The sequence below is a fragment of the Amycolatopsis sp. NPDC058340 genome (genome assembly GCF_042723975.1).
In the GTDB taxonomy this organism is placed as follows: Bacteria; Actinomycetota; Actinomycetes; order Mycobacteriales; family Pseudonocardiaceae; genus Amycolatopsis.
In genome coordinates this window covers 1-57,223 of sequence record NZ_JBHXIB010000024.1, presented here as the reverse complement: position 1 = coordinate 57,223, position 57,223 = coordinate 1, and the positions used below count along the sequence as shown (strand labels likewise).

Sequence of the window (57,223 nt, the reverse complement as noted above, 5' to 3'; positions counted from 1 at the left end):
TCACGCAGACCCTGCGCCGCCTGACCGACCACGGTCCAGGTGATGTCGGTGAACGAAGAGAGCGCGTAGAGGTCTTGCAGATCCCGGAGCAGGCCGACACCACCGCTGCGGGTGCCTTCCAGACCCGCGGCGTGGAGCCGCTCGGGCTCCTCTTCACGGTCTTCGCCGTACCGCTCGACGATCGGGGCGAGCGCCTCGGCCTGCCGGTCGATCCGCCCGGCGAGCAGCAGGCACGTGTGCTCGACGTCGGGCTCCTCGCCGTGGCCGCGGCCGACCTCCCGGAAGGCGTCGGCGAGGGTGTTCAGCGAACTGTGCAGAAGCCCGAGGTACGTGGCGAGATGCATGGGTCAGCCCTCCACCTTGCGGACGCGGACGGCACCGATCTTGAACAGCGGCTGTTTGGACACCGGATCCCATTCGGTCATGGTCAGTTCGTTGGCGGCGCGGGGACGGCCTTCGCCGCCGGTGTCCCAATAGCCGTAGTGGAACGGCAGGAACACGACGCCGGGACGGACCCGGCCGATCCGGGCGGGCACCTCGACCCGGCCCCGCGCGGACTCGACCAGGACGAGATCCCCGTCCGTGACCCCGAGTCCAGCGGCGTCGGACTCGGCGATCTCCGCCCAAGGTTCCGGCGCGGCCCGCCGGAGCTTCGGGGCGCGGCCGGTCTTGGTCCTGGTGTGGAAGTGGTACACGGTGCGCCCGGTCGTGCAGACGAACGGATACCGCTCGCCGGGCTCCTCCGGCGGTGCCGTGTACTCCGCGGCTTTGAGGAACGCGCGTCCGTCCGGGTGCAGCGCCTTGTGCTCCTGCGCCGAAACCGTCCCACCGGTGAGCAGGTCGTGACCGAAGTCCTCGCACGCGTCCGAACTCGTGGTGAACACGCCGTCCGCGTAGAGCCGTTCGGTGCCGTCCGGCCGCTCGTTGTCGCAGGGCCATTGGATCCCGCTGCCGCCACGGAGTTTCTCGTACGACAGCCCGCTGTAGTCGCACAACCGGCCCCGGCTGCACTCCTGCCAGGCACGGAAGGCTTCCTCGGGGGTCCGCCAGCCGATCAGTGGATCGCCGTCACGGTCACGGAAGTCCATCCGCCGCGCGTAGTCGAGGAAGATGTCCAGATCTGCGCGGGCCTCGCCGGGCGGCTCGACGGCCTTCTCCGATAGATGCACCGTGCGGTTGGCGTTGGTGAAGGTCCCCTGTTTCTCACCCCAGAGCGCGGCGGGGAGCACGACGTCGGCGAACTCGGCCGTCTCGGTCCGGAAACCGTCCTGCACCACGACGAACAGCTCCTCCTTGCCGAGGATTTCGCGGATACGCGGCAGTTCCGGCAGAGAGACGGCCGGATTGGTGGCCGAGATCCAGAGGAACCGGATCGAGCCCTGTTCGGCGTACCGCCAGATCTGCATGGCGTGCGTCGGCGGCGACCAGTGCGGGATGGTCAGCTCGTCGACGTTCCACAGTTCGGCCAGTTGCCGGACGTGGCCGGGGTTCTCCCAGTTGCGGAATCCGGGAAGGTCGCCGTCGGCACCGCATTCGCGCGTGTTCTGCGCGGTGGGCTGGCCGTTCATCTGCAGCACCCCGCCACCCGGCTTGCCGAGCATCCCCCGCAGCAGATGGAGGTTGTTGACCTGGCAAGACGCCGCGGTGGCCTGATGCGACTGGTAGAAGCCCTGCAGCACGGTCGACAGCACCCGCTCGGCCGTGCCGAAGATCTCCGCGGCCCGCACCAGCGCGTCCGGCTCGATTCCGCAGATCTCGCCGACGTGCGCGGGCGTGTACGGCTCGACGGTCTTTTCGAGTTCGGAGAAGCCGAGGGTGTGCGCGGAGACGTAGTCCTCGTCGACCCACTTGTTCACGATCAGCTCGCGGACCAGGCCGTTCATCAGGGCCTGATTGGTACCGGGCAGCGGCGCGAGATGGAGACCGCCGGATTCCACCGCCGCCTCGGCGACCTTCGTCCGCCTTGGATCGACGGCGACGACCACCGGTGGCTCGGATCCGGCGAGCCGGTCGAGGACCCGGCTCCACAGCACGGTCTGCGTCTCGGCCATGTTGTGGCCGAACAGGAAAAGCGCGTCGCAGTGGTCGATGTCGGCGTACGTCCCGGGCTGGCCGTCGGAGCCGAAGCTCTCCTTCATCGCGGCGGCGGAGGTGGCCGTGCAGAGCCGGGTGTTGCCGTCCATATGCGGGGTGCCGAGGCCGGCTTTGCCGATGACGCCGAGCGTGTAGTACTCCTCCAGGAACAGCTGGCCGCTGGTGTAGAAACCGTGCGACAGCGGCCCGGCCTCGTCCAGAAGTTCCCTGGAACGCCGCACGATCAGCTCCATCGCGGTGTCCCAGTCGGATTCCACCAGTTCGCCGTCGCGACGGATCAACGGCCGCGTCAACCGGTCCTTCCCGTTCCATTGCCAAGACCCGTAGAGCCCCTTGGGTCCCATCCGGCCGTGGTTGACCAGGTCGGTCTCGCGGCCGCGGACGCCGACCATCCTGCCGTCCTTCACCGCGATGTCGCAGGCGCAGCCGTTGCTGCACAGGACGCAGGCCGAGCGGACCCAGCGGTCCACATCGGATTCCGCGACACCCGCCTCGAGGTGGCTGTCCGCTCTGCGAGGCCAAGCGTCCCCTCGCTGGTACGGGGTCCGCTCTCCCCAGACGTCCGCGATTCGCTCCGGTACCGCGTCTGCGTTCATGCGGAAGCCGTACCACGCCGCTCACCAGCCGAAACACCGGACAAAGCGGGCGAGGAGGTCAAGTCGCCGGTTCCGCCGGGAAGACGGCCTGGAAGCCCAGCGCCCGCAGCATCTGCGTGAGCATCGCCCTGGTGTTGGCCTTCGCGCGTTCGAGCAGGCCGGAGTGCTGCGCGGCCTCACCGATCCGCTTCTCCGCGGCGAGGTGGAACGGCCGCTGATCCTGAACGGACACCAGTGCGCCGAGCCGGTCGATCAGGCCGCGCTCCTGACCGAAGACGTAGCTGCGTTCGTTGTCCAGATTGGGTTTCGCCAGCTTCGGTTCGGGCAGCCGCACCTCGACCGTCCGCCGGTCCTCGGACACGGTCAGCGAATTCTCCACCAGCGGCCCGAAATCGACGTACGCGTCGACGGAGCCCGCCGCGACGAACAGTGTGCGTTCCCCGGCGATGCCCGCGGGCACCCATTTGACGTCCTTCTCGATGTCGACGACGACCTGGTAGTCACCGACGGCCGCGTGGTACTGGCTCAGATCCCGCACCGCCTGGAGCACCGCGGGTTGCGAACGGTCCACAGTGGACGTTCCGAACGGGTCGAGCTTCGGCAACAGTCCGGTGATCTGCAGGGCCGCGGCGACGATCAGGAGCCCGGTCAGCGCGAACGCCCCGAGACGAACCCAGCGTTTCTTCACGCCGACGGGAGTACCCGGCGGACGCGGCCCCGAAGCGTCGGAGCCGGATTCCCGTACGATCGGCGCAGCCGGGTTTCGCACTTGGAGTAGTTTGGCCGCATGCAGAACGTCTTGCCCGCGCCGGAGAAGACCGGGCTGAAGATCTCGGCGTTGCACTGGGCGGGTTTCCTCGGGATCGCCGTGCTGGTGCTGGTCACGTCCGGGATCGGCCTGCCCTCGGTGCCGGTGGTGGCGCTGGGCGTCGCCGGGATGGCCACCCTCGTGCTGTCCTGGCTCGGCATCGGACGGCTCGCCGCCGGGCTGCCCGAGCGGCGGCTGTACTGGATCGCGGTCTCGTGGTGCGCTCCGCTGCTCGTCGCGCGTCCCCTGTTCAGCGGCGACATCAACAGCTACCTGGCGCAAGGCCTGATCGCGGCCAAGGGGCTGGATACCTACCTGGTGGGGCCCGCCGAGGCGCTCGGCGCGGATTCCCCGGTGACGATGGCGGTCAGCCACTACTGGCGGGACACGCCCGCGCCGTACGGTCCGGCGTTCGTCGCGCTGGCCCGCACGATCGCCCAGATCGCCGGGGACGCCTTCGTGCCGACGGTGCTGCTCCACCGGCTGCTCGGCCTGATCGGGATCGTGCTCATGGCGTGGGCGCTCCCCCGGCTCGCCCGCCGCGCCGGGGTTTCTCCGTCGATCGCGTTGTGGCTGGCCGTGCTCAACCCGCTGGTGCTCTGGCACGTCGTGGCGGGGGTGCACAACGACGGGCTCATGGTCGGGCTGATGGTCGCCGGACTGGAACTCGTCCTCATGGGCGCGGCGAAGACCGGTGCGACCCGGCCCGCCTTGATCGCGGCAGGCGTGGTCGCGGTGAGCGCGGCCGCGAACATCAAGATCGTGGCCGTCGCGGGTCTGCTGTTCGTCGGCGTCGACCTGTTCCGCCGGGCGACTCCCGCCGGCCGGGTGGCGGTCGCGCTCGGGCTGCCCGCCGGATTCGCCGCCGTCACCGCGGCGATCTCGCTCGGCAGCGGGCTCGGCTTCGGCTGGGTCCGCGTACTTTCCGGTGTCTCAGGCCAGGTCCACAGCTGGATGGCGCCCACCAATGAACTCGGCTTCCTCGTCGGCGGGATCGGCAAGATCTTCGGGGCAGACCTGACCGACGGCGCGATCGAGGTGTTCTCGCTCATCGGAGCGATCCTCGGTCTCGCCGTCGGCGCCAGGCTGCTGTGGCTCACCTACCGCGAGAAGCTGCACCCGCTCTACGCCGCGGGGCTGACCTTCGCCGCGATGCTGGTCCTCGGCCCGGTCGTACAGCCGTGGTATCTCCTGTGGACGGTCGCGCTGCTCGCCGTGAGCCTCACGACCGACCGCGGACGGTGGATCCTCGCCGTCGTCAGCGCCGTGTTCGGCGTTCTGCTCCCACCCGCGAACGGCGGCGCCGTGTCCTTGGCACTGGGTTACCTGATCGCCGTCGTGCTCATCGGCGGCACCTTGTTCGCCCTCAAGCGGAAAGGCCTCTTGCCGGAGATCAGGTTCCGCAAGAGCCGGACGTAAAGGCTCCATCGAGCGGGCGTCTCGACCGTGCCGGTGAGTTCACGCTCGGCGCGGTCGAGGCAGTCCTCCAACAGAGCGTCGTGCATCGGCCGCCACAGCAGCGGATACGTCAGCCACGCGGGATGCCGGAGCCGCAGCACCATGAGGTGCCCGAGTTCGGTCCTCCCGTTTTCCGTCGTCCGCAGGGTGAATTCGTGGAACCCGTCGAAGCCGCGCGGCGCGGTGAACCGGAACCGCACCGACTTCCCGGGCTCGTAGGACTCGACCCGGTACCGCACCGGCCCGTGCCCGCCGTCCGCTCCCACCTCGAGCGGCCGGTCGAACCGCATCGGCGGCCACGCGTCGACGGGCCAGAGCCGGTCGCCGTCCGCGGCCAGCGTGTCGATCAGCGCGCCGACGCGTTCTGGTGCCACGTCGACGATCCGGTGATGCCTGTTCCATACGCGCATCGCGCCTCCCAGTTCTAGAGACCTTCCCCTAAAACGATAGTAGAGGATAGTCTCTGAAAATGGGACGGCCACCGCGGCACACCGCCGACGACTTCCTCGACGCCGCCGTGCGGATCTTCGCCACCGAAGGGGCCGCCGGGGTGACCATGTCGGCCGTCGCCCGCGAGGTCGGCGCGCCGAGCGGGTCGGTCTACCACCGTTTCCCCGGGCGTCCGGCACTGCTCGCCGCCGTCTGGCTCCGCACCCTGACCGGCTTCCAGCAGGGCTATCTCGAAGCGCTCGAACAGGAACCGGCCATCGAAGCCGCCGTCGAGGCCTCGGCGCAGGTCGTCCGGTGGTGCCGCGCCCATCCAGCCGAGGCGAAGCTGCTCTACGGAGGCGACGGGACGCTCGGCGTCGACGACTGGAGCGCCGAGGATCGCGCCCGTGTCGAGGCCGCCAACCACCGGCTCGACACGGCGATCACCAAGGTGCTGCGAAAGCTGCGTCCGCTGACCGGCCGGAGCACCGACGAGCTGATGCTGGCCCTCGTGGACCTCCCCTATGCCGCGGTGAGGCGGCATCTCGACCGCGGCGAGGCACCACCACCGCGCACCGTCGACCTGGTGACGAAGACGACCCGCACGCTGCTGACGGGCTGAACTCAGTTCCGCGCGGGGATCACGAGCGAGAACTCCCCGCTGTCGACGAGGTCGAGCAGCAGCCGGGCGGCCCGGCTCGGCGGCCGCTCTCCCCGGGTGGCGATGGTCAGCGGCCAGGTGAGGCCGGGCTCGTCGAGCGGGATCGTCCGGACGCCCGCGAGCAGCTTGAGATCGGGCACCACGGCGACGCCGAGCCCCGCCGCGACATAGGAGGGCACGGCACGCAGGTCGGCGACCTCGACGATGACCCGGCGCGGCGCCCCGAGCGCCTCGAAAGCGCGGTCCAGGGCCACCCGGTTGCCGAACCCGCGCGGATTGTCCACGAAGGACTCGCCAGCGAGGTCGGCCAAGGTCAGCGACCGCCGTCCGCTCAGCCGGTGGCCGTCGGGCAGCACGGCGACGAACGGCGCCGAACCGAGCAGTTTGGTGTCGAGCCCGGCGAGATCCGATTCGGGCAGACCGAGGAGGGCGACGTCGAGCCTGCCCTGACGCAGATCCTCGGCGAGCCCGGTCGACCCGGTGATCGACACCGAAACGTGCAGGTCGACCAGCGGATAGCGGCGATGGAACGCGCCGAGCAGATCGGGCAGGTCGAGATCGCCGACGCTGGTCAGCGTGCCGATGCGAAGGCTGCCTCGCAGACCGGCGGAGGCGTCGGTGACCACCTCCCGTGCCCTGTCGAAGGCTTCCAGCGCGGCCTTGGCCTCGGGCAGGAACACCTTTCCCGCCGGGGAGAGCTCGACCCTTCGCGTGGACCGGTCGAACAGCTTGACCCCCAGTTCGCCTTCGAGAGCCTGGATCGTCGCCGAGACGGTGGACTGCACCGCGTACAACCGCTGAGCCGCGCGAGTGAAGCTGAGCTCCTCGGCGACCGCGACGAAGCATTCGAGCTGGCGGGTCTCCACGGTCTCTATTATCGCACTTGTCGATAACTGTGACCAGGATTGTTCGTTGGACTTGGATGATCCGGCGATTCACAGTGGAGACATGCTGAACAGCGTCGCCCTCCCCCGTCCCGCGTTCCGGCGGATCAGCCACGGTCGCGGTTTCTGGGTCATCGCGGCGGCCTACGCCGCCTCGCTGGCCTTCTCCACCGTCCCCACTCCCCTCTACGTGCTCTACCAGCAGCGCGACGGCTTCCCGACCTACGTCGTGACCATCGTCTTCGCGGCGTACGCCGTCGGCGTGATGGGCAGCCTGTATCTCGCCGGCCATGTCAGCGACTGGCTTGGGCGACGGCGGGTGATCCTCGCCGCGACCTTGACGCAGGCACTTTCGGCGACACTTTTCCTGGCGTGGCCGGATGTTCCCGGGCTGATCCTGGCCAGGCTCGTCGGCGGCGCGGGTATCGGCGCGCTGACCGCGACCGCCACCGCGCATCTGTCCGAACTCCGCGCCGTCGCCCGGCCACGGGAGGACCACGGCCGCGCGGGACTGATCGCGACCGTGGTCAACATGGGCGGGCTGGCGCTCGGACCGCTGTTCGGTGGCGTGTTCGCGAGCTATTCGGCCGAGCCGCTCACCACCCCGTTCGTGTTCTTCCTGGTCTTGCTGCTCGCCGCGGCCATCGCGGTCGCGCTCGTACCGGAAACGGTGGAGCGCGCTGAAGAACGGCCCGCTTATCGGCCGCAGCGGGTCTCACTGCCGTCGAGTGCACGGCCCGCCTTCTTCGGCGCGGCGATCGGCGCTTTCGCGGCGTTCGCGATCACGGGTCTCTTCATGGCGCTGACGCCGACGTTGCTGGCGCAGGGCATGCACGAGAGTTCGCGGCTGCTGGCCGGTCTCGCGTCGTTCTCGGTGTTCCTCGCGGCGGCCGCGGCGCAGGTGCTCTTCGCCGGTCTGGCCAGGAAAACCCAGCTACGGCTCGGCCTCGGGCTGATGGTGAGCGGGCTGGTGGCGCTGCCGGTCGCCGTGACGACGTCCCAGCTGTGGCTCTTCGTCGCCGGCGGGATCGTGGCGGGCGCCGGCGTCGGGCTGGGCTTCCGTGCCTCGGTGGCCACCGTCGCCGCCCTCGCCGAACCGCCGGTGCGCGGTGAGGTCCTCGCCGCGTTGTTCCTGGCCGCCTACGCCGGGCTGGTCCTGCCCGTCCTCCTCGTCGGCATCGCGCTGATCTGGCTGCCGAGCGCGTGGGCGCTGATCGGATTCTCGGTGCTGGAACTGGGTTTGCTCGCCTGGTCGGCGCCAAGGGTGCTGACCTGACCGTCCACAATGGCGCGCCCGCGTGGTGACCCTCGTCAAACCGGCGGGCGTTCCACGCGGGCGGTGTGCCATCCTGGTCGAGGAACCTCCTGAACGAGGTCCCCGGACGAGTGGGTGCCGTACCCGGCCAGCGACAAGACGGCGCTCTGGGAGCGCGTCATGTCGTGGCTTGTCCTCATCGTTTCGGGTGTGCTGGAAGCCGTTTGGGCCACCGCCCTCGGCAAATCCGAAGGGTTGTCCCGGCCCGTCCCGTCGGTGATCTTCGGCGTGACGCTGGTGGCCAGCATGGTGGGTCTCGCTTACGCGATGAAGGATCTCCCCGTCGGTACCGCCTACGCGGTCTGGGTCGGCATCGGGGCTTCGCTCACCGTCGCGTACGGCATGTGGTCGGGCGCGGAAACCGTTTCGGTGGCCCGGATCCTGCTGATCGTGGGGATCGTCGCCTGCGTGGTGGGCCTGAAGGTCCTGCACTGACCCGGTCACCGTGGTCGTGAGTGATAAGTGACGTTAGAACGACACTTACCACTCACGACCACGGTGACCAAAGAGGGACCGCCCCCGACGCACGGACGACGCCGGGGGCGGTCGGGTCCGGGCTCACCCCTGCGTGTGGCCCGGACGGCTAGGTGGTCAGGCGCGTGCCCAAAGCGCTGGGACGTTCGGCGGCTCCCAACCGACCTGAGCGGTGTGGCCCTGCAGGGCCCGGTACGAAGCGCCGCCGTAGGTCACGGTCGCGCCGACGGCGTAGGTGGTGCCCGCCGCCCAGGTTCCGCCGGGCGGGTTGTTCGACGTCGTGGTGGTCGGCGTCGTGCTGGACGGCGGGTTCGAACCCGAGGTCACCAGGCGGAGGCTGTAGACGCTCAGGATCTCCGAGATCGGCTGGAAGTAGAACGTGCCGCCCGAGCTGCAGTTGCCGGAGCCGCCGGAGGTGACGCCCTGCGCCTGGTCGCCCGCGAGCCACGAACCACCGGAGTCACCCGGCTCGGCGCAGGCGTTGGTCCGCGTGAGGCCGGAAACGGTGCCCTGCGGGTAGTTGACCGAAGCGTTCTTCTGCTGGATCGTGCCGCAGTGCCAGCCCGTGGTGGAACCGGAGCGGCAGACCGACGCGCCGATCGCGGCCTCCTGCGAACCCGCCACCGGCACGGTGCCCGGGTAGCGGTTCACCAGCGGGCGAGGGGTGTTGCCCGCGTCCACCCGGACCCACGCGTAGTCGTTGCCGGGGAAGCTGCTCCCCGCGACGGTCCCGCTCGGGTTCGAGGTCCGCGTACCGGTGGTGCCGCAATGGCCCGCGGTGACGAAGCCGCCCTCGACCGAGAAACCGATCGAGCACCGGCCCGAACCGAAGGTGTAGGCGTTGCCGCCGATGACGTCGATCAGCGGGACCGGGCTTTCGGTGCTGGTCTCGACCCGCACCGCGTCGGCACGCACACCGGAGGCGGTCGCCCACGACTTCGCGGCGGCTTCGCCACCGGCGTTGGCCAGGACGACGATCGAGTTGGTGGTGGCGTCGACGTACCAGCCGGGCACGGTCTTCGGCGCGCTGGTTCCCTTGGCGTCCAACGACAACTTCGCCGCGTCGAGCTGCGCGGCGCTCCGGGCGACGGTCTTCGGGGTCGCGCCTGCCGCCCGGACGACGCCCTCCAAGGCGGCGTCGGTGACCGCGACGGTCAGCGTGGTCCCGGACGCGTCGAGCCACGAGCCGGCGTAGGACGGGCCGAGCCGGGACTTGAGGTCGCTTTCGGCGCGGGCGGCCTTCTGTTCACCGGCGAGGCGGTTCCTTGCCTGATCCGGGCTGATCTTCAGGTCACGCGCCAAGGCGGCGACGATCTCCGACTGGACCTGGTCGGCCGCCGAAGCGGTCTGGCCGGCGCTGGCGCTCGGCGTCAGCGCGACGGCCGTGACCAGGCCCGCGCCGGTAAGGGCCGCCGCGGCGGCCGCTACGATCTTTCGGTTCATTTCAGGCGTTTCCTCACCGCGTTCCGGAAGAAGATCTCGTCCCAGACCGTACGAGGCACCTGCCGCTAATGGTACATACCATTTAGGTCATATCCACCAAGTGGACTGGACCTTTCGACCACTCCGGCGCTGGTCAGCCCACTCCCGCGTCCGTGTAGTCGACGCCATAACCCGGATTCAGCTCCAGGTACTTCGAGTAGGCCGGCCGCCGGTCGATCAGTTCGCCGTACACCGCACGGGACAGGGCGATCATCTCCGCGGCGAAGGGGCCCATCTCCCCGCGCTCCGACCAGCCGACGAGATTCCGCCAGCTCAGCGGATTCCCCGCGATCGGGACCGCGACGATCCCCGGGATCTCGTGGAACAGCGGCTGGCACAACACCACCGCGTGTCCCGATTCGACCATCTCGATACAGGTCAGCACATCGGTTTCGTACAACGAACGCGGCGTGAATCCCGACCGGGCGCACGCGGACGCGAAACAGTCGCCGAAACATCCGTCGCCCGGCGTCGCGCACCAGCGTTCGTCCGCGAGGGCACCGAGTTCGACCTCGTTCCGCTGCGCGCGCTCGTCTCGCGCGGACATCAGCACGAACACCGGATGATGCGCGAGCGTCCGCCAGCGAAGACCGGGCTCCGGCGGCGGGCCCGCGTCACCGCAGACGCCGACGAAGGCGAAGTCCAGCGCGCCCTCGGCGGTCATGTCCGCGAGTTTGTTGGCCGACCACGACGTATGCGTGGCGACGTGGATGTCGGGATGGGTGGTGCCGAGGCGTTGCAGGAGCGCCCCCAGCATCGGCCCCGTCGCCGAGCCGAGCCGCAGGGTCACCGGCTCACCGGTGCCCGCGTGCTGGGCGAGGCGCGCCGCCTCGTCGTGCAGCGACGACACGGCGGGGAGCACCATCTTGGCCCGGTCGAGGACGAGGAGACCGAGCGCGGTCGGCCTGGTGCCCGTGTGATCGCGCAGGAACAGCTTCCCGCCGAGGGTCCGCTCGATGCGCTTCAGTTGTGCTGTCAGTGCAGGCTGGGCCATTCCGAGCGTGTTCGCCGCCTTGGTGATACTCCCGAGTTCGGCGATCGCGCACATGATGCGCAGGTGGCGCAGTTCCAGCTCCATCCCTCTACGTTAGTAGACATAACTGGACTGGACCAGACAAACGATTGAGCCAAATGGCTTCGTATCGCTTGGTTCGCGGTATGCCATCGATGTCAGCAATCCCGGACATGCCGGGGCGTCCGGCCGATATCGTCTCCACGCAACCGACGACGAGGGGGTTCAGTGGCGGACGAGCGTGGACGGATCCGGCGATCGCTGGCGCGCGTGATCACCGACGACAACCTGGATCTGTACGTACTTGGCACCGTCGCGCTGGCGTTCACCGTCCTGGGCGCGACCGGGATCTCGGACGTCAAAACGCTTTCCTCCGTGGTGACGGCACTGCTGGCCCTGCTCGCGTTCTCCCAGATCCGCTCGCGGCGGCTGACCGAGCAGGTCCGGGATGCGAATCGCGGCGGCCCCGCGACGCTCTTCGAACCGGAGTTCCCCGCGGATCTCATCTCCCGGCGCGCGGCGGCGTTCGACATCCTGCTCATCGGGCATTCGATGACAAGGACCGTGCAGGGTATGCGCAGCGACATCCGGTCGATCCTCGATTCCGGCGGACGGATCCGGGTTCTGGTCCTGGATCCGACCGACGAAGAACTCGTCGCCGTCGCCGATCGCCGAATCTCCCAAAGCCTCGGACAAGGACGGCTCCGGCAGCGGATCCTCGCGACCCTGGACGAACTGACGTCCTTGAAGAGCCGGACGAGCGGCAGGCTGGAGATCCGGGTGTCTTCGCGGATCTCCTCCGCGGGTTTCAACTGCCTCGACGTCTCCACCAAACGAGGACTGATCTGCGTCCAGCACTACGAATACCGGCCGACCGGTGAAGCCTCGCCGGTGTTCACAGTGGAACCGAAGGACGCGCCCTGGTACCAGCACTTCGCCGACGAGGCGGAACGGCTGTGGGAGGACGGCACGCCCTGGCCGCTGTCCGCCGCGGACCAGATCGCGCGGGAGCGCCGTCCGGTGTTCAGCGAGGACTTCGGCCCCGGGCTCGCCGAGGCGATCGACGGCACGAGCGAACTGCTGATCACCGGGATGGCCCGCAACACCCTGGTGAACAACAACTACGGCAAGCTCGAAGAACGGTTGCGTACCGGGGCGAAGATCCGGTTCGTGCTGATCGACCCGCATTCGCCCGCGATCGACACGGCCGCCTCCCGTTACCACGCCGTGCGTTCGCCGGAAAGCGCGCGAGAACGCGTCCTCCACACGTTGCGGGTGCTGGCCGAGCTGAACCGTTCGACCGGCGGAAACCTCTCCGTCCGGCTCGTCGCGCATCCCATCGCGATCGGGGTCATCGCCACCGGCTCGGCACTGTTCGCCGAGTACTACACGTACCAGGCCGGTGATCCGAAGTTCGTCCTGCAGCCCGCGGACGGCGCGGCGTACCGGACGTTCCTCGGCGAGGCGGAGGCGTTGTGGAACAGCGCCGAACCGTACGACCTGAGCTGACCGCTCACCCGCCGGTGATCAGGTCGGCCGCCTTCTCCCCCACCATGATCGACGGCGCGTTCGTGTTGCACGAAGGCACGACCGGCATGATCGAGGCGTCCGCGACCCGCAGCCCGTCCACGCCGCGCACCCGCAGGGCCGGATCGACGACGGCAAGCTCGTCCACGCCCATCCGGCAGGTGCCGACCTGGTGGTGATACGTCCCGACCGACCGGCGGGCGAACTCGCGGATGTCCTCGCGCGTGGTGGCTTCCGGGCCGGGGGCCACCTCGCGTTTGCGCCAGGCGTCGAACGCGCGCTGGGCGCCGACTTCCCGGCTCATCTCGATCGCGTCGCACAACGCTTCGAGGTCGTACGGGTCGGCGAGGATCCGCGGATCGACCAAGGCGGGCACCGACGGGTCGGCCGAAGCCAGCCGGAGCGTGCCCCGCGATTTCGGCGCGACGATCCCGGCCGCGATGGTGTAGCCGTGTTCGGGTACTTCGTAGCCCTCAGCCGGGTAGACGAGGTGCAGGAACAACGGCTGGAGATCCGGCGCGGCCCCCGTCCAGCCCGTGCTGTCGGCGTAGAACTGGGCCTCCAGCAGGTTCGCCTTCCCTTCGGGCAACGGCTTCAGGGATTCGTAGACGACGCTGATCAGCGGGTGATCGTGCAGGTTCTCGCCGACGCCGGGGAGATTCTCGACGACATCGACACCGAGTTCGCGCAGATGCGCCGTCGGACCGATCCCGCTGCGGAGCAGGATCGCGGGCGAGCCGATCGTGCCCGCGGACAGGATGACCTCGGCGCCGGCCCGTGCCGTTCGCCGTTCTCCGCCGGCGAGGTACTCGACGCCCACGGCCCGGCCGTTTTCGACGACGACACGGTCGATCAGCGCGCCGGTGGTGACGGTGAGGGCCGGGCTGTCCAGGATCGGCGCCACGAAACTCCGCCAGGCGCTCATGCGCTTGCCGTCGCGGACGGTCATCTCGTTGAACCCGACGCCGCGCAGTTCCTCGCCGTTGAAGTCCTCGTTGCGTTTGTGCCCCGCGGCGACGGCGGCGTCGACGAACGCCCGCGCGGTCGGATGCGGTTCGGTGATCGGGCCGACCGGCAGGGGGCCGCCGGTCGCGTGATGCGCGTTCGCCCCGGTGAGATGGTCTTCCGACCGCAGGAACAGCGGCAGGACGTCGTCCCAGCCCCAGCCCGTGCAGCCCGCGGCCGCCCACCCGTCGTAATCCGTCCGATGGCCGCGCATGTAGATCATGCCGTTGAGGGAGCTGCTCCCGCCGAGCACCTTGCCGCGCGGCCAGAACAGCGAACGGTCGTTCGCGAACTTCTGCGGGACGGTGGTCACCGCCCAGTCCTGCGGTCCGGCCAGCAGCGTCGGCCAGCCCTGCGGACTGTGGATCGCCGCCGCGTCGTCCGACGGCCCGGCCTCCAGGACGTGCACCGTCCGGCCGGCGTCCACGAGCCGCCGGACCAGCGCACTTCCGGCCGAGCCCGCTCCGACGACGACGTAATCGCTGCTGGTGTCAGAACCCATGGGAACCTCTTCGCTCGTTGGTCGATCGCGCCCCCAGTGTGTGCCCGCGGTCACCGTCCGAGTTGACTCGCGGCGAACCGGACTTGCCCGAATGCGCCCTTGACCGACCGACCGTTCAGTAGTGTACGGTCGGGCTGACCTGCGCTTACTCGATGAGGAGTCCGCATGGCAGTTGCCACTGGGAAAGCCGGGGCCGCCAGGTTCGAGGACTGGGAGCACCGGATCTGCCGGACGTTCGTCCCCCTCCAGGCCCGCTGCGACGGCACCGCGGGATTCAGCGGCGGTGTCGATTCGGCGGCGCTCGGCTCGGTCGTCCTCGCCGCCGTGTCCGCGTCGCACGCGGTCGTGGAGCGCACCCGGCGGCTGATCCGCCAGGACGATCCGGAGCTGTACAAATTCGGCCTGCAGGTCAGCGGATCCAGCGTCATCGAACAGGACGACAGGCAGGCCCGGCTGCGGCCCGGGGACCTGGCCGTCTACGACACCTCGCGCCCGTACCGGATCTCGTTCAGCGACGACTTCCGCATGACCGTCGCGATGTTCCCGCGCAAACTGGTCCGCCTGCCCGAAGACCACATGGCGGGACTGACGGCCGTGCGGCTGGCGGGTGATTCCGGGCTCGGCGCCCTGATCGCCCCGCTGCTGAAGGGGCTCGGCGGTGAACTCGGCACGGCGACGACGGTCATCGCCACCCACCTCGGCGACGCGGTGGTCGATCTCGTCACCGCGGCGTTCGCCCAGCAGCTGCGGCAGCCGCTCGACGAAGACGGGCCGGCGTCGCACCGCGCGCTGCGGGCCAGGGTCGGGAAATTCGTGGACGACAACCTCGCGGATCCCGCCCTGTCGTCCAAGACGGTGGCGGACGCGCATTTCGTTTCCGTGCGATACCTGCAGAAAGTGTTCGAGGCGGAAGGCGTTTCGGTCTCCGCGATGATCCGCTCGCGACGGCTCGAACGGTGCCGCCGCGAGCTCGCCGATCCGCGGAGCCGGGAAGTTCCGATCGCCGCGATCGGCAGGCGGTGGGGTTTCCCCGACGCGGCACATTTCTCGCGGCTGTTCCGCGGCACTTTCGGTGTCTCGCCGCGGGAGTACCGCAAAACCGTGCCCGGAGGCGGGTGACCTCCGGGCACGGCCGCCGTCACAGCACCACGGTGACGACCTTTTCCTCGGTGTTGGCGAGAATCCCGCTCCACCCGAGTTCGCGGCCGACGCCACTGGACTTCATCCCGCCCCACGGCAGGGCAGGATCGATCGCCGCCCAGCCGTTGACCCAGACCGCGCCGGCGCGGATCTTGGCCGCCAGCGTGTGCGCGTTCGAGACGTCGCGGGTCCAGATGGTCGCCGCGAGGCCGTACCGGGTGTCGTTGGCGATGGCGATCGCCTCGTCGAGGGTGTCGAACGGGATCACCGCCCCGACCGGGCCGAAGATCTCCTCCCGTGCGATCACCGATCCGTAGTCCACGTCGGCGAAGATCGTGGGACGGACGAAGAATCCGGGTCCCTCGGGCTGTTCTCCGCCCGCCACGAGCCGCGCGCCGGAGGCCTTGCCCTGTTCGATGTAGTCGAGGACGCGGCGTTGCTGGTCGGCGTTCACGAGCGCGCCCATGGTCGTCGTCTCGGCGAACGGGTCGCCGAGCACCTGCGCGTCGGCCGCCTCGGCGAGCGCCGCGACCACGGTGTCGTAGTGGGACCGGTGCACGAGTACGCGCGTACCGGCCGCGCATACCTCGCCCTGGTTGAAGAACAGGCCCATCGCGATGCCCTGGATCGCCGCCTTGACGTCGGCGTCCTCCGCGACGATCTGCGGGCTCTTGCCGCCCAGTTCCAGCGTGACCCGTTTGAACGTGTCCGCGGCGGACTTCTGGATCAGCCGTCCCACCTCCGGCGAACCGGTGAAGCTGATCTTGTCGACGTCCGGATGCGCGACGAGCGCGGCACCCGCGCCGCCGCCGAGACCGGGGACGATGTTGACGACGCCCGCCGGGAAGCCCGCCTCTTCGATGAGCTTGCCCAGATGCAGGATCGACAGCGGCGCGTCCTCGGCCGGTTTGACGACCAGGGTGTTGCCCGCGGCCAGCGCCGGGCCGAGTTTCCACGCGGCGATCATCAGCGGCGTGTTCCAGGGGACGATCGCCCCGATCACGCCCACCGGCTCGCGCACGGTGTACGAGTGGGTCTTCGCCATGCCCATGTATCCCGCGGTGGGGATCGTGGCGCCCTGGATCTTGTCGGCCCAGCCGGCGAAATGGCGGAACGTGGCGATGGCGTTCGGCACGTCCAGCATCGCTGGCTGGCCCGCCGGTTTGCCGATGTCGAGCGCTTCGAGCCGGGCGAGTTCCGCCGCGTCGCGTTCGACGAGGTCGGCCAGCCGGTTCAGCAGCCGTCCGCGTTCCACGCCCGGCGTCTCGCCCCAGGCGCCCTCCAGCGCGGCCCGTGCCGCCTTCACCGCACGGTCCACGTCCTCCGGGCTCGCGTCGGCGACCCTGGCGAGCACTTCGCCCGTGGCCGGGTTGAGGTCGTCGAACGTCGCCGCCGCTTCCGACCAGGAACCGTCGATGAACAACCCGCCGGTCAAAGTCATGGGTCTCCTCCTGCTCGCGTGCCGATACTCCCGTCACGCTCACAAGAAACCCGCGCACCGACTTGCGCGTACCCGCACGGACCTTGACCAGCGACGCTCAGTCCTTTGAGGACGTCCGGTCAAGCCCGCTTCGACTTGCGGTTCAGGAACGCCGAAGCCCCGACGCCGTGCGCGACGACGCTCGCCAGCACGGTCACCGACATGACGCTCAGCGCGACATCGGCGGCGTCCCCCTCCAGTGAGTTGAAGGCCAGCAGCCCGAACACGATCGACGCCGCGCCGCGCGGGGCCAGCAGGCCGATGGTCATCCGGTCCTTCCAGCGGAAATCCGTCCGCAGCAAGGTGAGCAGCACCGGGATCAGCCGGGCGACGGTCAGCGCGACGACACCGACGAGCACGATGCCCCAGGTGAGACCGAAGGACAGCACCAGCACCGCGGTGCTGCCGAAGACGAACCACATCAGCAGCCCGCACAGCGAACTGACGTCTTCGGCGAGCCCGAGTTCCTCCTCATCGGGGTGCCGGGCGGTCTTGTAGGCGATCCCGCAGATGAACGCGGCGACGAAGCCGTTGCCGCCGATCGCGACGGCGGCGGTGTAGGTGAGCAACGGGAGGGCGACGGCCGCGACCCGCGCGGAATGCCGGGTCGACCAGCCGTGTCCGGCCGTCACGTTCATCGCCACCGCGGCCGCCGCCCCGATGACGGAACCCGCCAGCACGGCAAGCAACGCCGCCGGGATCGCGGCCTGCAACGCCTCGCCCGGCGTGTTCGCCTGGTGACGGCTCCCCGCGAGGGTGAGCGCGAAGATGAAGACCGGGGCGACGACACCGTCGTTGTAGCCGCTCTCGACGTTCAGCAGATGCCGCACGCGTTCGGGCACCCGGACGTCGTGCACCACCGAAGTCGCGGGCGCGAAATCCGTCGGGGCGATGATGCAGGCGATCAGCAGGACCGCCGCCCAGCCGAGACCCGGCAGCGTCAGCAGGCCGACGCCCATGACGATCAGGATCGTCAGCGGCAACGCGATCAGCAGCAGCCGCACCGCCGTTTTCCCGTCGTGGCCGAGGTAACCGCCCTTGACCGCGGTGGCGTCCACGAACAGCAGCAGCGCCAGGATCAGTTCCGCCGCGTTGAGCGCGATCTCGGTGTTGAGCCCGTTGCCGAGATCGTTGCGGGTGGTGAACCCGATCGCCAGCCCGGCCGCGACCATCGCCATCGGCGCGGTGATCTGCCAGCGTTCCAGCCGTGCCGCGGTCATCGTCCAAGCCAGCACGACGACCGCGCCGACGAGCACGCTCTGGATCATCTACCCGCCCCTCGTTCCCGGTGGACTCCCCTGCCACCGGGAACGAGCATAGAGGCCGGGTGGAGCGCGGCGGTCCACAAAGGAACGTCGATCACACCACCGCGCCGTTGTCGTCCCGCCGCCGTGCCGGATTCGCCTTCCGGGCGGGACGTCCGGCCCCGGGCCACCGCTTGTCGAGCAGGATCGCGACGGGCCCCGCGGTGGCCACTGTGGACACCGTGCCCGCGACGAGACCGAGCAGGAGCGCGAGGGCGAAGTCGGCCAGCGAACCGTCTCCGAGGAACAGCAACGCCCCGAGGACGAACAGCACCCCGATCCCGGTGTTGATCGTCCGCGGCAACGTCTGCAGCACCGCCGTGCCGACGACGCGCGAGAACGGCTCCTTGCGGCGTTGTCCCCGCACTTCCCGCACCCGGTCGAAGACCACCACCGAGTCGTTGACCGAATAGCCGATCACCGTCAGCAGCGCGGCGAGGAAGACCCCGTCCATGGATTTGCCCAGCCAGGCGAAGATCCCGAGGATGATCAGGACGTCCTGGGCGAGCGCGGCCACGGTGGCGAGGCCGAGCCGCCAATCGAACCGCACCGCCAGGTAGATCAGCTGCGCCAGCACCGCGAGGCCGAGCGCGATCACCGCCTTGGTGCGCAGTTCGGCGCCGAGGCTCGGGCCGATCTTCTCGTCGCGGATCTCGGTGGCGTCGCCGGCCACCCCGGCGACGGCGGTCCGGATCCGTTCGGTGGCGTCCTCGTCGATCGGCTCGGTGCGGACCGAGATGTCCTTCTCGCCGGACGTCTGCACGACGGCGCGGGGGAAGCCCGCGTCGGAGACCGCGTCCCGGACCCGCTCGACGTCGGCGGGCGCCGAAGTGCTGTATTCGACGACCCGGCCGCCGGTGAATTCGACGCCGAGATTCGGCCCGGCCACGAACAGTCCCGCGATCGCGGCGATCACGACCGCGCCCGCCACCATCAGCCAGCGTTTCGGTTTCCCGAGGAATTCGGGATCGCGGCGGTTCACCCACTGGCGGACCCGGCCTTCGTGCGTGAGCCCGGACAGCCGCGGTTTGCGCGCGACCACACCCCGCATCGTGAGATGCAGCAGCAAACGCGTCAGCACGAGCGAGATGAACAACGCGACGACGACGCCGATCGACAGCGTCACCCCGAAGCCGCGCACCGGGCCGGACGCCAGCCAGAACAGCAGACCCGCGGCGAGCAGGGTGGTCACGTTCGAATCGACGATCGCCGACAACGCGCCGCTGAACCCGCGGCTGACCGAACGTGGCAGCGAACCACCGCGTTTGACCGCGTGTTCCTCTCTCGCCCGTTCGAAGACGAGCACGGTGGCGTCGACCGCCATGCCGATGGCCAGTACGAAGCCGGCGAGCCCCGGCAAGGTCAGCGTCGCGCCGACCGCGAGCAGCGCGGCATAGGAAACGCCCGCGTACGCCACCAGCGCGCCCACGGCGATCAGCCCGGCCAGCCGGTACACCGCGAGCAGGAACAGCGCGGTCAGCGCCAGCCCGATCACGGCGGCACGGGCACTGGCGTCGATGGCGGCGGCGCCGAGCGTGGGCCCGACGGTGCGCTGCTCGATGATCTCGACCGGTGTCGGCAGCGCGCCGGCGTTGATCAACAGTGCCAGATCCTTGGCTTCGGCGGGTGAGAACCGCCCGGTGATCTGCGTGCTCCCGCCGACGATCCCGACCCCGCAGGCGACCTGCGGGCTCACCTGCGGCGACGAGATCACCTTGTCGTCGAGCGCGATCGCCACCCGGCGGGTGGGATCACCTGGCGGCGAGCACGCGGCCTGCCCGGTCAGCCGTTCCCAGGCACGACCGGAATCCCCTTTGAAATCAACCGAAACGAGCCAGCCGCCGCCCTGCGAATCGACCGACGAACGCGCCTCGTCGACGCCTTCGCCGGTCAGCGCGGCGGGTCCCAGAGTGACCGGCTGCCCGCTCTCGTCGTCGAGGACACGGGAGTCCGCGGCGCCGGGGGCGAGCACCGGATGGAAGGACAGTTGAGCGGTGCGGCCGATCACCTCGACGGCCTCGCGCGGATCCCGGACGCCGGGCAGTTCGACGATGATCCGGTTGTCCCCCGAGCGGGCCAGCATCGGCTCGGCGACACCCAGGGCGTCGACCCGGCGGCGCAGCACCTCGAGCGTCCGGTCGGTGGTCTCCGCGTCGGCGGTGACGGTGGGCGAATCCTTGGTCTCCAGCACGATCTGCGTGCCACCACGCAGATCGAGCCCCAGTCTCGGGGCGGTGGTCAGCAACAGGTACACGGTCGCGGCGAGAACGACCAGCGAGACGACGGCTCGCCCGGTCATGCCTCGCCGCGCGGTTTCGCGCGGCACGAAGTTCTCCTCGGTGATTTCCCGGTTCGGGCACGCGAGTGCGCGCCCATGAGCGTCAGACGGCTACCGGGAAAGGAGGAGCGCGATCACCCAGCGCGAGGCGGTTCGCCGTGCGCGAGGCGGGAATGGCTTCGTCGTGGAGTTCGCCGAGGCGGAGCAGCGTCGTCGACGCGGGCCCGTGCGGAACGGTGCCGAAGAGAGGCAGATCACCGTGACCGTGCACACCCAGGAGCGCGGGTTCGGCGGCGAGCCTGCCCGCGGCGCGCACCGGTGCGACGGCCTTGGAGACCGAGGAATCGATCGTCGCGTTCGCCCCGCGCGACTCATCCGCCGACGCGGAACCGCCCGAATGGAGCGCGAAGAACAGGCCGAGCGCGGTCAGCACGGCGGCGAGCAGCACCAGCACGGCCTGCCTGGCCGTCGTCCGGCTCTCCACCATCATCGACACGCTCCCGGGTTCTCGCCGACACCCTACTGGGATCCGGCCGCCCGCCACAGGCGCGTGATCCCGGCGCGGACGCGGTCCTCCCCCAGTTCCGGCAGCAGGGCGGTCAGGTGCTCGGCCGCCAGCGGGGCCAGCAGGGCGTGCGCGGCGTGCTCGGGGTCGGGTGTCCCGTCGAGCAGGATCGCGACATGCCGGTGCCAGAACCGGTAGGCCCCGATGCGGTAGCGCGCGCCGGGCGCGGCGGTTTCCGACATCCGCACCAGCGGCAGATGTTCGAGCACGTAGTCGGTGTACGCGTCGGCGAAGGCGACCAGCCGGTCGGCAGGCGGAGCGCCCGGGCCCAGCGGGGGCGGCCCGTGCAGGATTCCCTCCTGGAGCAGGCGTTCCCGCGCGTCCAGCAGCGCGACTGCGAGCCCCGCCTTGTCACCGAAGCGGCGGAAGAGCGTCCCCTTGCCCACCCCCGCGGCGGCCGCCACCTGGTCCATCGACACCGCTTCGACGCCGTGCTCGGCGAACAAGGCCGCCGCGGCGTCGAGGATCGCGGCCCGGTTGCGGGCGGCGTCGGCGCGCTCCTTGGGCGGCGGCGTGCGCAGAAGATCCAAGGGTGTTGCAGAAGCGGACTGCGGTCCGTTATGGTCGTGAGGCACATACGGACTATAGTCCGATTAACTGGAGGTAGCGACATGACCGCACTCATCACCCGTGACGAGCTGAAGGCCGCGATCGACGCGAAGACCGTGACGGTGGTCGACGCACTGGGTGGCGAGTACTACGCCAAGCAGCATCTGCCCGGCGCCGTTCCCCTCGTCCTCGCCGACGTCGACGCGCACGCCGCGACCGTGCTGCCCGATCGCGGCGCCGCCATCGTCACCTACTGCTCGAACCCCGCCTGCCCCAACAGCGGCCAGGTCGCCGACCGGCTCACCGCCCTCGGCTACACCGACGTCCGCAAGTACCGGGAAGGCATCGAGGACTGGGCCGGCGCGGGCCTGCCCCTCGAGTCTCAGGTCTGAGCAGGGACCCGCTCCCGCAGGCTCGGGACCCCGTCGCCGTCGAGTTCGGCGAGGTAGGCCGTCCGGCCGGTCATGGCCATGATCAGTGCCAAGGTCGTGCCCGAGACGAGCGGACCGGATCCGGCGGCGAAGGGGCCGTCGGTGGCTTGCAACCGCAGGCCGCCGATGCGCCCCTTCGCCGTCACCACCAGGTCCGAGCCCCCGTAGTACCCGGCCAACGCGGTGAGGACGGGGATCGGGTAGTCGCGGCGAAGGCCGAGCGGACGGCGGATGTCCTCGGCGTGCACGATCGCTTCACCCAGCATCGCGAGCTTCGGCAACGGCGGTTTCGTCGTACTGGTGACCACACGGCGGAAACGCTCCAGCGTCTCGGCACCGTCGGCGCCCATCTGCTCGGCGAGCCGCATGGCGACCTGCTTGTCGAAATCCCACCGGCAGCGGATCACCCCGATCATCCATCTCGACGGCGTGAGGCTCGCTCCCGACGTGAGATGCGCGAGCACCTCGCGCACGGTCAACCCGGCGCACAGCGACGCCGTCTCCCATTGCTCCTCGGTGAGCTCCGCGAGATCGTCCGCCAGCGCCGCACGCTCGGCGAAGATCAGCGGCCAGACCTCGGTCTTCGCTCCTGAATCCGTCATCCGGAACCCTTCCAGTCGTCGTTGTCGACGGTGAGACTCCCGACGCGGCCCGGAATCATCGGTACGTTGGAGACGATTTCCTCAGTGGCCGAGAGAAGGGGACCGATGATCCAGCGCTGGAATCCGGAGACCGTGGCGGCGCCGATCGGCCCGTACAGCCATCTGGTCCGCGTGCCCGCCGATCACGAACTCGTCGTCGTGTCCGGGCAGATCGGCGTCCTGCCCGACGGCGAACTCGCCGGGCCCGACGCCGAGTCCCAGACCCGCGCGTTGCTCGCCAACCTCGAACGGCTGCTCGAAGCCGCGGGTGCCGGACCCGAGCACCTGGTCAAGGTGTTCAGCATGCTGTCCGGCACCGAACACCTCGCCGGGTTCCGCACGGCGTTGCGTGAGACCTTCACCCGCTGGTACCCCGAAGCGGACTGGCCCGCCCAGTCGCTGATCGTCGTGGCGGCGCTGGCCAAGCCGGAGCTCGTCGTCGAGGTGGAAGCCCTGATCGCGGTGCCGCAACTCACGTGATCGAAGGCGTAACTCGCGTGATGGAAGCCGGAACTCGCGTGATCGGTGGCGGAACACCGAGTTACGCCCCTGATCACGCGAGTTACGTGCCTGATCACGCGAGTTACGCCTTCGCGCACGCCGTGCCTGACGTCCTAGGACTCCCGGCGCCTCCGTCCGGCGAGGAGCAGCAACGCGCCGATGGCCAGCATCCCGAACGCCAGCACCGTCATCGTCTTCACCGGTGAGCCGGTGACGGCCAGACCGGGCGGACGCGGGGTGGTCGGCGGCTGCGGGTTCGGTTTCTCCGGCGGCTGCGGGTTCGGCGGCGTCGGCGGCACCGGGGTGTCGGTGCCGCACTCGGGGTTCGCCGAGCCCGGCGGACAGTTGCCGCCGGGCGTGTCCGACGTGACGACGTTGCGGAGGCGGTGGTCGCCGGTCGCCGGCTTCCGCACGGTGACCGCGTAGGTGACGGTCGCCTTCTCCCCCGGCTTCAGCTCGCCCTTCCAGGTGAGCTTCGGCGCGGAGTAGGTGACCGTTCCCATGCTCGCCTTCGCGGTGCCGTCGAAGGTCGCGTCGTCCAGCACCTGGGTCAGGTCGTCGGTGAACGTCGCGTCGTCCACCACGGCCTGCCCGGTGTTCTCCACCGTGACGGTGTAAGTGACGACCTCGCCCGGCTTCGCTTCCGTCTTGTCGACCGTCTTCTTGATCTTCAAGCTGGACAACGGGGTCGTCGTGCCGCACTTCGGGTCCTTGCTGCCCGGCGGGCAGTTGCCGCCCGGGGTGTCGGAGGTGATCACGTTGGCGAGCTTGCCGTCTCCGCCGGTCTTAATGACCTTGACGCTGTACGTGACCGTCGCCGTCTGCCCGATCTCCAGATCACCCGTCCAGGTCAGCTTCGGTTCCGCGTAGGTCACCGAACCGATCGTCGCCGCACCGTCCTTCTGGAACACGGCGTCGTCGAGGACCTCGGTGAGGTCGTCGGTGAACGTCGCACCGGTCAGCTTCGTCTTGCCCGTGTTGCGCACGGTCACCGTGTACTTCACGACGTCGCCCGGGTTGGCCGTGGCCTTGTCCGCCTTCTTCTCCAGCGAGATCCCGGGCACCGGCGTGACGGTCGAACACGCCGGGTCGTCGGACTGCGGCGGGCAGGTGCCCGGAGTGTTGGTGCTGACGGTGTTCCGCAGTTCGTGATCGCCCGTCACCGGGTTCTTCACCTTCACCGAGTACTTCAGCGTGGTCGTCGCCCCGACCGGGAGATCGCCCACCCACACCAGATTCGGCGCGACGAAGGTGAACGTCCCGGCGACCGGGGCCGACGTGGCGTCGTCGGCGTAGTCGGCGTCGTCCAGCACCTCGGACAGATCGTCCGTGACCCGTGCGGCGTCCTCACCGACCAGGGGGACCTTGCCGGTGTTGGTGACGGTCACGGTGTAGGTGACGACGTCGCCCGGGTTCGCGGTCTGTTTGTCCGACGTCTTCTTGACCGTCAGTTCGCGGGACGGCACGTCCGCGACACAGTTCGGGTCGGTCGAATCCGGCGGGCAGTTGTTGCCCGGCGTGTCCGAGGTGACCACATTGGACAGTTTCTTGTCGCCGGGGTTCGGGTTCTTGATCTTGACCGTGTAGGTGATGGTCGAGGTCTGCCCGATGCCCAGCGAGCCGGTCCACGTCAGCTTCGGCGCCGCGTAGGTGACGCCACCGATCGTCGCCGCGCCGTCGTTCTGGTAGTCGGCGTCGTCGAGGACCTCGGTCATGTCGTCGGTGAAGGTGGCGCCGGCCTGTTCGGTCTGCCCGGTGTTGGTGACGGTGATCGTGTACTTCACCGTGTCACCGGGGTCGACCGACTTCTTGTCGGCGGTCTTCTTGATGAGCAGCCCGGAGACCGGCGTCGTCGTGCCGCAGTCCGGATCGGTCGAACCCGGCGGGCAGTTCCCGCCAGGGGTCTCCGAAGTGACCACATTGGACAGTTTCTTGTCGCCGTCGCCCGGGTTCTTCACCTGGACCGAGTAGGTCACCGTCGAGATGGCACCGATTTCGAGGTCGCCGGTCCAGGTCAGCTTCGGCGTCGCGTAGGTGACGCCACCGATCGTGGCGGCGCCGTCGTTCCGGTAGACGGCGTCGTCGAGCACCTGCGTCAGATCGTCGGTGAACGTCGCACCAGAGATCTTCGTCTGACCGGTGTTCCGCACCGTGACCGTGTACTTCACGACGTCACCGGGGTTCGCCGACTGCTTGTCGACCGTCTTCTTGATCTCCAGGCCCGAAACCGGCGTGGTCGTGCCGCAGTCCGGATCGGTCGAACCCGGCGGGCAGTTCCCGCCCGGCGTCTCCGACGTCACGGCGTTCTTGAGCCGGTTGTCGCCCGTGTTCGGCTTCTTCACCTTGACGGTGTAGGTCACCGTGGAGGTCTCGCCGACACCGAGGTCACCGGTCCAGGTCAGCTTCGGCGCCGCATACGTGACGCCACCGATCGTCGCCGCACCATCGTTCTGATAATCCGCATCGTCCAGCACCTGCGTCAGGTCGTCGGTGAACGTCGCACCCGAGATCTTCGTCTGGCCGGTGTTGGTGACGGTCACCGTGTACTTCACCACGTCACCGGGGTTCGCGGACTTCTTGTCGACCGACTTCTCGATCTTCAGACCGGAAACCGGTGTCGTGGTGCCGCACTTCGGATCCGTCGAACCCGGCGGGCAGTTGCCGCCCGGCGTCTCCGAGGTGACCGTGTTGATGAGCTTCTTGTCGCCCGGGACGGGGTTCTTGACCTTGACCGAGTAGGTCACTGTGGAGGTGGCGCCGATCTCCAGGTCGCCGGTCCACGTCAGCTTCGGCGCCGCGTAGGTGACGCCACCGATGGTCGCCGCACCATCGTTTTGATAGTCGGCGTCGTCGAGAACCTGCGTCAGGTCGTCGGTGAAGGTCGCACCAGAGATCTTGGTCTGCCCGGTGTTCCGGACGGTGACCGTGTACTTCACGACGTCGCCCGGATTCGCCGACTGCTTGTCCACGGACTTCTCGATCTTCAAACCGGAAACCGGTGTCGTGGTGCCGCACTTCGGATCCGTCGAACCCGGCGGACAGTTCCCACCAGGCGTCTCCGACGACACCGCGTTCTTCAGCAGGTTGTCGCCCGTGTTGGGATTCTTCACCTTGACCGAGTAGGTCACCGTCGAGATGGCACCGATCTCGAGGTCGCCCGTCCACGTCAGCTTCGGCGCCGCATAGGTGACGCCACCGATCGTCGCCGCACCGTCGTTCAGGTAATCAGCGTCGTCGAGAACCCGGGTCAGGTCATCGGTGAAGGTCGCACCGGTCAGCTTGGTCTGGCCGGTGTTCGTCACGGTCACCGTGTACTTCACGACATCGCCGGGATTCGCCGACTGCTTGTCCGCGGACTTCTCGATCAGCAGCCCGGAAACCGGCGTCGTCGTCCCGCACTTCGGATCCGTCGAACCCGGCGGACAGTTGCCACCCGGCGTCTCCGACGACACCGCGTTCTTCAGCAGGTTGTCGCCCGTGTTGGGATTCTTCACCTTGACCGAGTAGGTCACCGTCGAGATGGCACCGATCTCGAGGTCGCCCGTCCACGTCAGCTTCGGCACCGCATACGTGACGCCACCGATCGTCGCCGCACCATCGTTCAGGTAATCCGCGTCGTCGAGAACCTGCGTCAGATCGTCGGTGAACGTCGCACCGGAGATCTTCGTCTGACCGGTGTTCCGGACGGTGACCGTGTACTTCACCACGTCGCCAGGATTCGCCGACTGCTTGTCCACCGACTTCTCGATCAGCAGCCCCGAAACCGGCGTCGTCGTGCCACACTTCGGATCCGTCGAACCCGGCGGGCAGTTCCCACCCGGCGTCTCCGACGACACCGCGTTCTTCAGTACGTCATCGCCGGTATTGGGATTCTTGACCTTCACCGTGTACGTCACCGTGGACGTCTCGCCGACGCCGAGATCGCCGGTCCAGGTCAGCTTCGGCGCCGCATAGGTGACACCACCGATCGTCGCCGTGCCATCGTTCTGATAATCCGCATCGTCCAGCACCTGCGTCAGATCGTCGGTGAACGTCGCACCGGAAATCCTCGTCTGGCCCGTGTTCCGCACCGTCACCGTGTACTTCACGACATCGCCAGGATTCGCCGACTGCTTGTCCACCGACTTCTCGATCAGCAGCCCCGAAACCGGCGTCGTCGTCCCGCACTTCGGATCCGTCGAACCCGGCGGACAGTTCCCACCCGGCGTCTCCGACGTCACCACGTTCTTGAGCCGGTTGTCCCCGGTGTTCGGGTTCTTCACCTTGACCGAGTAGGTGAACTCCGCGCTCTGCCCAGCGGCGAGCGTGCCCGTCCAGGTCAGCTTCGGTTCCACATAGGACACCGAACCGGGCGACGCGGTGGCGTCGTTCTGGTAGACCGCGTCGTCGAGCACCCCGGTCAGATCGTCCACGACCTTGAGGTCCGCCGCGGTCACCTTGCCGGTGTTGGCGACGACGACCTTGTAGCGCACCGTGTCGCCGGGGTTCGCGGACTCCTTGTCCGCGGTCTTCGTCACCGTGTACGACGGCGACGGCACCTTGGTCTTCGCGCACGCGGCCGCGGGATCGTCCGGGCAGCGGTTGTCCGGCGGGACGACCGGCGGCGGCCCGGCCGGGACGGTGGCGCGGTTCACCAACTCCTTGCCGATGGCGGCTTCCTCGACCTTCACGCGCACGGTCAGCGTGGCGGTCTCCCCGACCGCGAGACCGTTCACGGCCCAGTCGATCGGCCCGGTACCGGACGCGGTGCCCTTCGAGGGAGTGGAAGACACGTAGGTCGTTCCCGGCGGCAGCGTGTCGCGCACCGTGAGCGCGGGAACGGGGATCACGCCGGTGTTCCGCAGGGTCACCTGGTAGGTCAGGGTGTCGCCGGGGATCGCCTCGGCGAGGTCGACCGTCTTCGTCAGCTGGTACCCGGGCGAGGCGACCGTGTTCCGCACCGTGTTCGACGTGCGTTCCTGCGGCCGCCCGGTGTCCTCGCCGCGGAAGGTCAGCTTGCCGGTGTTGTCGAGTTTGGTGCCGTCCGGCACCGAAGCGCCGACCTTGACCTTGAACGCGACCTTCTGCGACTGCCCCGCTTTCAGATTCCGTAGGTTGCACGTGACCACCTGCCCGGCGGCCGAACAGTCCGGATTGGACCCGGCCACGAACGTCACACCGTCGGGCAGGGTGTCGGTGAGCACGACGTTCGTCGCGGTGTCGAGGTCGTTCGTGGAGCCGTCGGCGTGCCGGTTGGCGACGTCGAAGGAGTAGGTGATCTCGCCGCCCTTGGTGACGTAGCCCGGCGGATTGTCGTCGGTGTTGCCGACCGGGTCGTTCGCCTTGGTGATCTGCAGATCCGGTTCGAGCGCGTCGGTGACGAGCCAGATCGTCTGCGGGTACAGCGCGTCGCCGACGGTGCCGATCTTCACCTGGAGCGCGGTGGTCCCCGCGGGGACCTTGCCGGTGATGTCGATGCTGCGGGCGTCGTATCCGACGTTGTTCACCGGATTGGGAGTCCGCGACGTGACGTTCGTACCCGAACCGGTGGCCGTGACCCGGTCGATGCGGCTGCTGAAGGCGTTGTTGGTCGCCACCCCACCGGGCGCGGGCATGGCGATCGTCTGCAGGCTGGCGGCGTCCGGGCCGACCTGGAGGTAGTCGCCGGTGATGGGCGCGTCGCCGTCGCCCGCGACGATGCCGAGTTCGACGTTGGGCTGGCGCGAGGTCGGGGCTTTGATGCCGCTCAGCGCGATGGTCGCCGAACTCGGCGTGCTACCACCGGCGACTCGCTGCAAACCGTCCCACACCTGCAGGTAGCGCAGCGGCTCACTGGGCAGTTCGTAGGCGACCACCAGTGACCAGCCACCCCAGCAGCCGAGGTTCGTCCCGCTGATCGACTGGCCCTGACAGGCCTGGATGTCGGCCACCGTGTACGACCCGGCACCGGCGTTCGTCACGAGCGACGTGACGTCGGCCGCGCCACCGTAGGCGTACAGCGTCGGGAAACCACCCGTCGTCGTCGCGGGGAACCAGTCGTAGTTTTCGGCGGTGATGCGCTGGTACGCGCCGGAACCCGGGGCCTTGACGGAGACCTGGTTGCCCCGGTTCCCGTCGCCGGAGGTCCCGCTGCTGGCGACCGGGTTGAACTGCCAGTACAGCCGGGCGTTGAGCACCTTCGCGCCGGCGGGGACGTTCAGGTTCGCCGCGGACGCGGTGTTGCCGGGCGCGGCCGGGTCGGTCTTGATCCACGACACCGGGCTCGCGTTGCTCGCGGACTCGTTGCAGACGACGCCGACACCGCACTGCACGACGGAGTTGGCCGCCATCGTGATGCCGCCGTGCGCCAGCCCGGAGTACACCGGCTCGGGCCCGATCGGCCGCTCGGTGCCCGCCCCACGCGGCTGGACCTGCGCGCTCGCGGGCAGCGGGGCACCCATCAGCAGGGCCACGACGACCACCGTGAGCAGTGCTGCACCCCGGCGCCACCGATTCCGCCCACGCCGTTCCGCCATGCCGCCTCCGCCTCACCCCTCGCTCCCGTCGGCCCAGGTCAGGACGGCGGGGACAGCGAGCCCAAGTGATGGTCATCCTGGGTCGGCAAGATCGCCGACGGCAAGCGGGATCAGCGGTGTCCCCTGGATAAAACCCGTTGAGTGGCCCTGAAACCCCCGGACGGGTGATGAAACACCGTCCACAACGGACAAAGTCGTGGGTGGCGTTTCGACCCGAAAACTGCCATCGTCGAACGCGTGATCGAAATTCCTTATCGCGGCTCCGGCCCTTATTGCTATACCCATTCCCTCGCGATGATGCTCGGCTCGGCGGCCCCGGGAGCCGACGTGCTCGAAACCGTCACCGGCAGCCCCTTCGGCATGCAGCTGGCCGGCGGAACGCTGCCGTTCTTCGACGCCTTCGGCTGGGATCCCGATCTCGGGATCGGCGAGGCGCTCGACGTCCTCGGCTGGAGCGCGGAAACGACGAACGAGCCGGATCCGGACGCCGCGTTCGCCCGGCTCGTCGAGCGCCTTTCCGAGGGGCCGGTCCTGATCGGCCCGGTCGAAATGGGGCACCTGCGCCACCAGCCGGGAATGACCGGCCCGATCGGCGCCGACCATTTCCTGGTCGCGCTCGCCGCGGACGACGAGTCCGTCACCGCCCACGACCCGCAGGGATATCCGTACGCGCGGATCCCGCGGGCGGATTTCGCCGCCGCTTGGCTCGCCGAAACCGTCGCCTACGGCAAACCGCACACCATGCGGACGAATTTCGTGCGGCACGCCGTCGTCTCGGAAGAAGCCGCGATCGTCGCGGCCCTCCCCCGGGCGATCAGGCGGCTCAGCGGCGAGAAGGACACCGGGCTCCCGCCCGCCACGGTGGGCAACGGCGACGCCGCCCTCGCGCTCGCCGCCCGCATCGGCGACGGCTGCGACCCGGAGCTGCGCGGGCTGCTCGTCCATTTCGTGGTGCGTCTCGGCGCACGACGGACGAACGACGCCGCGACCTGCCTGCGCCGGGTCGGCCGCGAAGACGCGGCCGCCGTCCTCACCAGGCAGGCGCGGCTGATCGGCTCGTTGCAGTACGACCTCGTCGTCGAGGACGACGCACGGGCCGCCGCGACCCTCCGGACACTCGCCCCGACCTACGAAGAACTGCGGCTCGCGCTCACGTCATCCTGACGATCTCGCGGACGATCACCTCGGGCTCGGTCTTCGGGACGTAGTGACCGGAGCGCTCCGCGATCACGTGCCTGCCGTCGGGCGAAAGGGTCACCCGGTGGGCGTGGGACGCGTTCGCCCGCGCACGCATCCCGCCTCCGAGGCCGCCGGACACGACCGTGAGCGGGATGTCCCCGAGTACCGGCGGATCGTGCCGCCAGAGGGCCAGTTCGTCGAGGTAGGTGCGGGCCTGTTCCCGGTGGGTCCGCATCGTCCCGACGGTGAACGCCTCGCGTTCGAGGTCGCGGCGGACGTCGTCCGGGATGTCCCGCAGCAGACCCCGGAAGACGACCTTGAGCAGGCCCAGCCGCGCCAGCACGGCACCGGCCCCGAGAAAGACGCGTTCACCGGTGCGGAAGGCCCGGCCGAAGAGCACTTCCGCCGCTTCGTCGGTCGGGTCGACCAGCACCAGCCCGGCGATCCGCTCCGGACGGCGGGCGGCGGCCTGCCGCACGATCGGCCCGCCAGCGCTGTGCCCGGCGAGGATGTACGGTCCCGGGCCGAAATGGTCGAGAACGTCGTTGAGGTCGTCGGCCATCCGGCGCAGCGTGCGGCCGCCGGGATCGGGGGCGCTGCGGCCGAGCCCGGAACGGTCGTAGGCGATCGCGCGGGTGTGGCGGCCGACCTCCGGCTGGACCGCCGCCCAGGACGACCGGGTGGCGGCCGCACCCGCTTCGAAGACGACCGTCGGCCCGCTGAAGCCCTCCGGTCCCGGGTGCACCATCGCGTAGAGCCGCCTGCCGTCGCGGGTGACCACCCATTCCGGCTCACCTTGGGTGTGGGTCATCGCGCGGTGATCCGCCAGCCGGTGGCGTCGAGCTGCCGCCGCCAGAACTCGGCGAAACGTCCTTGCGCCGCAAGGAGTTCCTCGACGCTGCCCGCTTCGGCGATCCGCCCGTCTTCGAGGAAGAGCACCCGGTCGGCGTGCCGGATCCCGGCGATCCGATGGGTGACGATCACCCGCGTCCTCGGCACGGGATCGGCGCTGAGCGAGCGGACCACGGCGTCCTCGTTCTCGGTGTCGAGCGCGCTGGTTGCCTCGTCGACGAGCAGCACGGGCGCCGGTTTGAGCAGCGCGCGGGCGATGGACACCCGCTGCCGCTCCCCGCCGGAGAGCGCGGTGCCCGCCTCGCCGACGGCCGTGTGTCCCATCAGTTCGCCGACCTTGGCGAACCCGGCGACCTCGGCGACCCGCTCGTCGCTCGCCGAGGGATCCCCCGCGAGCACGTTGTCCCGCACCGATCCTTCGAAGAGATACGGCTGCTGGAAGACGAAGGTGACGAGATCACGGCGGCCGTCGGCGGACAGCTCCGCGAGATCCGTGCCGTCGGCGAGCACGCGTCCGCTGGTGGGCCGGTGCAGACCGGCGAGCAGCGCGAGCACGGTGCTCTTGCCCGAACCGGACGGTCCGACGATCGCGGTCGTCGTCCCCGGTTCCAGGGTGACGTCGAAGTCCTCCAGCACGTTCTCCGTATCCGGCGAGTACCGGAAACCGACCTTCTCGAACCGGATCAGCGGTGCCTTCGCCGGTGCCGCGGCCTCCCCCGCCGGGGCCACGGGCGCGGTGAGCACGGTGCGGATGCGGCCGAGCGTGGTGGTGGCGGTCTCGATACCGGGCGCGAGATCCCCGAGCGCGGTGAACGGTTCGAGGTACCGGGCGATCACGACGATGAGCGCGACGGCCTCGGGCACGCTCAGCACGCCTCGCGTGGTGAGCAGGACGGTCGTGCCCGCGAGCAGGATCAGCGCGAGCTGGCCGGCGACGCCGAACAGCACCTGCCCCGGGATCTGCAGCCGGAGCAGCCGGACGGTCGCGCCGTGATGTGCGGTGAGCGCCGCGCCCGCGTGACTGCGCGCGGGCTCGACGCGGCGGGCGGCGCGCAACGTCTGCTGGGTGCGGGCGAACTCGACGATCCGTTCGGTCAGCGTGGTGTTCGCCTCCGCCGTCGCCCGGTCGGCGCGCCGGGTGATCCGCCCGGTCGCCCACAGCGCGCCCAGCAGGACCGGCACCCCGGCCAGCGCGGCGACGCCGAGCGGCCAGGCGATCGGCAGCAGGGCCAGCGCGATCGCGATCGGCAGGAGGACCGCGCCGATGAGCGGGGTGAGCAGGTAGCCGGCCAGGCCGACGAGGTCGGGACCGGTGGCGGCGACGGCCTGCCGGGCGGTCTGGGTGTGCTCACCGTCCAACCAGGACAGCCGGACTTCCGTCAGCCGCTCGGCGACGTCGTGCTGGGCGTGGTCCAGCACCCCGAAGCCGAGTTCGAATCCGAGCCGCCCCACGACGGCGTCGACGGCCCAGCCCGCCACGGTGACACCCGCGAGCGCGCCGAGCCACGCCAGCGCGTCCGACGGTTCCGCGCCGAACAAGGCACCCACGAGCGGCACCAGCAGGACGGCACCGGCGGCACGCAGGAGCACCGAAAGCACGGCGAGCACGACATAACGCCGGAAGGCAGGGCGTTTCGCCCCGGGGATCAGGCCAAGGAGCGTGCGGATCACGCGGTCACCCCCACACCGGCACCGGCCTGCCACAAGCGGGCGTACCGCCCTTCCGCGGCCAGAAGTTCTTCGTGGGTCCCGCTTTCCGCGATCTCCCCGCGATCGAGGACGACTATCCGGTCGGCGCCGGTGACCGTGTGCAGGCGATGGGCGATGACCAGGACGGTGCGGCCCGCGGTGAGCCGGTCGAGTGCTCGCCGCACGAGATACTCCGACTCGGGATCGGCGAAGGCGGTCGCCTCGTCGAGGACGAGGACGGGGGCGTCGGCGAGGATCGCGCGGGCGATGGCCACCCGCTGGCGTTCCCCGCCGGACAACTGGGAACCGGCACCGAGGACCGTGTCGTAACCCTGGGGCATCCGGAGGATCCGCTCGTGGATCTGCGCGTCACGGGCCGCGGCGACGATTTGCTCTTCGGTGGCGCCGGGGACGGCGAGGGCGATGTTCTCCCGCACGGTCCCTTGGACCAGTTGCGGATCCTGCAGTACGAATCCGACCCGGCCGTAGAGTTCATCGGCGGCGAAGGAACGGACGTCCCGGCCGCCGACCCGGATCGCCCCCTCGGTGACGTCATGGAACCGCGCGACGAGGGCGGCGAGCGTCGATTTCCCCGCTCCCGACGGGCCGACCAGCGCGGTCACCGTGCCGGGGCGCAAGGTCAGGGAAACGTTCTCCAGCACGGGAACGCCGGTGCGGTAGGCGAAGCCCACCCGGTCCAGTTCCACGGTTCCCGGCTCAACGCGGTCGCGGGCTTCCAGCTCCATTGTGGACAGTTCGGGTTCGTCGAGCACGACCTGGATCCGGCGGGCGGCCAGCATTCCCTCGCGAACACCGCCGAGACCGTAGCCGATGCCCAGCAGCCGCGCGCCGAAAGTGGTGCCCAGTACCAGGAACGGGATCAGCGTCACCGGTTCCATTCCGCCACCCACCACCATCGGCACACCGGCGCCGGTGATCAGGAGCAGGAAGGTGGCGGGCCGGGTGGCGAAGTCCAGCATGGTCTTCTTGCCGGTGAACGGACGCTGCCAGTCGCCGAGGAAACCGATGTACTCGTCGAGCCGCCGCCGGAACGACGAGGCCGCGGTGCCGCCGAACACGCGGATCACCGGCTGCCCCTCCAGGTACGCGCCCGCCTCGCCCGCCATCCGTTCGGCCCAGCGCATCGCCTGGCCGGTCTTGGGTCCCGATTGGACGACCATGATCGACGTGGTGACGAGGTAGACGAGGATCGGGACGAGCAGGACGAGGGCGAGCCGCCAGTCCACCGCGAACAGATAGGCGAGCACCGCGATCGGCGCGACCACGGCCGCCACCGCGTCGGGGACGGCGTGCGTGACCAGGTAGTGGAGCGAGAGCGTGTCGCCCTGTACGAGTTTCGCGACCGTGCCCGAACCCCGGGCGGTGAACCAGCCCAGCGGCAGGCGCGCGAGTTTGCCCAGCAGGCGTTGACGCAGGTCGCGGGCGAACCGCGCGTCGGCAGCGTGCAGCCAGAGCACGACCGCGGACTCCAGCAGGGTGCCGACGCCGAGCAGGACCAGCGCCGGGACACCGAGCGCCCACAGCGATTCGCCGCCCGTGAGCAGCCGCCGGACCAGTTCCACCAGCAGCACGAAGGGCGCGAGGCCGATCAACGTCACGACGGCCTGCAGGATCCCGGCGAAGATCAGCGTGCGCCGCACCGGCGCGAGCAGCCGTCCGGCCGCCTGTGCCCGCCACGCTCCCTTCGGCGCCGCTTCGACGGGCTTCGGGGCGTCGGCGGCCGGCTCTTCCTTCTCCCCGCGGAAGGCGCCCATGGCCCGGCCGTAGTACCAGTACGCCCGGCCGTGCACCTCCGACTTGGGGAAGCCGAACGCCTCACGCAACCGCGTCTTCAGCTGTTTGAACGAACCGGCTTCCGTCGCGATCCACGCCTGCCAGTCCGACCAGTCCCGCGTCTCGATCGCCGACGCCAGCGAAGTCGCGTCGAGGCGCGGCACCCAGTGCACGGTCAGCCGCGCGTGCGAGCCCAGCGGGATCAGCCTGTCGGACTCGTCGTGTTCTTCGAGGTACAGCTCGATCGGGAGGTCGGCCGGGACCACCTCGAGGATCGCGTTGATCGCCGGGATCGACGCCGAGTCGCCGATCAGCAGGTAACCGGCGGGAGGTTCGGCGGGGACCGAGAACGACGAGGAACCCAGTGACACCACCGGAACCTTCGATCCAGGGCGAGCCTCACGCAGCCATCGCGACGCCGGACCGGCGGGCTCGTGCAGGACGACGTCGATCGCGAACGTGCCTGCTTCCGGGTCGGCCTCGGTGAGCGTGTACGCGCGCTGGAACTCCGTCGTGCCGCCTTCCGGATCCGGGAACCAGAACCGGAGCCAGGCGGCCGGCTCCACGACGACGTCCTCGAACAACGTCGGCGAGACGAACCGCACCCGCACGAAGCGCGGCGTGATCTCTTCGGTCTCGACGACGGTCGCCTCGTGGTCTCTCGCCCCGAAACCGCGCATCACCGCGCCTTGGAATCCGCGCGCCATCACAAACCCTCCCCCGTGGCCGCCAGATCGGCCACCATCTCGGCGACCGGCCTCCCCGGCGGGCAGGACCCGACCAGCCCACGGATCGACGCGGTCAGCAGCAGCCGCACGTATTCGGGCCGCGGCACCTGCGGCAGCGCGGCGGACGGTTCGGCGAGCCGGTCGTCGCGGGACAACCGGTCGCGGACCGCCTGCCGTTCCCGGTCGAGCCCGTCGCCGTCGGCCTCCTCGGCGGCCGCGCTGTTCTCCTCGGACACGGTCATCGCGATGGTCATCGACGCGACCGCACCACTGAGCACGATCGCCGCGCCGGGCTCGTAGCCCCGGCGGACGAGGGCGTCGACCTCGGTGTTCAGCAGCCGCTGACCGCCGTCACCGCGCGGGAACAGCAGTTGCAGATAGCCGGCGAGGCCCGGATGCTCCAGCATGAAGCCCCGCATCTGCAGCGCGAAGGACAGCAGATGCCGTTCGAGGCCGTGGCGTGGATCGTCCCGGAGCCGAAGCTCGGCCAGGATGCTCTCCCCGACCAGTCGCTCCAGCCCCCAACGGCCGTCGACGTGGCGATAGAGGGCGGTCGCGGTCACCCCCAGCCGGACCGCGACCGCCTTGACGCTGAGCCTGCGCATCCCGAGCTCGCGACCGGCCCGCACGATGTCGTCCACCGCGACCGTGGCCGGACGGCCACCGATGTTCGGCATCTCGCCCCCCTGGAAAGTTATAGGGGGAAACTAAGGGTCGGCTAACCTGATGTCAAGGACGTCTTCGAAGGGGCCCGATGCGGCTACCGCCTTCCCGCGTTCGGGCGTGATTTCGCCGAACTTCGACCAGGGTTCCCAATGTCGCATCAGGGACACTCAGCGTCTCAAATGCGACATTGGGAACCCTCGAACCGAAGCCGCTCAGCTCGGCACAGCAAGCGCTCAGCGCAACAGAGCCGCGGCGATCGCCTTCCCGCGAAGAGCCGCATCCGGCGCGTTCTCACGGACGGCCGTCACGATCGAGCCGTCCACGATCAGGACGAGCTGAGCGGCGAGTTCGCCCGCGTCGGCACGGCCGGCGTCGGCGAGCAGACCGGCGAGGTATGCGGTCAGCGCGGCCTTGTGCTCGGCGGCGACGGCATGCACGGGGCTCGCCGGATCCGCCGTCTCCACCATGGTGTTGATGAAGGCGCAACCACGGAAGTCCTTGCGGGAGAAGCGTTCGAAGAGGGCATCGAAGACCGCGAGCGTCCGATCCTCCGGAGCGAGACGGTAGCCGTCGACAGTGCCGGAGAGCCAGTCCCGCCAGGTGCGATCCCGTTCCCGCAGTACCGCTTCGACCAGTGCTTCCTTACTCGGGAAATGCCGGTACAGCGACGCCTTGCCGACGCCCGACTCCTCCAGGATGCGATCGATGCCGACCGCGCGGATGCCTTCGGCGTAGAACAGCTCCTCGGCCGTGCTCAGCAGCCTCTCGCGCGCTCGGGTTCCCACGGGCAAAACAGTACCACTCTGTACCGAATTGGTTGACCGCAGACGGTACGGCTCTGTACCTTCCTGTTCGGAACAGACCTGTACCGTTTGGAGTGACCGTGCCCCGCATCCCCCAGCTCACCGAGCATCCGTTGCTGACCGACGTCCGCGCCCAGCTCGGCCGGGTGCCCAACCTCTACGCCGCGATGGCCAACGGCCCGGCGGCGTTGAGCGGCTACCTCGCCTTGCGCGACGCGCTCACCCGCGGCGAACTGACCGCGCGCGAGCGCGAGTTGCTCGCGCTGTTCACCGCGCAGCGCAACGAATGCGGTTACTGCCTCGCCGCGCATACCTTCCGCGGCGAGAAGATGCGCATCCCCGCCGACGAACTGGACAAGGCCCGCGAGGCGGACAGCCCCGATCCGCACACCCGCGCGGTGCTCCGGCTGGCCGACGCCGTCATGGCCCACCGCGGCCGCATCCCCGACGAGCGGTTGGCCGAGGCCCGCGCCGACGGCGTCACCGACGCACAGGTCGCCGAAGTGGTCGCGCATATCGCGCTCAATGTGCTGTCCAACTACTTCAACCACGTGGCCGAGCCCGACCTCGACTTCCCCGAGGTGTCCAGGTGAGACACACCTTGCCGATCCTGCTGACCGCGGTGGGCGCGGGCGGGGTGGCCGCCGCGGGGATGGGCTCCGGTGTCGGGGCGGCGGCGTCGGCACCGTTCGCCGCCAGTCTCGCCCTGGTGCTGGCCAATCCGGCGCTCCCGTCCGCCCGGCCGGTCACGGTCTTCGGCGGCCACGCGCTCGCCGTCGTGGCCGGGCGCCTCGCCGCGTTCGTGCTGCCGCCGGGTCCGGTCGCCATCGCGGTCGCGGCGGCCGCCGGATTCGGCGCCATGCTCCTCTTCCGGGTGGTGCACCCGCCCGCCGTCGCCTCCGGCTGCCTGATGGTCCTGCAACCGTGGCACACCGGCGTGGTCCTGATCGGCGCGGCGGCGGTGCTCGGCGTCGCGTTGTCCCTGCGCACCAGGTTCAGCCGTGACACCGGCGGGGCCGCCGGAAGCGGCCCCGCCGATGGTTCCCTCCCCGCCCCGGCCGGCGAGTCTCAGTGATTTCAGAACGTGATGACGGAACCGGAGCGGGTAGTCCTTCGCCGGCGCGGGCGAGCCACCGATGCTCTTGCCGTGGACGTCTCCGGCGGGCAAGGGCGCGACATCGGCCGGGGCGATGGCATCAAGGATGCCCGCCGCCTGAGCCCGACCATTTGAAGAAACCGCCTCTCATCTGCGGTTTCTCATGTGATACCCAGCGAATCGGCGAATACGTGCCCTTAGGGAATGTCGCTGAGCAGATCAGCGGTCAGGACGGTACGCGAAGGCAACCCCAATTTGCGCAATGCCCGTCCGACGTGGATCTCGACCGTCCGCGGCGAAAGGAACAGCCGCTCCCCGATCTCCCGGTTCGTCAGGTTCTGGGCGGCGAGCCGGGCGACTTCGAGTTCCCTCGGGGACAACGCCTCGCCGTAACCCTTGCGGCCGCGCCGGGGCGTCTCCGGATCGCAGCGCCGCAACGAACGCCGGCAGCGGAGCGCGTCCACGGCGGCGCCGAGACTCGCGTACGTCGTCTCCGCGGTGGTGAAGGAAGCGACGGCACGCTCCCGCGCCCCGGCCTCGGAGAAGCAACCCGCCGCGAGTTCGTCGGCGTACGCCGCGAAATACGGGAGGGGCAGCGCTCCGTAGGCCTGCGCGGCGCCCAGCAGCAGATCACCGGCGGCGAGTGTCTCGCCACGCGCCTGCGTGAGCATGCCCCGGCACAGCAGCGCCGACGCGTTGGCGACCGGTGCGTCCTTCCCGTCGATGCCCTGCCGGTACTCCGCCAGCAGCTCCCGCGCCTCGACTTGCTGTCCCAGCCCGAGCATGGTGCGCACGGCGAACGGCATCAGTTCGGCCGCCCAGACCCAGTTGTTCTTGCGGCGCACGGTCTCCAGGCCGAATTCGGCCAGGCGCCGGGCGGCCTGCAGATCCTTGCCCGCCTGATGGACGGCCACCCGGCCCGCGTACGCCGAAGCCTGCACCGGGACACTGCCGGCGGAAAGCGCGAACGCGGCGTCGAAACTGCGCAAGGCCGCCGTCGGCCGGTGCTGCCCGTACTCGTACCAGCCGAGCACCAGCAGTGGCTCGGCCGCCAGTGAACCGTCCTTGTCGACGCGCGTCAGCATCGCGCGGGCCTTCTCCGCGACGGTCGCCCATTCCCCCATCGCGAGATCAAGGCGCAGTTCCGTACCGTCGGCGAGCGCGTCGAGATAGGGCTGGTGGTCGTCGCGGATCAGCCGCCGCGCCGTCTTGAGGTACACCCGCGCGACCGGGTAGTGCCCGTTCCACGCCACCGCGTCGGCGAGATTGATGTAGGTGCGGGCCACCTGGCGGCAGACCTCGGCCGACTCCGGAGCCCGCGGCAGATCCGCGATCTCCTGCCAGGCTTCCGGATCGGCGATCTGCATCCGCGCCGAAAGCCGGTTGGCGGCGATCGCGGCGAGCAACCCGGCGTCGTGCTCCCCCTTGCTGACCTGCTCGGCCTCGTCGAGCCAGCGGAGGTTCTCTTCGACCGGGACGGTCCCGATATGCGGCAGCGCCAAGGTGACCAGCCCCCTGGCGAGCAACGCCTGTCGCCTGCCGAGGTCCGCCGCGCCCAGTTCGATCTCGAGCCTGCCGGCTTCGACCTTGCCCACCTGGTTGATCAGCACCTGCCCGAGATGGACCCGGATCTCGCCCCGCGCGGCCTTGCTCAGCGGCCATTCGCGCAGGATCTCCCGCAGCAGCCGCACCGTGCCGGCGTGCGCGATACTGCGCGGCAGCTCCCTGCCGAGCCGGACGGCGAACGATTCGCGCGCGGTGCGCGGCAGATCCGTGTCCCGCAAGGCCGTTTCGAGCAGACGGCTCGCTTCCTCGGTCCGGCCGTCTTCGATGGCGTTGTCGACCGCGACCCCGGTCCACTGTGTCCACGCGGCGATGTCGCCCGCCAGCCGCGCGTGACGGGCGATGAGCGACGCGAAGGGTTCGGCGCCCGCGGAGAGCCGGGCGGCGGCGCGTCCGTGCATCGCGCACCGCTGAGGCCCGGGAAGCAGCGCGTAGACCGCTTCGGCGATCAGCGGGCTCCCCGAGACGTAGCGGCCGCGGCCGAGATCCCGCAGCAGTCCCGCTTCCACGGCTTCGGTGATCGCTCCGGAGACTTCCCCGGACGCCCCGGCGACCGCGCCCAGATCCGGCTCCCCGGCGGGCGAACCCAGCACCGCGGCCGCGCGGACGACGTCCTGTGCCGCGGGTCCGGTCGCCGCCATCAGCCCGGAAACCCGGCTCCGCACGATCGGCGGCACGGTCGCCGACACCAGCCTGTCGGCCGAAAGCGCTTCGGCCGTGTCTCCGACGTTCTGGAGCAACGCGGTCAGGTCGATGGCGATCCCGGACGTCCGCCGGTGCGCCGCTTCGGCGAAATCCGGCGCGCAGCGGCCGAAGGAGGCGTCCAGCAACGTCCGCACCTGGACGGCGGTGAACGCCCCGAGCGAGAGATGCGCGGCGGTCCCACGCAACGGCGGGAATCGCCGCGGCCCGCATCCCGCCGCGCTGACCACCACGCTCAGCGCCGCCGCCGGGGAGGCCGCGAGCCCGCGCAGGAACTCCCACGTGTCGTCGTCCGCGCAGTGGACGTCGTCGAGCACCAGCACCGCCGGACCACAGCCGCTCAGCACCTCCCGCACGGCACGGAACTCCTGCTGCCGGACGGTTTCGGCGTCCGCGTTCTCCGGGAAGGGTGGCAGCCACGGCGACCATTCGGGGACGAGCCGCCGCAGCACGCCGGTCGCCGGGGAGAAGCCCGCCGCGTGGGCGGCGGCCACGGCGGTCTTCCCGAGCAGCGCGTCGACCAGCGGCGCCAGCCGGGAAGGCCGCGAGAACGAACCGCATCGGGCGGACCAGACCACGCGCGAGGCGAGCACGGGATGGGCGGCCAGTTCTTCCAGCAGACGGCTCCGGCCCACCCCCGGTTCGCCCTCGACGACGGCGACCGACGGCGGGCGCGAGGCGACGCGCACCAGTTCGGCCAGTTCGGCGTCGCGGGCCACGAACACCGGTGCCGTACCGATCGTCGGCATGCTCGGGACCATACCGAGCGGACACCCGCCGAAAGGCGGGAACACGAACAGTGACCACGAGCCGCGCGCTTTCCGCTGGTCCACACCACCGGAGTCACGACCTCGCCGCGCTGTTAACTCGATCGGACGACGACGACCTGCGGTGACACCGACCCCCGCATCGCAATACGGACCCTTAGGTATTGCCGCGAACCTTGCCATGAGACCACCAGAGGGTGAATCTCAGACTGTTCGCAGTGCCCCTCTGTCACTTCGCCACAGCGCAACTCCCCCTGCTCGCGCCGGTCCGCCACCCGTTCGGGTAGCCGAAGTCCCCACCTGTCCCTTACGGGTGGCCGCCGCGCCTGCTTCGCGTTCGACCATCCAGTTAGGAGTGTTCCGACGGTGAAGACCTCGTTCAGGCGCGGGCTGGCCACGGCCTGCGCCGGTGTCGCCGCGCTGGTCGCCCTGCAGGCGCCCGCCACCGCGGCACCCGCCATCACGGCGGCCACCACGATCCCGATCAGGATGCAGGCACAGGAGAAGAGCAACTGGTGCTGGGACGCCAGTGGCAACACGATCGCCGCGTGGTGGGGGCACTCCCTCACCCAGACGAAGTTCTGCCAGATCGCGCACAACGAATCCGGTTCGGACTGCGCGAACAACCAGGGCTACCTGAGCGACCAGCAGCGGGTGTTCCGCTGGCTCGGGTTCAGCAACGTCGGCACCTACAGCTCGTCGGGCCAGACGTTGAGCTTCGCCTCGATCAAGAGCCAGGTCGACGCGCGGCAGCCGATCGGCACCCGGATCGGCTGGCGCAACGGCGGCGGCCATATGCACGTGCTCTACGGCTACGACAACACCAACGGCGCGACGACGGTGTACTACGGCGACCCGTGGGGATCGAGCCCCCGCTACAACCAGATGAGCTACAGCGCCTACCGGTCCAACAACTCGTTCACCTGGACCCACACCGTCTACGGGATCAAGGACTGAAACCATGAAGCGAACCTTCCTCGGCGCCACGATCCTCGCCCTCGGACTGTCACTGGCGCTCGGCGGCCAGTCCTCCGCCGCCGACGCCCCCAGCGGCGCGCCCACCGCCGCCGACCTCGCCGCGGTGTCCACAGTGGTCACCAGTGACGCGACCACCCAGCGCCTCGCCACGGCACAGTTCCCCGGCGCGGCCAAGGCGGACACGGCGATCGCGGCCAAGACCGCCAAGGCCGATCCGCGGACACCGGTGGCGGTGTACCAGCCGACCGCAGCCTTCATCGCCGGTACCTCGTCCGTCCCGGCCGAGCTCGCCTACGTCGCCACGCCCGCCACCCTGGGCAACGGCGACGCCGCCACCGTGTGGTCTCAGCGCGAGGGCTCGGGCTGGTCGGTCTACAACGTCGCCTCGGGCGACGTCGAAAAGCGCCTCGCGGCGCAGGTCGGCAAGGGCTATCTCCTGAGCGAACCTCAGGCGGGCGCCTGGTACGCCGTCGACGGGGACACCGTGACCGTTCTCGACGGCTCGTCGGTGGCGAAGACCGGCGAGAAGATGTCGCTCGCCGCCTACCGCGAAGGCCTGCAGAGCCGCTACGGCGACAAGCTGCCCGGCTCGACCTACGACCGCACCGGTGCCGCCGGTGGTTACGGTGCCGCCCCGGTGGGCGACACCGAGGTTCCGTGGTGGCCGTACGCGCTCGGCGCGCTCTTCCTCGCCGCCGCGGGCACGGCCGTCACGCTGCGGCTTCGCAAGCAGTAAGCACCAAGTGCCTCGTGAGTGGTAAGGACGGTTCTAACCGTCCTTACCACTCACGAGGCTTGACCGGCTAGGCGAAGGTGTAGTCCTCGATGGGGAAGTTCTGCGCCTCCTTGATGGCGTTCAGCGTGGAGGACGGCCGCAGCAGGGTCGCCTCCCCGTGCGGGTTGAAGTAGTAGCTGTTCGCCGGGGCGCAGTTCCCGAGTGTGAAGATCGAGTCGCCGAGACGTTCGGTCATCCGGTCGAGGAACGCGTCGTTGGCCTCCTGCGTGACCTCGAACTCCGTGGCGCCACGCCGCCGCATCGCGCCGAAGAGCCGGTCCATATGCCGCATCTGCGTCTCGATGGTGGTGAAATAGGACAGTCCCGAGTAGGAATACGGACTGTTGAGCGAGATGAAGTTGGGGAACTTCGGGATCGCGACGCCCTCGTAGGCCTGGAAACGGTTCTCCCGCCACCACTTCCCGAGATCCCGGCCGCCGCGCCCGATGATCTCGATCGCCGGGAAGTTCGCCTCCCACAGGTCGAATCCGGTCGCCAGCACCAGCACGTCGATATCCCGCCGCCGTCCGTCCGCGGTCTCGATCCCGCTCTTGTCGATCTTCGCGATGGACGTCGTCTCCAGATGCACGTGGTCCTTGGTGAAGGCCGGGTAGTACTCGTTGGAGAACGTCGGGCGCTTGCAGCCGAACGAATAGCGCGGCGTCAGTTCCGCGCGCAGCCCCGGATCCCGCACCTGACGGCGCAGATGCGCCTGGCACCACAGCTTGCCGAGCCGGTTCGCCATCGGAAGCTGCTTGTAGTGCAGCACCCCGGTGACCATCATCAGTTCCAGCAGCGCGGTCCCGGTCAGCCGGGCGGCCCGCTGGGTGACCGGGAGCGCGGCGAACGCGCGCCGGACCGCCTTGGGTACAGGGAAGTCCAGTTTGGGACTCACCCAGATCGGGGTCCGCTGGTACACGGTGAGTTCCCGCGCGATCTTCGCGATCTCGGGGATCAGCTGGACCGCGGTCGCGCCGGTGCCGATCACCGCGGCCCGTTTGCCCGCGAGGTCGTACTCGTCGTCCCAGGCGGTGGTGTGGATGACCTTGCCGCCGAAGGTGCCGATCCCGGCGATGTCGGGTTTCTTCGGCTGGGAAAGGAATCCCGTGGCGGTGAGGAGGTACTTGGCGGTGACCGGGTCGCCGTCGGCGAGCGAGACCTTCCAGTGCGCGTCCGCCTCGTCCCACACCGCGCCGGTGACCACCGAGCCGAAGCGCATGTAGCGCCGCAGCCGGTATTTGTCCGCGACGTGCTCCGCGTACCGCTTGAGTTCCGCGCCCGGCGCGAAGAGACGCGACCAATGCGGATTCGGCTCGAACGAGTAGGAGTAGGTGGCCGACGGGATGTCGACGGCCAGCCCGGGATAGCGGTTCACATGCCAGGTGCCGCCGAGATCGGCTTCGCGTTCGAGGATGAGCAGGTTGTCGTAGCCGAGCCGGTTGAGCTGGATCGCCGCGCCCATCCCGCCGAAACCGGCGCCCACGACGACGGCGTCGTATTGCGTGGTCATGCGTTTTCCTCCCGGTGGGTGTCCTGGTCGAGGCGGGCGCGGTAGCCGTTCCGCTCGGGTGAATCGGGGCGCAGGGCGCGGTCGTCCCGCACCAGACGGCGGAACGCGTTGAGCGCCGGTTCGGGGGTCACCGCCGCGAGGGTCGCGAGCGCGCCCACGTAGCCGGGCACGGCGATCTCGGCGGCCCGGGTGCGGACGGAATCCACGACGGCGTCGGCGATCCGGCCCGGTTTCACCTTCGGGATCGGCCGCATGTCGAGCCCGGAGGCGAGCGCGGTGTCGACCGCCGACGGCAGCACGGCGGAGACGCTCACGCCGTGCGGCGCGTACTCCAGGCGGGTCGCCGCGGTCAGGCCGACGACGGCGAACTTGCTGGCGTTGTAGATCGCCAGCCCTTTCACCGGGAACTTCCCGGCCAGCGAAGCGACGTTGACGATATGCCCGCGCCCGCGTTCCAGCATGCCGGGCAAAGCCAGCCGCATACCGTGGACGACGCCGAAGACGTTGACCTCCATGGTCGCCCGGTTCAGCGCGTCGGAAAGATCGAGGAAGCCGCCGTTCGGCATGATCCCGGCGTTGTTGACGAGCACCGAGAGCGGTCCGTTCGCCTGTTCGGCCTCGCGGAGGAACGCGGCGAACGACGCCTGATCGGCGACGTCCAGGTGATGCGCGGTGCCGCCGATACCGGCGGCTGCCTGTTTCGCGGCTTCGAGGTCGAGGTCACCGATGGAGACGCGCGCGCCGAGGGCGGCCATGCGTTCCGCGGTCGCGCGGCCGATGCCCTGCCCCGCGCCGGTGATCGCCACGTGCGCGCGGGCCAGGTCGAGCTCCGGGTACTTGGTCATGCGCGTACTCCCGCTCGTTCGAAGGCTTCGGCGACCAGGCCGGGCGCCGTCCTCGACGCCGTGGCGAGCACCTGCTCCCGCCGCCGTCCGTCCATGAAGTTCGCGCCCATCGCGGCGAGATCGGCCGGACCCGGCTCGATCCGCACCACCCGGACGCCGGCCGCGCGCAGCCGCCGCACCTCGTCGTCGACCCGCCTGGTCATCGCCGTCCGCAACAGGCGTTCCAGCCGGGCCGCACCGCGCGCCGGAGCGCCGCCTTCGCTGCTCATCGGCGCGATCAGCACGACCTCGCCGACGTCGTGACCGAGCAGGAGATCGGCCGACGTCGGGGAGACCGTGCCGCCGTCGACGAGCGGCCGTCCGTCCACAACGGACGGTGGGAACCAGCCGGGGATCGCCCACGACGCGGCGATCGCCTCGCCGAGCCGGGCAGGCGGCGCGTCCGGGGAGCCGAGCGCGATCCGCTGTCCCCTCAGGTCGGCGGCCATCAGCCAGGTCGCGGGGTGCGGGACCCAGCCGCCGGGCGCCAGTGCGTCCCCGAGTTCGCGCAGCCAGCCGGCGTCTCCCCTGCCCCGGGGCAGAAGACCGGCGAGACCGGCGAGCGTGTCGACGTCCCGCCGCAACGCGGCCCTGGCCAATCCGGTCGACGGCCAGCGCGGAGACGGCACCGGCGGGAGCCTGCCCGGCACCCGGCGGACGTGCTCCGCGACGACGGCGTCACCACCGGGCGCGCCCGCCACCGCGTCGAGGATCGCCTTCGCCGGGATTCCCGCTCCGAGCATGGCCACCGCTTCGGCCCCCGCCGACGTGCCGACCAGGACGTCCGCCTCGCGGGGATCCCAGCCGAGCACGTCGAGGACCGCGGCCGTCCAGGCGAACCCGAGGGTCCCGCCGCAGCCGAGCACCAGCGCCCTCGCGGAATGACGTGTCATTTCCGGAACGGTATGTCATTCGAACGCCTCAGGCAATAAGCTGGCCGGATGACGACGGAGATCCCGGTCAGCAGGGCCGCACGGAAGAAGCAGGAACTACGGCGCGAGATCGTGGAGACCGCGTTCGACTGCTTCGCCGAACGGGGCTACCACGCGACCGGGATCGCCGACATCGCCGCCCGGCTGGGCATCGGGCACGGCACCTTCTACCGGTACTTCCAGAACAAACGGGACATCGTCGACCACGTCATCACGGACCTGGTCGAGAAGGTGGTCGGCGCGCTGGCCGCGGACAACGCGCCGGACGCGGTAAACAGCCTGGCCGAATACCGCAAGCAGAGCGCGCGGATCGGCGACGCGCTCGCCCGGATCTTCGGCAGCGACCCGCGGATGGCCCGGTTCCTGCTGCTCGAAGCGGCGGGCATCGACGCCGAAATGCGGGAACGGGTGCTGGACTTCCACGAGACCGCCGCCGAGCTGACCGCGGGCTATCTGCACCACGGCGTCCGCCTCGGGTATCTGCACGAGGACCTGGACGTGGACTCCACCGCCCGCGCGATCAACGGGATGATCCTCGCGTCGATCCTGTCCGAACTGCGCGATCCCTCACCGGAACGGCAGGCCGCGATGAGCCGGGCGGTCCGCCGGGTGATGTACGACGGGATCGCGGCGCACCAGTAGGCGGGGTCCGGGCGGTACTGGTGCCACACTCATGGAACAGGGTCCGGACAGCCGGGTCTAGCGGCGAAAACGCAGACCCGCACCGACGAAAACGAACTCAGCGGTCCCGCAGGGTGCGGCTGGGCGGCTCGCCGAACGCCGCGCGGTACTGCGCGCTGAACCGGCTGCCGTCCAGGAAACCCCATCTCGCCGCGACACCCGTCACCGTCGTGCCGTCGCCGGGTGCGGCGGCTCGGAGGTCCGCTCTGGCCAGATCGAGCCGGACCCGCCGCAGATAGGCCATGGGTGTGGTGTCCAGATGCCGCCGGAACGCCAGTTGCAGTGCGCGCACCGAGACCCGGCAGGCGCGGGCGATGTCGGCGACACCGAGATCGAGGTCCGGATTCGCCTCCAGGAAGGCGATCCCGCGGCGCACCGTGTCCGGAAGGGCGTCCCTGCGGTCGGACGGCCGGTCTTCGCCCGCGCCCGTGGTGAAGGTGTCGAGTGCCATGGCCGCCATCAGCCTGCCCGCCGCGCCGAGCACCAGCGGGCCGTTCTCCACCCCCGGCTCGGTGAACAAGGTGGTCATGTACCCGACGGTCCGGCACCACCGCCGCGCCTTCTCGGGACTCACGGGCTCGTAGCGCAACCGCTCGATCACCTCGCCGTCCTGCAGCCCGTCGAACAGCGAGAGGTCGATCCCGGTGATCTGCAGGCGCGTGCCGTGCAGTCCCGTCCGGTACTCGCGACCGGGATGCGGGCCGGCGAACACGTCTCCCGGACCGAGCCTGCGATCGTTGACCCCGTCGTCGAGTTCCTGCTCGCCGTCCAGCACCCGCAGCAGCACCATCCTGCCCAGCGGCTGGACGACGACCTCCGTGGTCAGCGTGTTGTGCAGGGAGTCGAAATGCACTTCGCCGAGATCACAGCGATTGTGCTCGAAACGGTAGCTTTCGGCACTGCCGCGGACCCGCAGGCGATTGTCGCGGTAGGTCTCGGCGAGCAGGGCACAAGCCTGTTCCGGATCGGTGGTCGCGAATTCCGTCACCTTCGGTTCGTGCATCGGACCACGCCTCCTTTCCGTTCGCGCGTAACGAAAAGTCCGCCCGCCGGAACGCTACCGCCGCTCCAGGGGCGCTACCAGGCCCATCGGCGTCATCCGGCTGGTCGGAATGGCTCACCCGCGCGCTGGAGGATCGACCTCGCCCTGGCTTCGACCGGTTTGTCGATCATCTGGCCGCCGGCCACGGCCACCGAGCCGTCGCCCACCAGGGCGGCGATGCTTCTCGCCCACTCGATTTCGCTCGCCGCCGGGGCCAGTCCACGATCGGCGACCGCGACCTGGCGCGGGTGCACGCAGAGTTTCCCGGTGAAGCCGAGGGTCCTGGCGTGTTCGAGGTCGGCGGTGAGCGCGGCTTCGTCGTCGAGTGCCGTGGTGACGCCGTCGATCGGGGCCGCCCGGCCCGCGGCCGCCGCGGCGACGACGAGCGCGGACCGCGCGTACCGCAACGCCTCGTGCGACCGGTGGTCGACACCGAGCTGCGCGGCCAGGTCGACACTGCCGAAAGCGGGCCGCACCACCGCGTCCGCGCCGCAGACGGCCACCGCGTTCGCGATCCCGGCCGCCGTCTCCACCAGCGGCACGATCGGGACCCCCGGCAGCCGTCCGGCGAGGGAATCGATCTCGGCGGGATCCTCGGCCTTGGGCGGCATCACCGCGAGCGCACGGCCGATGGCCGCGACGTCGTCGTGGTACCAAACGGTTCCGGCGGCATTGATCCGGACGATCGCCTGATGACCTTCGTCCAGCCACGCCCGGACGTGTTCGCGGGCGGCCTCCTTCCGCTCGGGCGCGACGGCGTCCTCCAGGTCGAGGATCACGACGTCGGCACCGCTCGCCGCCGCCTTGGCGAACCGGTCCGGCCGGTGACCGGGGACGAACAGGAAGGTCTTGGCGCCGCTCAGGATTTCGTTCACTGGTCGAGGCTCCGCACCGTCCCGGTCGCCGTCCGCCGTCCGTGACGATCGCGTACGGAGGTGACGCCCTCGCCCGCCCGGACGATCATGCCCTGATGATCGAACAGGGGCGAGACGAGGCGGTAGTCGAAGGCCAGTCGGCCGGAGCTCCCCCGCCGCCGGGCGGCCTCGGCCATCGCGAGCGCCTGCAACGGGCCGTGGGTGAGCAGCCCCGGATAGCCCTCGACATCGCGGGCGTAGTCGCGGTCGTAGTGGATGCGGTGGGCGTTGTAGGTCAGCGCAGAGAAGCGGAACAGCAGGGTCGGCGAGACGTCGATCGCCCATTCGTCCTCCGCTGGCGGCACTTCCGGCTGTTCGGCGGCCGTCTCGGCCCGGCCGGAAGCGGCGTCGCGGTAGACGATGTCCTGCTCCTCTTCGACCACGACTTCGCCGTCCTGAACGATCTTGTGGCCGGTCACGACGAAGGTCAGCCGTCCGGTGCGGCCCTGTTTTTCCTGTGTGGAAAGCACTTCCGTATGCCGTTCGGCGGGCAGCCCGCACCGCAACGGCCCCAGCGTCCGCACTCGCCCGCCTGCCCACATCCGGCGGCGACCCGGCTCCGGTGGCGCGGGGATCACGCCACGGACCGGATGGCCGTCCGGTCCCAGATCGGCCTGCGCGGGCCGGTCGAGCAGGTAGAACCAGTGCCACAGCAGGGGCAGGCCGTCGCGGTCCAGATCCGGTAGGCCGACGTCGAGCAGCGAGGCCAGCGCCTCCGCGGGGCCGGGCTGCAGGATCTCCTTCACGTTCGCACCTCCTGCCGGGCACCGAACTCGGCCCGGATCGACTCGTTGTGCGCTCCCAGCGCGGGCACCGGCCCCATCGCCGGTTCGCGGCCGTCGACCTCGACCGGCGGGAGCAGCGCCTCCAGCGGGCCCGCCGGGGTTTCCACCGCACGCCACCGGTTCCGCGCGGTCAGCTGCGGATGCCGGGTGAACTGCTCGGGCGTCCGCAAGCGGGCATTGGCGATCCCGGCCCGCTCCAGCAGGTCCCCGACCTCGTCCGCGGTCAGGCCGCTGAAGGTCTCTTCCAGGATCTCGGTGAGCTCGCCGTCGTTGCCCACGCGGTCGTCGTTGGTGCGGAAACGCGGATCTCCGGCGAGTTCGGGGCGCGCCAGGACGTCCCGGCAGAGCACGACCCACTCCCGTTCACTTTGGACACTCAGGAAGACCTTGTCGTCACCGGTGCGGAACGGCCCGTACGGCGAGATCGACGGATGCGCCGCCGCCGTGCGCCTCGGTGGTTCCTGGCCGTAGCGGGAGAAATAGGCGGGCTGGCTCATCCATTCGCCGAGCGAATCGATCATCGCGACGTGCAGGCTGGCCCCCTCGCCGGTGCGCTCGCGCTCGTACAGCGCGGTGAGGATGCCACTGTAGGCGTACATCCCGGTGGCGATGTCGGCGATCGAGATCCCCGCCTTGGCCGGGGTCTCCGGCGTTCCGGTGGACATCACGAGCCCGGTTTCGCACTGCACCAGCAGATCGTAGGCCTTCTTCGTCCGATATGGACCCTCCGGACCGTAGCCCGAGACCGAACAGTGGATCAGCTCAGGACGTTCCGCGCGCAGCGTCCCGGCGTCGAGGCCGAGCCGTTCCACCGCTCCCGGGGCGAGGTTCTGCAGGAAGACGTCCGCCCGGCCGATCATCGCGCCGAGCAGCGCCCGGTCCTCCGGATCCTTGATGTCGAGTTCGACGCTCTCCTTGCCCCGGTTGAGCCAGACGAAGTAGCTCGATTGCCCGTGCACGGTCCGGTCGTAGTCGCGGGCGAAGTCGCCGACGCCGCGGCGTTCGATCTTGATCACGCGCGCGCCGAGGTCGGCGAGCTGGCGTGAGGCGAAAGGCGCGGCGACCGCCTGTTCCAGCGCGACGACGGTGATTCCCTCGAGTGGTTGGCGCATGAAGCCTTCCTCGGTGTTCAGGACGGGATGCGGTGCCGTTCGATCAGCTGGCGTGCGATCACGCCGCGCTGGATCTCGTTGGTGCCCTCGCCGACGATCATCAAAGGGGCATCGCGGAAGTACCGCTCGACGTCGTACTCCGTCGAATAGCCGTAGCCGCCGTGGATGCGGACCGCGTCGAGCGCGATCTCCATCGCGGCCTCGGAGGCGAACAGTTTCGCCATCCCGGCCTCCAGATCCGCGCGTTCGCCCGAGTCGTAGCGGCGCGCCGCGTGGTGCACCAGCTGGCGCGCGGCCTCGAGTTTGGTCGCCATGTCCGCGAGATGGTTGCCGACCGACTGGTGCCGCCAGATCGGCTTGCCGAAGCTCTCGCGTTCCTGGGCGTAGCGCAGGGAATCCTCGAGCGCGGCCCGCCCGACGCCGAGTGCCCGGGCGGCGACCTGGATCCGGCCGATCTCCAGGCCCCGCATCATCTGCGCGAAACCGCGCCCCTCCACTCCACCGAGCAACGCCGTCGCCGGTGCGCGGAAATCATCGAAGGACAGTTCACAGCTCTCGACGCCCTTGTAGCCGAGCTTGGGCAGATCCCGCGAGACCTCGAAACCGGGTCCCTTCTCCACCAGCAGGACGGAGATCCCCTTGTGCGCGGGTTCGGCGGCGGGGTCGGTCTTGCACAGCAGCGCGACCAGCCGGGACCGGCGCGCGTTGGTGATCCAGGTCTTGCTGCCGTTGATCACGTACTCGTCGCCCTCGCGGCGCGCGGTGGTGCGGAGTGCCTGCAGATCCGAGCCGCCACCGGGTTCGGTGAGCGCCATCGTCGCGCGGATCTCGCCCGTCGCCATCCTCGGCAGGTAGGTGTCCTTCTGCTCCTGTGTGCCATACGTGGCAAGGAGTTTCGCGACGACGGTGTGGCCGCCCATCGCGCCGGCGAGGCTCATCCAGCCGCGCGCGAGCTCTTCCGTCACCGACGCGTAGCACTGGGCGGAGACCTGGGTCTCGCCCCACGGCTCGGGCACGGCCAGCCCGAACACGCCCATCGCCTTCATCTTCTCGATGAGCTCGCCGGGATAGGTGTTCGCGTGGTCGAGCTCCCGGGCGACGGGCCGGACCTCGCGATCCACGAACTCGGCCACGAGGGCGACGATCTCGGTCTCTTCCTCGGTCATGTGGTTATCATGAGCGATGATGAGACGGTATGTGAAATACCGAATCATGATAGCCGCATACCGGTCCGCGATGTGAAAGGACGACGGTGGACTTCAAGCAGCTCAAGGCGTTGGTGACGGTCGCCGAGGTCGGCAGCGTGACCCGCGCGGCCGAGCTGCTGCACCTGGTCCAGCCCGCGGTCACCCGGCAGATCCGCACCTTGGAACAGGAACTCGGGGTGCCGTTGTTCGAGCGGACCCGCCACGGAATGCGCCCGACCGAGGCGGGCGCGACGCTCGTCGAACGGGCACGACGGGCACTCACCGAACTCGACCGGGCCCGGGCGGAGCTGGCCCCGAAACCCGGGGTGGTCACCGGGATCGTCACGGTCGGCCTGCTGGAGAGCGCCGCCGAACGGCTCGCCGCGCCGCTGACCACGGCTGTGCTGCGTGAGCATCCGGGGATCGAATTGCGGCTGCTCACCGCGTACTCCGGGCATCTCCAACGGTGGATCGACGACGGTGACGTCGATCTGAGCCTGCTCTACAACCTGACCAGTACGCCGTCGCTCAACGTCCGCCCGCTGGTCCGCGAACGGCTCTGGGCGGTCGCTCCCCCGTCGGCCGGGCTCGATCCCGCGCGGCCGGTCCCGTTCGCCGAGGTCGCCGCGCATCCGCTGGTCATGCCGTCCGAGGGACACGCGTTGCGCACCCTCATCGACGGCGCGGCCCGTGAGGCCGGCACGGAAGCGGAGGTCACCGTGCAGACCAACGCCATGACCTTGCAGAAACGCCTCGTGCTCGGCGGGCACGGCTGGACGATCCTGCCCGGCATCGGTATCGCGGCGGACGTCGCCGACGGCGCGCTGAGCGCGGCTCCGGTATGCGAACCGGAGATCTGGCGGACCGTCGTCCTCGGCACGCCGAGGACGGGACGCGTCACGCCCGCCGTCGACGCCGTCGCCCGGGCATTGGTCCGGCAGATCCACCACACCGTGAGCGAGGGCGAGTGGCCCTCGGCGCGGCTCTGGGAAGACCGAACAGGAGAAGAATGAGCACGCTCCCCCGCACCGGCCACGTCGTCGCCGACGACGGCACGCGGCTGGCCTACCAGTGGCATGGCACGGGAAGGCCGCTCGTCCTGCTGGCCGGGCAGGCGAACGACCACACGTGGTGGGACCGCACGCGCGGGGACTTCCCGAGCACGATCACCATGGACTATCGCGGCACCGGCGCCAGTGACGCACCCGATTCCGCCTACTCCACAACGGGTTTCGCGGACGATGTGATCGCGGTGCTCGACGGCCTCGGGGTCGGCGAGGCCGATGTCTACGGCACCTCGATGGGCGGGCGCGTCGCGCAGTGGGTCGCCGCGCGGTATCCCGATCGCGTGCGGCGGCTGGTTCTCGGCTGCACCACGCCGGGCGGCACGCACGGTGTCGAGCGATCGAACGACGTGCGGCTGGCCCTGGCGCGGCGATCTTCGGTGGAGGCGCGAGAGACGCTTGAAGACCTGATGTACACGCCCGCTTGGCGAGCGGCCAATCCCGGCCCGTACCGGGTGCTGGGCGCGCACGGCATGCCGCCACACGCGGTGCGCGGGCATCTCGTCGCGAGCAACACCCACGACGCCTGGGACGCGCTTCCGGAGATCACGGCGCCCACCCTGGTCCTGCACGGCGACGACGATCTGCTCGCACCGGTGGCGAACGCGCCGTTGCTGACCGACCGGATTCCCGACGCGCGGATGCATCTTTTCGCCGGGGCACGGCACGCCTACTTCGACGAGTGCCGTCCCGAATCGAGCGACCTGGTGAGCGACTTCCTCGGGTAGACCATGCCGGCCGGGTATGTGTCCATCGCGGATTTCTATTTCTCAACCGCAGGGATCACAGCTCATGATGGTCGGCAATTCCCGGAGCGAAGGAGCTTCCCTTGCCGCACAAGAAGCCCGGCGTCGTCGCGAACGTGGTGCGCGGCTGCCTCGGAAACCTGGTCGAGTGGTACGACTGGTTCGTCTACGCGTCCTTCAGCATCTACTTCGCGGCCAGTTTCTTCCCCGAGGGGAACCTGACGGCGCAGTTGCTTTCGACGGCCGTCGTGTTCGCCGTCGGGTTCCTGATGCGTCCGCTCGGCGGCTGGCTCCTGGGCCTCTACGCGGACAGGTTCGGCCGCCGGGCGGCGCTGACGCTGTCCGTGACGCTGATGAGCTTCGGCTCGCTGGCCATCGCGCTCACGCCGGGCTATTCGTCGATCGGCATCCTCGCGCCCGTGATTCTGGTGGTCGCCCGGCTCGCGCAGGGTCTCTCGGTGGGCGGCGAATTCGGTTCGAGCGCGACCTACCTGTCCGAGATCGCCACTCCGCGGCGACGCGGGTTCTACTCGAGCTTCCAGTACGTCTCGATCACCGTCGGGCAGCTCTCGGCGCTGCTGGTGATGATCGTGATGCAGTCGCTGCTCACCGAAGCGCAGATGTACGCGTGGGGCTGGCGGATCCCGTTCGTGCTCGGCGCGATCGCCGGGCTCGTGGTGATGTACCTCCGCCGGAACATGGTGGAATCGGAACACTTCCAGCGCTCATCCGCCGCCGGTTCGCCGCCTGGCGGCTTGCGGGTCCTGCTGCGCGAACACCGCCGCCAGGTCCTCGCCGTCCTCGGTCTCGCCATCGGCGGGACGGTGGCGTTCTACACCTTCACCAGCTATCTGCAGAAGTACATGGTGAACACCGCCGGGATCCCCAAGCCGACCGCTTCGCTCATCGGTTTCGCCGCCCTGTTCCTGTTCATCTTCATGCAGCCGGTCGCCGGCGCCCTTTCCGACCGCTGGGGTCGTCGCCCGGTCATGTTCGGCTTCTCCGTCGGCGGCATGCTCCTGACCGTGCCGATCATGACGCTCGTGGGGCGGACGGCGAATCCGTGGATCGCCTTCCTGCTCATGATCACCGCCATGGTGTTCCTCAGCGGCTACACGGCCTTGTCGGCCATCATCAAGGCGGAAATGTTCCCCACCAACGTCCGCGCGCTCGGCGTCGGCCTGCCACACGCCCTGGCGACCGCGGTGTTCGGCGGGCTTTCGGAGCCGATCGCGCTGGCTTTGAAACAGGCGGGGCACGAGAGCGTGTTCTTCTGGTGGGTCACCGGGTGCATCGGGCTGACCTTCGTGGCGACTTTGGTGGTGCGGGAGCCTTCGCGTGACTCGTCCTTGGAGGCCGGAGTGCGGCCCGTCCGGGATTCTGTTGTGCGGTAAGGCTTGTGTCGTATGGGCTGACGCCCGGCTGTCGCCGAATTTCGGCAATGCGGGATATTTCGAGAGCGGGCAGGCAGCAGCGGTCACCGGCGCCCGGGCCCGCTTGGTTGCCGGATTTCGACGACGGATGTGCCCCTGACGAATAGTGGCCGCGTGACGACGTCCTCGACATCGAGCGGTGGTCGTCTTCCGGCGACAGCGGCACCTGATGACTCGGCCCACGCCTGAACCATTGCCGATTTCCGGCAACACACCTGCGAACTTGTCGAGGGGAAGGGGCGCCGCACACCGATCGAACATCTGATTGGGGTCACGATGTCCGGTTCACCGGGGCGGGCGAAAGCTCCTTTCGTCGCATCAGACTCGGCTCGGCGAAGAGAATCTTCAGCCCACCGCTGCCTCGCCCGCGACGTTTGCCTCACCCCTCGCGTTCCCGGCGACGGCTCGGAACGGTGGCTCGCCGGCGCGAGGCTCGCTGTCGTTACTCTGGACCGGCGAGCTCGGTTTCGTTACTCCAGACCGGCCAGCTCGATATCGGGCCGGAGTTGCCCTGTGATCAGGACCTCGCGTGAAGCCCGCTCCCACGCGTTCTCCGGCCACACCCATACCGATCGGCGACCTCACAGCGTCGTTGCCGATTTCCGGCGACAGCTCAGAACGGTGGCGGCTCGTCGGCGCGAGGCCCGCCAACTCCGGACCGGCCAGCTCGATATCGGACTGGGGTTGCCGCACGATCAGGACCACGAGTGAAGCCGCTCCCACGCAGCCACGCGATCACCGGCCACACAGCCTTGCCGATCGGCGAACTCACAGCATCGTCGCCATTTCCCAGCGACAGCTCAAAACGGTGGCTCGTTGGCGCGAGGCCCGCTGTCGTAGCTCTGGACGGGCCAAGCCCGATACCGGACCAGGCTTGCCGCACGATCAGGACCACGAGTGAAGCCGCTCTCGCACAGCCACGCGGTTCTCCTCATTCTCCGGCCACACCCATACCGATCGGCGAACTCACAGCATCGTCGCCATTTCCCAGCGACAGCTCAGAACGGTGGCGGCTCGTCGGCGCGAGGTCCGCTAACTCCAGACCGACCAGCCCGATATCGGACCGGGCTCGCCCCACGATCAGGACCTCGCGTGAAGCCCGCTCCCACACAGCCGCGCAATCCCCGGCCACACAGCCATACCGATCGACAGACTCCCAGCATCGTCGCCATTTCCCGGCGACAGCTCAGAACGGCGGTGGCTCCTCAGCGCGAGGCTGATGCAGTGGTGGGGGTGTGCTGTCGTGTCGTTGTCCGGTGGGTGTGGTGATGGTGAGGGTGCCGCCCGAGCTCAGTTGGTAGTTCCAGCCGGGTTCGTCTTTCAGGCGGTGGTCGCGGCGACACAAGTCGACCAGCTCGGTATCCGCGGTATGGCCACCGTGCTGCCACGGCAGCGAATGATCGAGGTCGCAGGCTTGGGCGGGGCGGTGGCAGCCGGGTCTTCGGCACTCACGATCCCGCACCCGCACGAACTCGTCCAACCCGGCGGTGGGCCGGTACCGGTTGCGGCCGAGATCCAGAACCTGCCCGGAGAGGGGGTCGGTGATGATCCGCCGCAGCACGGTGTTCGGCCCGCTGGCGATGTGCCGGGCCAGCGGCGCCGGGATATGCCCGTGTCCGGCCATCTCGGCGGGATCGTCGTTGAGCCCGAGGTAGGTGTTCAGATCCATGTAGAGGAACACCTCAGACCGCTCACTCTTCCCGCCCTGGCC

The 57,223-nt window shown here is 69.6% G+C and carries 47 protein-coding genes and 1 riboswitch (1 of these 48 cut by a window edge); of the genes, 17 read left to right on the top strand and 30 right to left on the bottom strand.

The window, feature by feature from the left end:
• The 3 genes in view from ACFWIW_RS24980 to ACFWIW_RS24970 are tightly spaced (at most 58 nt apart) and all read right to left on the bottom strand, a layout consistent with a single transcriptional unit that may run on beyond the window.
• Positions 1-344, bottom strand: the 5' portion of a protein-coding gene (locus ACFWIW_RS24980; protein ID WP_378370658.1) for a hypothetical protein. The gene continues 115 nt to the left of window position 1, outside the view; only the first 344 of its 459 coding nucleotides appear in the window; its start codon is at positions 342-344; the stop codon falls past the left edge of the window.
• Between the two features lie 3 nt (positions 345-347).
• Positions 348-2,690, bottom strand: a complete 2,343-nt coding sequence (locus tag ACFWIW_RS24975) for a molybdopterin oxidoreductase family protein (protein ID WP_378370657.1) — start codon at positions 2,688-2,690, stop codon at positions 348-350.
• 58 nt (positions 2,691-2,748) lie between these two features.
• Complete coding sequence (locus ACFWIW_RS24970; protein ID WP_378370702.1) at positions 2,749-3,378, bottom strand: DUF4230 domain-containing protein; 630 nt, start codon at positions 3,376-3,378, stop codon at positions 2,749-2,751.
• Positions 3,379-3,477: 99 nt separating this feature from the next.
• Here ACFWIW_RS24970 and mptB point away from each other — a divergent pair, with 99 nt between their 5' ends.
• Positions 3,478-4,917, top strand: coding sequence for a polyprenol phosphomannose-dependent alpha 1,6 mannosyltransferase MptB (gene mptB, locus ACFWIW_RS24965; protein WP_378370656.1), 1,440 nt, complete (start codon positions 3,478-3,480; stop codon positions 4,915-4,917).
• Here the strand turns inward: mptB and ACFWIW_RS24960 are convergent.
• A complete protein-coding gene (locus tag ACFWIW_RS24960; protein ID WP_378370655.1) occupies positions 4,821-5,366 on the bottom strand; it encodes an SRPBCC family protein in 546 nt (181 codons plus the stop codon). The two genes, mptB and ACFWIW_RS24960, sit on opposite strands and share 97 nt — an antisense overlap.
• A 59-nt stretch (positions 5,367-5,425) precedes the next feature.
• Between ACFWIW_RS24960 and ACFWIW_RS24955 the strand changes: the two genes are divergently transcribed.
• Entirely contained in the window at positions 5,426-6,007 is a 582-nt protein-coding gene (locus ACFWIW_RS24955) for a TetR/AcrR family transcriptional regulator (RefSeq protein ID WP_378370654.1), read from the top strand.
• A 2-nt stretch (positions 6,008-6,009) separates the two neighbouring features.
• Here the strand turns inward: ACFWIW_RS24955 and ACFWIW_RS24950 are convergent, their stop codons facing one another.
• Positions 6,010-6,912, bottom strand: coding sequence for a LysR family transcriptional regulator (locus ACFWIW_RS24950; RefSeq protein WP_378370653.1), 903 nt, complete (start codon positions 6,910-6,912; stop codon positions 6,010-6,012).
• An 82-nt stretch (positions 6,913-6,994) separates the two neighbouring features.
• Between ACFWIW_RS24950 and ACFWIW_RS24945 the strand changes: the two genes are divergently transcribed.
• The gene (locus ACFWIW_RS24945) at positions 6,995-8,206 is read left to right on the top strand and encodes an MFS transporter (RefSeq protein ID WP_378370652.1); all 1,212 of its coding nucleotides are present in this window, start codon (positions 6,995-6,997) and stop codon (positions 8,204-8,206) included.
• A 79-nt stretch (positions 8,207-8,285) separates the two neighbouring features.
• A riboswitch (guanidine-III (ykkC-III) riboswitch) is annotated at positions 8,286-8,354 on the top strand.
• Positions 8,355-8,365: 11 nt separating this feature from the next.
• Positions 8,366-8,680, top strand: coding sequence for a multidrug efflux SMR transporter (locus ACFWIW_RS24940; protein WP_063277207.1), 315 nt, complete (start codon positions 8,366-8,368; stop codon positions 8,678-8,680).
• Between the two features lie 156 nt (positions 8,681-8,836).
• On the opposite strand, the gene ACFWIW_RS24935 is transcribed toward ACFWIW_RS24940, so the two are convergent.
• Together ACFWIW_RS24935 and ACFWIW_RS24930 are read right to left on the bottom strand one after the other, a co-directional pair.
• On the bottom strand, positions 8,837-10,162 hold the full coding sequence (locus ACFWIW_RS24935) for an alpha-lytic protease prodomain-containing protein (RefSeq protein ID WP_378370651.1): 1,326 nt from the start codon (positions 10,160-10,162) through the stop codon (positions 8,837-8,839).
• 133 nt (positions 10,163-10,295) lie between these two features.
• Positions 10,296-11,279, bottom strand: coding sequence for a LysR substrate-binding domain-containing protein (locus ACFWIW_RS24930; protein ID WP_378370650.1), 984 nt, complete (start codon positions 11,277-11,279; stop codon positions 10,296-10,298).
• Between the two features lie 162 nt (positions 11,280-11,441).
• On the opposite strand from ACFWIW_RS24930, the gene ACFWIW_RS24925 reads away from it, so the two are divergent.
• Positions 11,442-12,722: a hypothetical protein gene (locus tag ACFWIW_RS24925; protein WP_378370649.1), complete on the top strand. Its 1,281-nt coding sequence runs from the start codon at positions 11,442-11,444 to the stop codon at positions 12,720-12,722.
• Between the two features lie 4 nt (positions 12,723-12,726).
• Here ACFWIW_RS24925 and ACFWIW_RS24920 read toward each other — a convergent pair whose 3' ends face one another.
• Positions 12,727-14,247 (bottom strand): GMC family oxidoreductase, encoded by a 1,521-nt coding sequence (locus tag ACFWIW_RS24920; RefSeq protein WP_378370648.1) that lies wholly within the window; start codon positions 14,245-14,247, stop codon positions 12,727-12,729.
• Between the two features lie 165 nt (positions 14,248-14,412).
• On the opposite strand from ACFWIW_RS24920, the gene ACFWIW_RS24915 reads away from it, so the two are divergent.
• Positions 14,413-15,366, top strand: coding sequence for a helix-turn-helix domain-containing protein (locus tag ACFWIW_RS24915; RefSeq protein WP_378370647.1), 954 nt, complete (start codon positions 14,413-14,415; stop codon positions 15,364-15,366).
• Positions 15,367-15,385: 19 nt separating this feature from the next.
• Here ACFWIW_RS24915 and styD read toward each other — a convergent pair whose 3' ends face one another.
• The 5 genes from styD to ACFWIW_RS24890 form a co-directional block, all read right to left on the bottom strand.
• A complete protein-coding gene (gene styD, locus ACFWIW_RS24910; protein WP_378370646.1) occupies positions 15,386-16,828 on the bottom strand; it encodes a phenylacetaldehyde dehydrogenase StyD in 1,443 nt (480 codons plus the stop codon).
• A gap of 119 nt (positions 16,829-16,947) precedes the next feature.
• A complete protein-coding gene (locus tag ACFWIW_RS24905; RefSeq protein ID WP_378370645.1) occupies positions 16,948-18,135 on the bottom strand; it encodes a cation:proton antiporter in 1,188 nt (395 codons plus the stop codon).
• A gap of 91 nt (positions 18,136-18,226) precedes the next feature.
• Positions 18,227-20,497, bottom strand: a complete 2,271-nt coding sequence (secD, locus tag ACFWIW_RS24900; RefSeq protein ID WP_378370644.1) for a protein translocase subunit SecD — start codon at positions 20,495-20,497, stop codon at positions 18,227-18,229.
• A gap of 55 nt (positions 20,498-20,552) precedes the next feature.
• Positions 20,553-20,939, bottom strand: a complete 387-nt coding sequence (locus tag ACFWIW_RS24895; RefSeq protein WP_378370643.1) for a hypothetical protein — start codon at positions 20,937-20,939, stop codon at positions 20,553-20,555.
• 29 nt (positions 20,940-20,968) lie between these two features.
• Positions 20,969-21,544, bottom strand: coding sequence for a TetR/AcrR family transcriptional regulator (locus ACFWIW_RS24890; RefSeq protein ID WP_378370642.1), 576 nt, complete (start codon positions 21,542-21,544; stop codon positions 20,969-20,971).
• An 81-nt stretch (positions 21,545-21,625) separates the two neighbouring features.
• Here ACFWIW_RS24890 and ACFWIW_RS24885 point away from each other — a divergent pair, with 81 nt between their 5' ends.
• Positions 21,626-21,955 (top strand): rhodanese-like domain-containing protein, encoded by a 330-nt coding sequence (locus ACFWIW_RS24885; RefSeq protein WP_016335231.1) that lies wholly within the window; start codon positions 21,626-21,628, stop codon positions 21,953-21,955.
• Here ACFWIW_RS24885 and ACFWIW_RS24880 read toward each other — a convergent pair.
• The gene (locus ACFWIW_RS24880) at positions 21,946-22,596 is read right to left on the bottom strand and encodes a maleylpyruvate isomerase family mycothiol-dependent enzyme (protein ID WP_378370641.1); all 651 of its coding nucleotides are present in this window, start codon (positions 22,594-22,596) and stop codon (positions 21,946-21,948) included. The two genes, ACFWIW_RS24885 and ACFWIW_RS24880, sit on opposite strands and share 10 nt — an antisense overlap.
• Positions 22,597-22,701: 105 nt before the next feature.
• On the opposite strand from ACFWIW_RS24880, the gene ACFWIW_RS24875 reads away from it, so the two are divergent.
• On the top strand, positions 22,702-23,115 hold the full coding sequence (locus ACFWIW_RS24875; protein ID WP_378370701.1) for a RidA family protein: 414 nt from the start codon (positions 22,702-22,704) through the stop codon (positions 23,113-23,115).
• A gap of 134 nt (positions 23,116-23,249) precedes the next feature.
• Here the strand turns inward: ACFWIW_RS24875 and ACFWIW_RS24870 are convergent, their stop codons facing one another.
• Positions 23,250-29,630 carry a hypothetical protein gene (locus ACFWIW_RS24870; protein WP_378370640.1) on the bottom strand — a complete coding sequence of 2,127 codons (6,381 nt, stop codon included), beginning with the start codon at positions 29,628-29,630 and terminating at the stop codon, positions 23,250-23,252.
• Between the two features lie 237 nt (positions 29,631-29,867).
• Here ACFWIW_RS24870 and ACFWIW_RS24865 point away from each other — a divergent pair, with 237 nt between their 5' ends.
• Positions 29,868-30,794: a hypothetical protein gene (locus ACFWIW_RS24865; protein WP_378370639.1), complete on the top strand. Its 927-nt coding sequence runs from the start codon at positions 29,868-29,870 to the stop codon at positions 30,792-30,794.
• Here ACFWIW_RS24865 and ACFWIW_RS24860 read toward each other — a convergent pair.
• From ACFWIW_RS24860 to ACFWIW_RS24840, 5 genes are all read right to left on the bottom strand, one after another.
• Positions 30,781-31,620 carry an alpha/beta fold hydrolase gene (locus tag ACFWIW_RS24860; RefSeq protein WP_378370638.1) on the bottom strand — a complete coding sequence of 280 codons (840 nt, stop codon included), beginning with the start codon at positions 31,618-31,620 and terminating at the stop codon, positions 30,781-30,783. The two genes, ACFWIW_RS24865 and ACFWIW_RS24860, sit on opposite strands and share 14 nt — an antisense overlap.
• A complete protein-coding gene (locus ACFWIW_RS24855) occupies positions 31,617-33,332 on the bottom strand; it encodes an ABC transporter ATP-binding protein (RefSeq protein ID WP_378370637.1) in 1,716 nt (571 codons plus the stop codon). The genes ACFWIW_RS24860 and ACFWIW_RS24855 overlap by 4 nt, the downstream gene beginning before the upstream one ends.
• Positions 33,329-35,851 (bottom strand): ABC transporter ATP-binding protein/permease, encoded by a 2,523-nt coding sequence (locus ACFWIW_RS24850; protein ID WP_378370636.1) that lies wholly within the window; start codon positions 35,849-35,851, stop codon positions 33,329-33,331. The genes ACFWIW_RS24855 and ACFWIW_RS24850 overlap by 4 nt, the downstream gene beginning before the upstream one ends.
• Positions 35,851-36,549, bottom strand: coding sequence for a TetR/AcrR family transcriptional regulator (locus ACFWIW_RS24845; protein WP_378370635.1), 699 nt, complete (start codon positions 36,547-36,549; stop codon positions 35,851-35,853). The genes ACFWIW_RS24850 and ACFWIW_RS24845 overlap by 1 nt, the downstream gene beginning before the upstream one ends.
• 222 nt (positions 36,550-36,771) lie before the next feature.
• Entirely contained in the window at positions 36,772-37,323 is a 552-nt protein-coding gene (locus ACFWIW_RS24840; protein ID WP_378370634.1) for a TetR/AcrR family transcriptional regulator, read from the bottom strand.
• 98 nt (positions 37,324-37,421) lie between these two features.
• On the opposite strand from ACFWIW_RS24840, the gene ACFWIW_RS24835 reads away from it, so the two are divergent.
• Both ACFWIW_RS24835 and ACFWIW_RS24830 read left to right on the top strand, forming a co-directional pair.
• Positions 37,422-37,934 carry a carboxymuconolactone decarboxylase family protein gene (locus tag ACFWIW_RS24835; protein WP_378370633.1) on the top strand — a complete coding sequence of 171 codons (513 nt, stop codon included), beginning with the start codon at positions 37,422-37,424 and terminating at the stop codon, positions 37,932-37,934.
• Positions 37,931-38,416: an HPP family protein gene (locus ACFWIW_RS24830; RefSeq protein ID WP_378370632.1), complete on the top strand. Its 486-nt coding sequence runs from the start codon at positions 37,931-37,933 to the stop codon at positions 38,414-38,416. Before ACFWIW_RS24835 ends, ACFWIW_RS24830 begins: the two co-directional genes overlap by 4 nt.
• Before the next feature lie 218 nt (positions 38,417-38,634).
• Here the strand turns inward: ACFWIW_RS24830 and ACFWIW_RS24825 are convergent, their stop codons facing one another.
• Positions 38,635-41,451, bottom strand: a complete 2,817-nt coding sequence (locus ACFWIW_RS24825) for an ATP-binding protein (RefSeq protein ID WP_378370631.1) — start codon at positions 41,449-41,451, stop codon at positions 38,635-38,637.
• A gap of 384 nt (positions 41,452-41,835) precedes the next feature.
• Here ACFWIW_RS24825 and ACFWIW_RS24820 point away from each other — a divergent pair, with 384 nt between their 5' ends.
• Both ACFWIW_RS24820 and ACFWIW_RS24815 read left to right on the top strand, forming a co-directional pair.
• Entirely contained in the window at positions 41,836-42,426 is a 591-nt protein-coding gene (locus ACFWIW_RS24820) for a papain-like cysteine protease family protein (RefSeq protein ID WP_378370630.1), read from the top strand.
• 4 nt (positions 42,427-42,430) lie between these two features.
• On the top strand, positions 42,431-43,183 hold the full coding sequence (locus ACFWIW_RS24815; RefSeq protein ID WP_378370629.1) for a hypothetical protein: 753 nt from the start codon (positions 42,431-42,433) through the stop codon (positions 43,181-43,183).
• A 67-nt stretch (positions 43,184-43,250) separates the two neighbouring features.
• On the opposite strand, the gene ACFWIW_RS24810 is transcribed toward ACFWIW_RS24815, so the two are convergent.
• The 3 genes from ACFWIW_RS24810 to ACFWIW_RS24800 are packed head-to-tail and all read right to left on the bottom strand — an operon-like array spanning position 43,251 to position 46,509.
• A complete protein-coding gene (locus ACFWIW_RS24810) occupies positions 43,251-44,732 on the bottom strand; it encodes a flavin-containing monooxygenase (protein ID WP_378370628.1) in 1,482 nt (493 codons plus the stop codon).
• Positions 44,729-45,577: an SDR family oxidoreductase gene (locus tag ACFWIW_RS24805; RefSeq protein ID WP_378370627.1), complete on the bottom strand. Its 849-nt coding sequence runs from the start codon at positions 45,575-45,577 to the stop codon at positions 44,729-44,731. The genes ACFWIW_RS24810 and ACFWIW_RS24805 overlap by 4 nt, the downstream gene beginning before the upstream one ends.
• Positions 45,574-46,509, bottom strand: coding sequence for a patatin-like phospholipase family protein (locus ACFWIW_RS24800; protein ID WP_378370626.1), 936 nt, complete (start codon positions 46,507-46,509; stop codon positions 45,574-45,576). Before ACFWIW_RS24800 ends, ACFWIW_RS24805 begins: the two co-directional genes overlap by 4 nt.
• Positions 46,510-46,557: 48 nt before the next feature.
• Between ACFWIW_RS24800 and ACFWIW_RS24795 the strand changes: the two genes are divergently transcribed.
• Positions 46,558-47,190: a TetR/AcrR family transcriptional regulator gene (locus ACFWIW_RS24795; RefSeq protein ID WP_378370625.1), complete on the top strand. Its 633-nt coding sequence runs from the start codon at positions 46,558-46,560 to the stop codon at positions 47,188-47,190.
• A gap of 97 nt (positions 47,191-47,287) precedes the next feature.
• Here ACFWIW_RS24795 and ACFWIW_RS24790 read toward each other — a convergent pair whose 3' ends face one another.
• The 5 genes from ACFWIW_RS24790 to ACFWIW_RS24770 form a co-directional block, all read right to left on the bottom strand.
• Positions 47,288-48,232 (bottom strand): helix-turn-helix domain-containing protein, encoded by a 945-nt coding sequence (locus ACFWIW_RS24790; RefSeq protein ID WP_378370624.1) that lies wholly within the window; start codon positions 48,230-48,232, stop codon positions 47,288-47,290.
• 92 nt (positions 48,233-48,324) lie between these two features.
• Positions 48,325-49,137: an HpcH/HpaI aldolase/citrate lyase family protein gene (locus tag ACFWIW_RS24785; RefSeq protein WP_378370700.1), complete on the bottom strand. Its 813-nt coding sequence runs from the start codon at positions 49,135-49,137 to the stop codon at positions 48,325-48,327.
• 5 nt (positions 49,138-49,142) lie between these two features.
• The gene (locus ACFWIW_RS24780) at positions 49,143-49,931 is read right to left on the bottom strand and encodes a mesaconyl-C4 CoA hydratase (protein WP_378370623.1); all 789 of its coding nucleotides are present in this window, start codon (positions 49,929-49,931) and stop codon (positions 49,143-49,145) included.
• Positions 49,928-51,082 carry a CaiB/BaiF CoA transferase family protein gene (locus ACFWIW_RS24775; RefSeq protein ID WP_378370622.1) on the bottom strand — a complete coding sequence of 385 codons (1,155 nt, stop codon included), beginning with the start codon at positions 51,080-51,082 and terminating at the stop codon, positions 49,928-49,930. Before ACFWIW_RS24775 ends, ACFWIW_RS24780 begins: the two co-directional genes overlap by 4 nt.
• A 17-nt stretch (positions 51,083-51,099) precedes the next feature.
• Entirely contained in the window at positions 51,100-52,248 is a 1,149-nt protein-coding gene (locus tag ACFWIW_RS24770; RefSeq protein ID WP_378370621.1) for an acyl-CoA dehydrogenase family protein, read from the bottom strand.
• 86 nt (positions 52,249-52,334) lie between these two features.
• On the opposite strand from ACFWIW_RS24770, the gene ACFWIW_RS24765 reads away from it, so the two are divergent.
• From ACFWIW_RS24765 to ACFWIW_RS24755, 3 genes are all read left to right on the top strand, one after another.
• Positions 52,335-53,282 carry a LysR substrate-binding domain-containing protein gene (locus ACFWIW_RS24765; protein WP_378370620.1) on the top strand — a complete coding sequence of 316 codons (948 nt, stop codon included), beginning with the start codon at positions 52,335-52,337 and terminating at the stop codon, positions 53,280-53,282.
• The gene (locus ACFWIW_RS24760) at positions 53,279-54,061 is read left to right on the top strand and encodes an alpha/beta fold hydrolase (RefSeq protein ID WP_378370619.1); all 783 of its coding nucleotides are present in this window, start codon (positions 53,279-53,281) and stop codon (positions 54,059-54,061) included. The genes ACFWIW_RS24765 and ACFWIW_RS24760 overlap by 4 nt, the downstream gene beginning before the upstream one ends.
• A 101-nt stretch (positions 54,062-54,162) precedes the next feature.
• The gene (locus tag ACFWIW_RS24755) at positions 54,163-55,473 is read left to right on the top strand and encodes an MFS transporter (protein ID WP_378370618.1); all 1,311 of its coding nucleotides are present in this window, start codon (positions 54,163-54,165) and stop codon (positions 55,471-55,473) included.
• 1,225 nt (positions 55,474-56,698) lie between these two features.
• Here the strand turns inward: ACFWIW_RS24755 and ACFWIW_RS24750 are convergent.
• Positions 56,699-57,223, bottom strand: a 525-nt coding sequence (locus ACFWIW_RS24750; RefSeq protein WP_378370617.1) for an HNH endonuclease signature motif containing protein, incomplete at its 5' end; no start/stop codon positions are given.

Excerpts from the sequence above, each read along its gene's own strand:
- ACFWIW_RS24975 (WP_378370657.1), bottom strand. The coding sequence starts at position 2,690 with ATGAACGCAGACGCGGTACCGGAGCGAATCGCGGACGTCTGGGGAGAG.
- mptB (WP_378370656.1), top strand. The coding sequence starts at position 3,478 with ATGCAGAACGTCTTGCCCGCGCCGGAGAAGACCGGGCTGAAGATCTCG.
- ACFWIW_RS24960 (WP_378370655.1), bottom strand. The coding sequence starts at position 5,366 with ATGCGCGTATGGAACAGGCATCACCGGATCGTCGACGTGGCACCAGAA.
- ACFWIW_RS24955 (WP_378370654.1), top strand. The coding sequence starts at position 5,426 with ATGGGACGGCCACCGCGGCACACCGCCGACGACTTCCTCGACGCCGCC.
- ACFWIW_RS24945 (WP_378370652.1), top strand. The coding sequence starts at position 6,995 with ATGCTGAACAGCGTCGCCCTCCCCCGTCCCGCGTTCCGGCGGATCAGC.
- ACFWIW_RS24940 (WP_063277207.1), top strand. The coding sequence starts at position 8,366 with ATGTCGTGGCTTGTCCTCATCGTTTCGGGTGTGCTGGAAGCCGTTTGG.
- ACFWIW_RS24935 (WP_378370651.1), bottom strand. The coding sequence starts at position 10,162 with ATGAACCGAAAGATCGTAGCGGCCGCCGCGGCGGCCCTTACCGGCGCG.
- ACFWIW_RS24930 (WP_378370650.1), bottom strand. The coding sequence starts at position 11,279 with ATGGAGCTGGAACTGCGCCACCTGCGCATCATGTGCGCGATCGCCGAA.
- ACFWIW_RS24920 (WP_378370648.1), bottom strand. The coding sequence starts at position 14,247 with ATGGGTTCTGACACCAGCAGCGATTACGTCGTCGTCGGAGCGGGCTCG.
- ACFWIW_RS24915 (WP_378370647.1), top strand. The coding sequence starts at position 14,413 with ATGGCAGTTGCCACTGGGAAAGCCGGGGCCGCCAGGTTCGAGGACTGG.
- styD (WP_378370646.1), bottom strand. The coding sequence starts at position 16,828 with ATGACTTTGACCGGCGGGTTGTTCATCGACGGTTCCTGGTCGGAAGCG.
- ACFWIW_RS24905 (WP_378370645.1), bottom strand. The coding sequence starts at position 18,135 with ATGATCCAGAGCGTGCTCGTCGGCGCGGTCGTCGTGCTGGCTTGGACG.
- ACFWIW_RS24895 (WP_378370643.1), bottom strand. The coding sequence starts at position 20,939 with ATGATGGTGGAGAGCCGGACGACGGCCAGGCAGGCCGTGCTGGTGCTG.
- ACFWIW_RS24885 (WP_016335231.1), top strand. The coding sequence starts at position 21,626 with ATGACCGCACTCATCACCCGTGACGAGCTGAAGGCCGCGATCGACGCG.
- ACFWIW_RS24880 (WP_378370641.1), bottom strand. The coding sequence starts at position 22,596 with ATGACGGATTCAGGAGCGAAGACCGAGGTCTGGCCGCTGATCTTCGCC.
- ACFWIW_RS24875 (WP_378370701.1), top strand. The coding sequence starts at position 22,702 with ATGATCCAGCGCTGGAATCCGGAGACCGTGGCGGCGCCGATCGGCCCG.
- ACFWIW_RS24870 (WP_378370640.1), bottom strand. The coding sequence starts at position 29,630 with ATGGCGGAACGGCGTGGGCGGAATCGGTGGCGCCGGGGTGCAGCACTG.
- ACFWIW_RS24860 (WP_378370638.1), bottom strand. The coding sequence starts at position 31,620 with ATGACCCACACCCAAGGTGAGCCGGAATGGGTGGTCACCCGCGACGGC.
- ACFWIW_RS24850 (WP_378370636.1), bottom strand. The coding sequence starts at position 35,851 with ATGGCGCGCGGATTCCAAGGCGCGGTGATGCGCGGTTTCGGGGCGAGA.
- ACFWIW_RS24845 (WP_378370635.1), bottom strand. The coding sequence starts at position 36,549 with ATGCCGAACATCGGTGGCCGTCCGGCCACGGTCGCGGTGGACGACATC.
- ACFWIW_RS24825 (WP_378370631.1), bottom strand. The coding sequence starts at position 41,451 with ATGCCGACGATCGGTACGGCACCGGTGTTCGTGGCCCGCGACGCCGAA.
- ACFWIW_RS24815 (WP_378370629.1), top strand. The coding sequence starts at position 42,431 with ATGAAGCGAACCTTCCTCGGCGCCACGATCCTCGCCCTCGGACTGTCA.
- ACFWIW_RS24810 (WP_378370628.1), bottom strand. The coding sequence starts at position 44,732 with ATGACCACGCAATACGACGCCGTCGTCGTGGGCGCCGGTTTCGGCGGG.
- ACFWIW_RS24805 (WP_378370627.1), bottom strand. The coding sequence starts at position 45,577 with ATGACCAAGTACCCGGAGCTCGACCTGGCCCGCGCGCACGTGGCGATC.
- ACFWIW_RS24800 (WP_378370626.1), bottom strand. The coding sequence starts at position 46,509 with ATGACACGTCATTCCGCGAGGGCGCTGGTGCTCGGCTGCGGCGGGACC.
- ACFWIW_RS24795 (WP_378370625.1), top strand. The coding sequence starts at position 46,558 with ATGACGACGGAGATCCCGGTCAGCAGGGCCGCACGGAAGAAGCAGGAA.
- ACFWIW_RS24790 (WP_378370624.1), bottom strand. The coding sequence starts at position 48,232 with ATGCACGAACCGAAGGTGACGGAATTCGCGACCACCGATCCGGAACAG.
- ACFWIW_RS24775 (WP_378370622.1), bottom strand. The coding sequence starts at position 51,082 with ATGCGCCAACCACTCGAGGGAATCACCGTCGTCGCGCTGGAACAGGCG.
- ACFWIW_RS24770 (WP_378370621.1), bottom strand. The coding sequence starts at position 52,248 with ATGACCGAGGAAGAGACCGAGATCGTCGCCCTCGTGGCCGAGTTCGTG.
- ACFWIW_RS24760 (WP_378370619.1), top strand. The coding sequence starts at position 53,279 with ATGAGCACGCTCCCCCGCACCGGCCACGTCGTCGCCGACGACGGCACG.